At 72.3% G+C, this 52,812-nt stretch carries 48 protein-coding genes, 2 tRNA genes, 3 pseudogenes and 2 riboswitches; of the genes and pseudogenes, 39 read left to right on the top strand and 14 right to left on the bottom strand.

Annotated elements, in window-relative coordinates; all coding sequences use genetic code 11:
• Positions 1–161: 161 nt before the first annotated feature.
• Positions 162–1,289 carry an FAD-binding oxidoreductase gene (locus tag ABL57_RS02705; protein WP_047801897.1) on the top strand — a complete coding sequence of 376 codons (1,128 nt, stop codon included), beginning with the start codon at positions 162–164 and terminating at the stop codon, positions 1,287–1,289.
• Between the two features lie 99 nt (positions 1,290–1,388).
• On the opposite strand, the gene ABL57_RS02700 is transcribed toward ABL57_RS02705, so the two are convergent.
• On the bottom strand, positions 1,389–3,560 hold the full coding sequence (locus ABL57_RS02700; RefSeq protein WP_047801896.1) for a S9 family peptidase: 2,172 nt from the start codon (positions 3,558–3,560) through the stop codon (positions 1,389–1,391).
• 110 nt (positions 3,561–3,670) lie between these two features.
• Between ABL57_RS02700 and ABL57_RS02695 the strand changes: the two genes are divergently transcribed.
• Complete coding sequence (locus ABL57_RS02695) at positions 3,671–4,450, top strand: CPBP family intramembrane glutamic endopeptidase (RefSeq protein WP_047801895.1); 780 nt, start codon at positions 3,671–3,673, stop codon at positions 4,448–4,450.
• A 37-nt stretch (positions 4,451–4,487) separates the two neighbouring features.
• On the opposite strand, the gene ABL57_RS02690 is transcribed toward ABL57_RS02695, so the two are convergent.
• On the bottom strand, positions 4,488–5,183 hold the full coding sequence (locus ABL57_RS02690; RefSeq protein ID WP_047801894.1) for a VOC family protein: 696 nt from the start codon (positions 5,181–5,183) through the stop codon (positions 4,488–4,490).
• Between the two features lie 141 nt (positions 5,184–5,324).
• A riboswitch (SAM riboswitch) is annotated at positions 5,325–5,440 on the top strand.
• 78 nt (positions 5,441–5,518) lie between these two features.
• On the opposite strand from ABL57_RS02690, the gene ABL57_RS02685 reads away from it, so the two are divergent.
• From ABL57_RS02685 to ABL57_RS02675, 3 genes are read left to right on the top strand one after another with little or no spacing between them, the layout of a single operon-like run.
• Complete coding sequence (locus tag ABL57_RS02685) at positions 5,519–6,910, top strand: bifunctional o-acetylhomoserine/o-acetylserine sulfhydrylase (protein ID WP_238985956.1); 1,392 nt, start codon at positions 5,519–5,521, stop codon at positions 6,908–6,910.
• Positions 6,907–8,085, top strand: coding sequence for a homoserine O-acetyltransferase (locus ABL57_RS02680; RefSeq protein ID WP_047801893.1), 1,179 nt, complete (start codon positions 6,907–6,909; stop codon positions 8,083–8,085). Before ABL57_RS02685 ends, ABL57_RS02680 begins: the two co-directional genes overlap by 4 nt.
• 39 nt (positions 8,086–8,124) lie before the next feature.
• Positions 8,125–8,796 (top strand): alpha/beta hydrolase, encoded by a 672-nt coding sequence (locus ABL57_RS02675; protein ID WP_047801892.1) that lies wholly within the window; start codon positions 8,125–8,127, stop codon positions 8,794–8,796.
• Positions 8,797–8,806: 10 nt separating this feature from the next.
• Here the strand turns inward: ABL57_RS02675 and ABL57_RS02670 are convergent, their stop codons facing one another.
• The gene (locus ABL57_RS02670; protein ID WP_047801891.1) at positions 8,807–9,049 is read right to left on the bottom strand and encodes an RNA-binding S4 domain-containing protein; all 243 of its coding nucleotides are present in this window, start codon (positions 9,047–9,049) and stop codon (positions 8,807–8,809) included.
• A gap of 232 nt (positions 9,050–9,281) precedes the next feature.
• Between ABL57_RS02670 and ABL57_RS02665 the strand changes: the two genes are divergently transcribed.
• The 7 genes from ABL57_RS02665 (at position 9,282) to ABL57_RS02635 (ending at position 17,878) form a co-directional block, all read left to right on the top strand.
• Positions 9,282–10,664, top strand: a complete 1,383-nt coding sequence (locus tag ABL57_RS02665) for a glycine--tRNA ligase (RefSeq protein ID WP_047801890.1) — start codon at positions 9,282–9,284, stop codon at positions 10,662–10,664.
• Positions 10,664–11,650 (top strand): GNAT family N-acetyltransferase, encoded by a 987-nt coding sequence (locus ABL57_RS02660; protein WP_047801889.1) that lies wholly within the window; start codon positions 10,664–10,666, stop codon positions 11,648–11,650. Before ABL57_RS02665 ends, ABL57_RS02660 begins: the two co-directional genes overlap by 1 nt.
• 81 nt (positions 11,651–11,731) lie before the next feature.
• The gene (dusB, locus tag ABL57_RS02655; protein ID WP_047801888.1) at positions 11,732–12,919 is read left to right on the top strand and encodes a tRNA dihydrouridine synthase DusB; all 1,188 of its coding nucleotides are present in this window, start codon (positions 11,732–11,734) and stop codon (positions 12,917–12,919) included.
• A gap of 30 nt (positions 12,920–12,949) precedes the next feature.
• Entirely contained in the window at positions 12,950–14,281 is a 1,332-nt protein-coding gene (locus ABL57_RS02650) for a deoxyguanosinetriphosphate triphosphohydrolase (protein ID WP_047801887.1), read from the top strand.
• A 112-nt stretch (positions 14,282–14,393) separates the two neighbouring features.
• Positions 14,394–15,725, top strand: a complete 1,332-nt coding sequence (locus ABL57_RS02645; RefSeq protein ID WP_082157178.1) for an aromatic acid/H+ symport family MFS transporter — start codon at positions 14,394–14,396, stop codon at positions 15,723–15,725.
• 123 nt (positions 15,726–15,848) lie between these two features.
• Positions 15,849–17,726 (top strand): DNA primase, encoded by a 1,878-nt coding sequence (gene dnaG / locus ABL57_RS02640; RefSeq protein ID WP_047801886.1) that lies wholly within the window; start codon positions 15,849–15,851, stop codon positions 17,724–17,726.
• A 79-nt stretch (positions 17,727–17,805) separates the two neighbouring features.
• Positions 17,806–17,878 (top strand) — tRNA-Asn (locus ABL57_RS02635).
• 200 nt (positions 17,879–18,078) lie between these two features.
• On the opposite strand, the gene ABL57_RS23465 is transcribed toward ABL57_RS02635, so the two are convergent.
• The 5 genes from ABL57_RS23465 to ABL57_RS02620 all read right to left on the bottom strand — a co-directional run bounded on the left by ABL57_RS23465 (position 18,079) and on the right by ABL57_RS02620 (position 21,450).
• The gene (locus ABL57_RS23465) at positions 18,079–19,482 is read right to left on the bottom strand and encodes a spherulation-specific family 4 protein (RefSeq protein WP_053004696.1); all 1,404 of its coding nucleotides are present in this window, start codon (positions 19,480–19,482) and stop codon (positions 18,079–18,081) included.
• Positions 19,483–20,239: 757 nt separating this feature from the next.
• The gene (locus tag ABL57_RS22165) at positions 20,240–20,395 is read right to left on the bottom strand and encodes a hypothetical protein (RefSeq protein WP_160310767.1); all 156 of its coding nucleotides are present in this window, start codon (positions 20,393–20,395) and stop codon (positions 20,240–20,242) included.
• 51 nt (positions 20,396–20,446) lie between these two features.
• Positions 20,447–20,716: a hypothetical protein gene (locus tag ABL57_RS02625; protein WP_047801885.1), complete on the bottom strand. Its 270-nt coding sequence runs from the start codon at positions 20,714–20,716 to the stop codon at positions 20,447–20,449.
• The gene (locus tag ABL57_RS22160; RefSeq protein WP_160310766.1) at positions 20,713–20,883 is read right to left on the bottom strand and encodes a hypothetical protein; all 171 of its coding nucleotides are present in this window, start codon (positions 20,881–20,883) and stop codon (positions 20,713–20,715) included. The genes ABL57_RS02625 and ABL57_RS22160 overlap by 4 nt, the downstream gene beginning before the upstream one ends.
• Positions 20,884–21,237: 354 nt before the next feature.
• On the bottom strand, positions 21,238–21,450 hold the full coding sequence (locus ABL57_RS02620; protein WP_160310765.1) for a hypothetical protein: 213 nt from the start codon (positions 21,448–21,450) through the stop codon (positions 21,238–21,240).
• A gap of 820 nt (positions 21,451–22,270) precedes the next feature.
• Between ABL57_RS02620 and ABL57_RS23460 the strand changes: the two are divergent.
• Positions 22,271–22,336 (top strand): annotated as a pseudogene (locus tag ABL57_RS23460) (pentapeptide repeat-containing protein); the annotation flags it as partial.
• A gap of 770 nt (positions 22,337–23,106) precedes the next feature.
• On the opposite strand, the gene ABL57_RS02600 reads toward ABL57_RS23460, so the two are convergent.
• Positions 23,107–23,988 carry an endo alpha-1,4 polygalactosaminidase gene (locus ABL57_RS02600; RefSeq protein WP_152683254.1) on the bottom strand — a complete coding sequence of 294 codons (882 nt, stop codon included), beginning with the start codon at positions 23,986–23,988 and terminating at the stop codon, positions 23,107–23,109.
• A gap of 328 nt (positions 23,989–24,316) precedes the next feature.
• On the opposite strand from ABL57_RS02600, the gene ABL57_RS21065 reads away from it, so the two are divergent.
• Both ABL57_RS21065 and ABL57_RS21060 read left to right on the top strand, forming a co-directional pair.
• The gene (locus tag ABL57_RS21065) at positions 24,317–24,922 is read left to right on the top strand and encodes a hypothetical protein (protein ID WP_082157177.1); all 606 of its coding nucleotides are present in this window, start codon (positions 24,317–24,319) and stop codon (positions 24,920–24,922) included.
• Positions 24,923–25,286: 364 nt separating this feature from the next.
• A pseudogene (locus ABL57_RS21060) lies at positions 25,287–26,092 on the top strand (IS5 family transposase).
• 3 nt (positions 26,093–26,095) lie between these two features.
• Here the strand turns inward: ABL57_RS21060 and ABL57_RS02580 are convergent.
• Positions 26,096–26,293: a hypothetical protein gene (locus tag ABL57_RS02580; protein ID WP_152683253.1), complete on the bottom strand. Its 198-nt coding sequence runs from the start codon at positions 26,291–26,293 to the stop codon at positions 26,096–26,098.
• An 825-nt stretch (positions 26,294–27,118) separates the two neighbouring features.
• On the opposite strand from ABL57_RS02580, the gene ABL57_RS02575 reads away from it, so the two are divergent.
• Positions 27,119–27,565 carry a hypothetical protein gene (locus ABL57_RS02575; protein WP_047801879.1) on the top strand — a complete coding sequence of 149 codons (447 nt, stop codon included), beginning with the start codon at positions 27,119–27,121 and terminating at the stop codon, positions 27,563–27,565.
• A gap of 71 nt (positions 27,566–27,636) precedes the next feature.
• On the opposite strand, the gene ABL57_RS02570 is transcribed toward ABL57_RS02575, so the two are convergent.
• Together ABL57_RS02570 and ABL57_RS02565 are read right to left on the bottom strand one after the other, a co-directional pair.
• Complete coding sequence (locus ABL57_RS02570; protein ID WP_152683252.1) at positions 27,637–28,395, bottom strand: hypothetical protein; 759 nt, start codon at positions 28,393–28,395, stop codon at positions 27,637–27,639.
• A gap of 59 nt (positions 28,396–28,454) precedes the next feature.
• Positions 28,455–28,721: a hypothetical protein gene (locus ABL57_RS02565; protein ID WP_047801877.1), complete on the bottom strand. Its 267-nt coding sequence runs from the start codon at positions 28,719–28,721 to the stop codon at positions 28,455–28,457.
• Between the two features lie 306 nt (positions 28,722–29,027).
• Between ABL57_RS02565 and ABL57_RS02560 the strand changes: the two genes are divergently transcribed.
• The 5 genes from ABL57_RS02560 (at position 29,028) to ABL57_RS02540 (ending at position 32,727) form a co-directional block, all read left to right on the top strand.
• Positions 29,028–29,873 (top strand): phage holin family protein, encoded by an 846-nt coding sequence (locus tag ABL57_RS02560; protein ID WP_047801876.1) that lies wholly within the window; start codon positions 29,028–29,030, stop codon positions 29,871–29,873.
• A 166-nt stretch (positions 29,874–30,039) separates the two neighbouring features.
• Positions 30,040–30,960, top strand: a complete 921-nt coding sequence (locus ABL57_RS02555; protein ID WP_047801903.1) for a DMT family transporter — start codon at positions 30,040–30,042, stop codon at positions 30,958–30,960.
• Between the two features lie 47 nt (positions 30,961–31,007).
• A complete protein-coding gene (locus tag ABL57_RS02550) occupies positions 31,008–32,261 on the top strand; it encodes a glycosyltransferase (RefSeq protein WP_047801875.1) in 1,254 nt (417 codons plus the stop codon).
• A 30-nt stretch (positions 32,262–32,291) separates the two neighbouring features.
• A tRNA-Ile gene (locus ABL57_RS02545) sits at positions 32,292–32,365 on the top strand.
• A 131-nt stretch (positions 32,366–32,496) separates the two neighbouring features.
• Positions 32,497–32,727 carry a hypothetical protein gene (locus ABL57_RS02540; protein ID WP_047801874.1) on the top strand — a complete coding sequence of 77 codons (231 nt, stop codon included), beginning with the start codon at positions 32,497–32,499 and terminating at the stop codon, positions 32,725–32,727.
• Positions 32,728–32,855: 128 nt separating this feature from the next.
• On the opposite strand, the pseudogene ABL57_RS21055 reads toward ABL57_RS02540, so the two are convergent.
• A pseudogene (locus ABL57_RS21055) lies at positions 32,856–33,269 on the bottom strand (peptidoglycan DD-metalloendopeptidase family protein); the annotation flags it as partial.
• A gap of 441 nt (positions 33,270–33,710) precedes the next feature.
• Here ABL57_RS21055 and rpsB point away from each other — a divergent pair.
• The 18 genes from rpsB to ABL57_RS02445 all read left to right on the top strand — a co-directional run bounded on the left by rpsB (position 33,711) and on the right by ABL57_RS02445 (position 52,185).
• Positions 33,711–34,571, top strand: coding sequence for a 30S ribosomal protein S2 (gene rpsB, locus ABL57_RS02530; protein ID WP_047801872.1), 861 nt, complete (start codon positions 33,711–33,713; stop codon positions 34,569–34,571).
• Positions 34,572–34,677: 106 nt separating this feature from the next.
• The gene (gene tsf, locus ABL57_RS02525; RefSeq protein WP_047801871.1) at positions 34,678–35,508 is read left to right on the top strand and encodes a translation elongation factor Ts; all 831 of its coding nucleotides are present in this window, start codon (positions 34,678–34,680) and stop codon (positions 35,506–35,508) included.
• Positions 35,509–35,737: 229 nt separating this feature from the next.
• Positions 35,738–36,511: a UMP kinase gene (gene pyrH, locus ABL57_RS02520; RefSeq protein ID WP_238985955.1), complete on the top strand. Its 774-nt coding sequence runs from the start codon at positions 35,738–35,740 to the stop codon at positions 36,509–36,511.
• A 126-nt stretch (positions 36,512–36,637) separates the two neighbouring features.
• Entirely contained in the window at positions 36,638–37,195 is a 558-nt protein-coding gene (gene frr / locus ABL57_RS02515) for a ribosome recycling factor (protein WP_047801870.1), read from the top strand.
• Positions 37,195–38,142 (top strand): phosphatidate cytidylyltransferase, encoded by a 948-nt coding sequence (locus ABL57_RS02510; RefSeq protein WP_047801869.1) that lies wholly within the window; start codon positions 37,195–37,197, stop codon positions 38,140–38,142. Before frr ends, ABL57_RS02510 begins: the two co-directional genes overlap by 1 nt.
• A gap of 25 nt (positions 38,143–38,167) precedes the next feature.
• Positions 38,168–38,770 carry a DivIVA domain-containing protein gene (locus ABL57_RS02505; protein ID WP_047801868.1) on the top strand — a complete coding sequence of 201 codons (603 nt, stop codon included), beginning with the start codon at positions 38,168–38,170 and terminating at the stop codon, positions 38,768–38,770.
• A 163-nt stretch (positions 38,771–38,933) separates the two neighbouring features.
• Positions 38,934–39,314, top strand: a complete 381-nt coding sequence (locus tag ABL57_RS02500) for a DUF485 domain-containing protein (RefSeq protein WP_047801867.1) — start codon at positions 38,934–38,936, stop codon at positions 39,312–39,314.
• Between the two features lie 3 nt (positions 39,315–39,317).
• Positions 39,318–40,949, top strand: a complete 1,632-nt coding sequence (locus tag ABL57_RS02495) for a cation acetate symporter (protein WP_047801866.1) — start codon at positions 39,318–39,320, stop codon at positions 40,947–40,949.
• Positions 40,950–41,171: 222 nt separating this feature from the next.
• Positions 41,172–41,441: a GlsB/YeaQ/YmgE family stress response membrane protein gene (locus ABL57_RS02490; protein WP_047801865.1), complete on the top strand. Its 270-nt coding sequence runs from the start codon at positions 41,172–41,174 to the stop codon at positions 41,439–41,441.
• A gap of 113 nt (positions 41,442–41,554) precedes the next feature.
• Entirely contained in the window at positions 41,555–42,853 is a 1,299-nt protein-coding gene (gene dxr / locus ABL57_RS02485) for a 1-deoxy-D-xylulose-5-phosphate reductoisomerase (RefSeq protein WP_082157176.1), read from the top strand.
• A gap of 38 nt (positions 42,854–42,891) precedes the next feature.
• Positions 42,892–43,008: riboswitch (SAM riboswitch) on the top strand.
• Between the two features lie 100 nt (positions 43,009–43,108).
• Entirely contained in the window at positions 43,109–43,996 is an 888-nt protein-coding gene (locus tag ABL57_RS02480) for a MetQ/NlpA family ABC transporter substrate-binding protein (RefSeq protein WP_047801864.1), read from the top strand.
• Positions 43,993–45,063 (top strand): methionine ABC transporter ATP-binding protein, encoded by a 1,071-nt coding sequence (locus ABL57_RS02475; RefSeq protein WP_082157175.1) that lies wholly within the window; start codon positions 43,993–43,995, stop codon positions 45,061–45,063. Before ABL57_RS02480 ends, ABL57_RS02475 begins: the two co-directional genes overlap by 4 nt.
• Positions 45,064–45,119: 56 nt before the next feature.
• Positions 45,120–45,719: a methionine ABC transporter permease gene (locus ABL57_RS02470; RefSeq protein ID WP_082157179.1), complete on the top strand. Its 600-nt coding sequence runs from the start codon at positions 45,120–45,122 to the stop codon at positions 45,717–45,719.
• A gap of 189 nt (positions 45,720–45,908) precedes the next feature.
• The gene (locus ABL57_RS02465; RefSeq protein WP_047801862.1) at positions 45,909–47,243 is read left to right on the top strand and encodes an RIP metalloprotease; all 1,335 of its coding nucleotides are present in this window, start codon (positions 45,909–45,911) and stop codon (positions 47,241–47,243) included.
• Between the two features lie 143 nt (positions 47,244–47,386).
• A complete protein-coding gene (ispG, locus tag ABL57_RS02460) occupies positions 47,387–48,553 on the top strand; it encodes a flavodoxin-dependent (E)-4-hydroxy-3-methylbut-2-enyl-diphosphate synthase (protein WP_047801899.1) in 1,167 nt (388 codons plus the stop codon).
• A gap of 18 nt (positions 48,554–48,571) precedes the next feature.
• A complete protein-coding gene (locus ABL57_RS02455; RefSeq protein WP_238985954.1) occupies positions 48,572–49,426 on the top strand; it encodes a DUF4081 domain-containing GNAT family N-acetyltransferase in 855 nt (284 codons plus the stop codon).
• Between the two features lie 142 nt (positions 49,427–49,568).
• Positions 49,569–51,368, top strand: a complete 1,800-nt coding sequence (locus ABL57_RS02450; protein ID WP_047801860.1) for a proline--tRNA ligase — start codon at positions 49,569–49,571, stop codon at positions 51,366–51,368.
• Positions 51,369–51,372: 4 nt separating this feature from the next.
• The gene (locus ABL57_RS02445) at positions 51,373–52,185 is read left to right on the top strand and encodes a TSUP family transporter (protein ID WP_082157174.1); all 813 of its coding nucleotides are present in this window, start codon (positions 51,373–51,375) and stop codon (positions 52,183–52,185) included.
• 118 nt (positions 52,186–52,303) lie between these two features.
• On the opposite strand, the gene ABL57_RS22155 is transcribed toward ABL57_RS02445, so the two are convergent.
• A partial coding sequence (locus tag ABL57_RS22155; protein ID WP_047801859.1) for a hypothetical protein occupies positions 52,304–52,812 on the bottom strand: 509 nt, incomplete at its 5' end.

The following is a 52,812-nucleotide window of genomic DNA, read 5'->3' as shown; positions in this document are numbered from 1 at the left end:
CCGCGGCCCCTCGGCGCCTCCCCTCCTGTGGGCCCTCCCGGCGTTTGCTCCCCGCGTTTCCTCCCGGTGTTTCCTTCCGATGTTTCCTCCTGGCGAGGCCTCCCTCGGCCGGGTCCGCGGGGGACGAGCACGGGCCCCGGGCGGCGTGCGAGCATGGGCGGATGGACCCTGTGCAGGACGTGCTCATCATCGGCGGCGGCATCGCCGGACTGTCCCTGGCCTCCACCCTGGCCGAGCGGCGGGGCAGCGGCGCCGGGATCGTGCTCGCCGAGGCCGAGCCGGCCCTGGCCCACCACACCTCCGGGCGCTCCGCCGAGCAGCTCATCCCCAGCTACGGTCCCGCACCCGTGCGCGAGCTCACCGCCGCCACCGTCGCCGGGCTCCTGGACCCGCGCCCGGCACCGCCCCGCCCCCTGGCCTGGCCCAGCCGCATGGTGCTCGTGGGCACCGCGGCCGGGCTGCGCGCGGAGGCCGTCCCGGGGCTGCGGCAGCTCTCCCGCCCCGCCCTGGTGGAGCTGTGCCCCGAGCTGGCCAGCTCCCCGCCGGAGGAGGTGGCGGGCGGGCTGCTCGACGACACCTCGGTGCGCACCGACGCCGGCGCCCTCGTGGCCTGGCACCGGGCGCGCGCGGCGGCGGCCGGGGTGCGGATCCTCACCGGAGCGCCGGTCACCGCGGCCGCACCCGACGGCGAGGGCTGGCGCGCCGCGGTGGGCGGGCAGGAGGTCCGCGTCCGCCGCGTCGTCGTGGCCGCGGGCGCCTGGGCGGACGAGGTGGCGGGCCGGTTCGGCGCCGCACCGCTCGGGCTGCGCCCGCTGCGGCGCACCGCGGCCCTCGTCCGTCTCGCCAAGCCCCTGGCCCCGGACCACCCCATGGTCGTCGCCGCGGACTCCGGCTGGTACTACCGGCGGGCCGGGGACGGGGCGCTGGTCTCCCCGTCCGAGGCGGTGCCGAGCGAGCCGTGCGACGCGCAGCCGGTGCGCGAGGACGTCGAGGACCTCGTGGCCCGGCTCAACACCGTGACGTCGCTGGGCGCCACCGGGATCGAGCGGGCCTGGACCGGGCTGCGCACCGAGTCCCCGGACGGCGTGCCGGTGTGCGGGTTCGACCCGGAGGTCCCGGGCCTGCTCTGGCTGGCCGGCCAGTCCGGCTACGGCTTCCAGACGAGCACGGCCATGGCCCGCGCCGCCGCGGACCTGCTCGGGGACGGCGCGGTGGGCCCGTGGTGCTCCCGGGAGACCGCCGCCGCCCTGGACCCGGTGCGCTTCCGCACCGGGCAGCCGCTCTCCTGACCTCGGGGGCCTCGGGCCCAGGGGGCGGCACGCTCCGGCGCTCGAGGACCGCGGGAGACGCCGCTCGCCGCGCGGGGAGCCGGCCCCCGCGCCGGCCGCTCAGGCGCCGGCCAGTCCCATCCGGTCCAGCACCCAGGCGTACTCCCAGGCGGTGTCCTTCCACTGCGCGTACCGTCCGGACGCCCCGCCGTGGCCGCCGGCCATCTCGCAGCGCAGCAGCACGGCGTGGCCGGAGGTCGTGGCCTCCCGCAGGGCGGCGACCCACTTGGCCGGCTCCACGTAGAGCACCCGGGTGTCGTTGAGGCTGGTCACGGCCAGGACCGGGGGATACGGCAGCGGGCGGACGTTCTCGTAGGGGGAGTAGTCGCGCATGTACCGGTAGACGTGGCTGTCCTCGATCGGGTTGCCCCACTCCTCCCACTCCAGGGCCGTGAGGGGCAGCGAGGGGTCGAGGATGGAGGTCAGCGGGTCCACGAACGGCACGGCCGCCAGCGCGCCGCAGTACTTCTCGGGGGCCAGGTTGAGCACCGCGCCCACGAGCAGGCCGCCCGCGGACCCGCCCATCACCAGGATCCGCCGCTCGTCGAGGTCCGGGCGGGCGGCCAGGTGGTCGGTCACCGCCACGTAGTCGGTGAAGGTGTTGACCTTGTGCAGCTTCTTGCCCTCCTCGTACCAGGACCGGCCCAGCTCGCCGCCGCCGCGCACGTGGGCGACCGCCCAGACCACGCCGCGGTCCAGCAGGGACAGCCGGGAGACGGAGAAGCCCGGGTCGGTGCTGTGCTCGTAGGAGCCGTAGGCGTACTGCACCACCGGGGCCGGCACCGCGGGGTCCAGGTCCGCCCGGCGGACCAGGGAGACGGGGATGCGGGTGCCGTCCGCGGCGGTGGCCCAGTCCCGCTCCACCGTGTAGTCGCCGGGGTCGTAGCCGCCGAGCACGGTGGTCTCCCGGCGCAGCACGGGCTCGGCGGGCAGGGCGTCGTCGGCGCCGGTCGCGCCGGCGGGGAAGACGTCGTAGACGCGCGGGGGCGTGGTGAAGGAGGTGTAGGACAGCCGCAGCACGGGGGCGTCGTGCTCGGCGGCGGCCACTCCGGCGGTGTAGAGCTGCTCCGCGAAGGCCGGCTCCACGGCCGCCGCCTGGGCCTCCGTGCCGAGGCCCGCGAGGGGCAGCAGCCGCACCCGCAGCGTGGTCTCCGCCCGCACGGAGACCACCAGGTGCGTGGCCGTGACGGCGCAGCCGTTGACCCGCACGGTGTCCGAGGCCGGGACGACGTCGCGCAGGTCCACCTCCGCGACCGGGCGGCCGAGGTCGGCCGGGTCCATGAGCGAGACCCGGGAGTTCGGGGCCTCGTGGTCGTGGGTCAGCAGGATCTGCTCGCGGCCGTCCAGCAGGAAGGGCTCGGCCTCGTAGAGCACCCGGTCGGTGCGCGGCAGCACCACCTGCAGCGGGGCCTGCGGGTCCGCCACCGGCTGGATCAGCTGCTCGGAGAACTCCGAGCACATGGCCTCCACCACGATCCAGCGCCGGTCCGCGGACAGCCCCGCACCCAGCCACAGACCCGGGTCGGCCTCCTCGTGGACCACGACGTCCTCGGCCACCGGGGTGCCCAGGACGTGGCGGCGCAGCTGGTGGGGCCGCCAGGACTCGTCCACCACGGTGTAGTAGACCGCGCGGGCGTCGGGGGTGAGGAAGGACCCGTAGAAGGTGCCGGGGATCTCGTCGGCGAGCAGCGCCCCGGTGGTGAGGTCGCGCACGCGCAGGGTGAAGCGCTCGTCCCCGGTGACGTCCTCGGCCCAGGCCAGCAGCTCCCCGTCCTCGGAGACGTCGAAGCTGCCGAGGGAGTAGAACTCGTGCTTCGCGGACTCCGCGTTGGCGTCGAGCAGCACCTGCTCGCCCGCCATGGGGGTCCCGGGCCCGACGACGGGCGGGGTCCAGTCCGCGAGGACGTCCCCGGTGGTCGCGGCCGGCACCCGGCAGAACACCTGGTGCGCGCCGCCCTCCACCGTGCGGGAGAAGTACCACCAGTCCCCGCGCCGGTTCGGCACCGACAGGTCGGTCTCCTGGGTGCGGCCCTTGATCTCCCCGAAGATCGACTCCCGCAGCCCGGCCAGGTGGGCCGTGCGGGCCTCCGCGTACTCGTTCTCCGCGGTGAGGTGGGCGAGCACCTCCGGGGACTCCTTCGCCCGCATCCACTCGTAGGGATCGGAGAACAGGTGGCCGTGGAAGGTGCGCTCGGCGGGCTGCCGGCGGATCTGCGGGGGAAGAGCTGTCATGTGCCCATCCTAGGGAAGGCACCCCGCCCGCCGCTGGCCGGCCCGGGGGCGCGGCGCCGGCGAGGGGCCCGCGACCCGGCGGTCCGCCCGGGCGGTGCCAGAATGGCCGCATGAGCACCCCCGCGCACCTCGCCCCGCGCCCGCCGGCCTTCGGCTCCACCCGCGCCGACCTGTGGATGCAGGTGGTCCTCGTGCTGGGGGTCTCCCTGGGCGCCTCCGCGCTCTACGCGGTGCTCTCCCTGGCCGAGCAGCTGGCCCGCGGCCCGCTCTCGGAAGCGCAGGCCACGATGAACCCGCCGCTGAGCGTGCAGCCGCTGATCGACCTGCTGCGCCAGCTCACGGGCATCGGCCTGGACCTGGTCCCCGTGCTGCTGGCGCTGTACCTGCTCGCCGGCTCCGCCGGCGCGCTGGGCACGGTGCGGCGGCGGATCGGGCTCGACGCCCGGATGCCGGTCCCGGACCTCGGACTGGGCACCGTCCTGTTCCTCGTCATGGGGCTGGGCACCCTGGCCCTCTACGCGGCCGGCCGCGCCCTGGGCCTCACCGCGGAGGTGACGACCTCCGGGCTGGCCGAGCACTGGTGGACGGTGCCGGTGCTGCTGCTCTCCGCGCTGCGCCACGCCCTGGTCGAGGAGGTGGTGGTGGTCGCGTTCCTGACCGACCGGCTCACCCGCATCGGCTGGCGCTGGCCGGTGGTGCTGGTGGTCACGGCGCTGTTCCGCGGCAGCTACCACCTCTACCAGGGCATCGGGCCCTTCCTCGGCAACGTGGTGATGGGCCTGGTCTTCGCCGAGCTCTACCGGCGCACCGGGCGGGTCATGCCCCTCGTCGTCGCGCACTTCCTGCTGGACGCCGTGGGCTTCCTGGCCGTCGGCCGGCTGCTCGGCTGAGGCGGGCCCACCGTGCGGGCCCGCCCCGGCCGGCGCCTCAGATCGTGACCAGCCCGTCGGGGGTGCCGAAGGACACCGAGAGCAGCCCGGGCGTGCCCTCCGGATAGCGCCACTCCACCGCCAGGTCCTCGAGCGCGGTCTCCACGGGCGCGCCCTCCGGATAGCGCCACTCCACCGCCAGGTCCTCGAGCGCGGTCTCCACGGGCGCGCCCAGCCACTCGGCCACCCGCTCGGGCGCCCCGGCGATGCACATCCCGGCGAGGGCCACGTCGGTGATCCGCGCCTGGGACGGGTGCATCTCCGGGGCCGAGTCGAAGCGCACCATGAACGGCAGCTGGGGGTCGGCGATCAGGCCCTTGACGCCTATCTGGTGCCACTCCAGGCACCGGCCGTCGGGGAAGACCCGGTGGCCGGGCACCGCGTGCCGGCCGAGGCGCTGCTCGAAGGGCGCGAGGTCGTCGACCTCGACGACCCAGCCCAGCCAGCCGCCGCCGGCCTCGGAGCGGGCGCGCACGGCCCGGCCGAACGGGGCCTTCTCCGCCGCGGGGTGCTCGAGGACCTCGACGACCTCGACGTACTGGTGGTTGGTGAGCGGAAGGATCATGTTGCGGGTGCCGAAACGGGGGTGCACCCCACCCTTGACCGGCTCGATCCCGAGCTGGTCGGCAATGCGCTCGGTGGTGGCCGTCAGGCCCTCCGGGCGGCAGGCGTAGGACACGTGGTCGACTCTCATGGGCTCATCGTGGCACCGTGTGACTTTCGTCTCCAAATCGGTCCCCGGCGGGGTGCTCCCCGGCCCGTCCGGCGCGTGCGCGGGGCGCTCGCCGCACCCCGGCTTGACGCCGTGTCGCCCGAATCCGGAGAATGCTGTCCAGGTCATGAGCGCCAGCGTCCAAGCCCCAGCTAGCTGGCCGGCAACCCTCCACCGCGGTGGGGTGCCCTGGGTGAAGACCGGGCTCCTCGCGACCGGCGAGCGAGCAAGCGCGGGTCCTCGGTGCCCGGCCGTCGCACGGCAGCACCACCACGGTCGGACACCGGACCCCTGACACCCGCAAGGAGTCTCCCGGCATGTCCGAGTCCACTGCTTCCACGGCCGACCGCACCGCGACCGCGCTGCCCACCCCCGAGCACCCGGCCGGCTGGTCGTTCGAGACCCAGCAGATCCACGCCGGCCAGCGCCCCGATCCGGTGACCGGCTCCCGCGCCCTGCCCATCCACCAGAGCACGTCCTTCGTCTTCCCCGACGCCCAGGCCGCCGCGGACCGCTTCGCGCTCGCGGAGCTGGGACCCATCTACACCCGCATCGGCAACCCGACCACGGAGGTCGTGGAGAACCGCATCAGCGCCCTGGAGGGCGGGGTGGGCGCCCTGATGCTCAGCGCCGGGCAGTCGGCCACGACGTTCGCGGTGCTCAACCTCGCCGGGGCGGGGGACCACGTGGTGGCCAGCCCGAGCCTGTACGGCGGGACGTACAACCTCCTCAAGTTCACGCTGCCCAAGCTCGGCATCGAGACCACCTTCGTGACCGACCCGGACGACCCGGAGGCCTGGCGGCGGGCCGTGCGCCCGAACACCAAGGCGTTCTACGCCGAGACCATCCCGAACCCGCGCAACGACGTCCTCGACATCGAGACGGTCTCCGGGATCGCCCACGACCACGAGGTCCCGCTCATCGTGGACAACACGGTGGCGACCCCCTACCTCGTCCAGCCGTTCCGCTGGGGCGCGGACATCGTGGTGCACTCCGCCACGAAGTTCATGGGCGGGCACGGCACCGCGATCGGCGGCGTGATCGTGGACTCCGGCGCCTTCGACTTCGGCCGGTACCCGGAGCGCTTCCCCGGCTTCAACGAGCCCGACGAGTCCTACGGCGGGCTCGTCTACGCCCAGGCCCTCGGCGCGGAGGGCGCGTTCGGGGTCAACCTCTCCTACATCCTCAAGGCCCGGGTGCAGCTGCTGCGCGACCTCGGCTCGGCGATCTCCCCGTTCAACGCCTTCCTCATCGAGCAGGGCATCGAGACGCTGTCGCTGCGCATGGAGCGCCACGTGGCCAACGCCGGGGAGGTGGCCCGCTGGCTGGAGGCGCGGGAGGACGTCCGCTCGGTGAGCTGGGCGGGGCTGGAGTCCTCGCCCTGGCACGACCGGGCGCGCAAGTACGCGCCCCGCGGCGCCGGCTCCGTCCTCGGGTTCGTCCTCGAGGGCGGCCGGGCGGCCGGCGCGGCCTTCGTGGACGCCCTGACGCTGCACTCCAACGTGGCGAACATCGGCGACGTCCGCTCCCTGGTGATCCATCCCGCGTCCACCACGCACAGCCAGCTGCTACCCGAGGAGCAGCTCGCGGCGGGGGTGGAGCCCGGCTTCGTGCGCCTGTCCGTGGGGCTGGAGAACGTCACGGACATCCTGGCGGACCTGGAGCAGGGCTTCGCCGCGGCCGCGGCCGCGGCCGGAGGGCAGGAGTGAGCGTGACGGTGCTGCGCGGCGCCGGCGCGGACGTGCGCGAGGACGGCGTGCCGCGGCACGCCGAGATCGGCACCCTGGAGCTGGAGTCCGGCTTCCGGCTGCCGGAGGTCCGGATCGCCTACGAGACCTGGGGCGTGCTCGCCCCGGACGGCTCCAACGCGGTGCTCGTGGAGCACGCCCTGACCGGTGACACCCACGTCGCCGCCGGGAGGGCCCGGCCCAGGGCCCCGGAGGCGCAGCGCCGCGCCGCCGAGAGCGGCGGCTGGTGGGACGGCCTGGTCGGCCCCGGCGCCGCCATCGACACCGACCGCTACTTCGTGGTGTGCGCCAACATCGTGGGCGGCTGCTACGGCTCCACGGGACCGTCCACCCCGGCCCCGGCCGAGGTGGACCCCGAGCGCCGGCCCTGGGGCTCCCGCTTCCCCCTGGTCACGGTGCGGGACTCCGTGCGCGCGGAGGCCGCCCTGGCCGACGCCCTGGGCATCGACACGTGGCGCCTGGTCATCGGCGGGTCCATGGGCGGGGCGCGCGCCCTGGAGTGGGCGGTGACCTACCCGGAGCGGGTCCGGGCCTGCGCGGTGGTCGCCGCGTGCCCCCAGTCCAGCGCCGAGCAGCTCGCCTGGGGGCAGGCGCAGAACCTCGCGATCCGCCAGGACCCGGACTTCCGGGGCGGGGACTACTACGACGGGCCCTTCCCGGTGACCGGGCTGGGCCTGGCCCGGCGGATCGCCCACATCACCTACCGCTCCGCCGACGAGCTGCACCACCGGTTCGGGCGCACCCCGCAGGCCGAGGAGCAGGTGATCGGCACCCACCCCGGGGGCCGCGGGCGCTACCAGGTCGAGAGCTACCTCGACCACCAGGCCTCCAAGCTCGCGGGCCGGTTCGACGCCAACAGCTACCTCGCCGTCAACGAGACGCTCATGTCCCACGACGTCTGCCGCGGCCGCGGCACGCTGGAGGAGGCCCTGTCGGTGACCTCGTGCGAGTGGCTGGTGGCCGCGGTCGACTCCGACCGCCTGTACCTCCCGCGCGAGTCCGACGTCCTGGCCGCCGCCCTGCCCGGGGACGTCCGGCGGCACACCCTCACGTCCCCGTCCGGGCACGACGGGTTCCTCATCGAGGCGCCGCAGGTGGGGAAGCTGCTCGTGGAGACCGTGCTGGCCCGCCCCTGACGCCCGGGCGGGCGGCGCCGCGGGTGGCACACTGGTGCCATGACCGACGCCCCCGCCCCGACCGGAACCGCCCCGCACGCGACCACCCCGCACGCCGTGTGGAGCACCGACCCCGCCGCCCGCCCCGGCACCCCGCTGCTCGTGCTGCTGCACGGCTACGGCTCGCACGAGCACGACCTGATGGGCCTCATCCCGGAGCTGCCGGGCGAGTTCAGCGTGGCCTCCCTGCGCGCGCCCCAGCCCGCGCAGCTGGGCTTCCAGTGGTTCCCGCTCGCGGCCGACCTCAGCTTCTCCGCCGAGCGCGTCGCCGAGGCGGTGGCGCCCGTGGCCGCCTGGCTGCGCGAGCGCGCCGCGGAGCACTCCAGCATCACGCTGCTGGGCTTCTCGCAGGGCATGGCGATGGCCACCTCGCTGGCGCGCGCCCTGCCCGGGGAGATCGCCGCGGTGGTGGGCCTGTCCGGGTTCGTGGTGCCGGGCGAGCACACAGCCTTCGCGGACGAGCGGCTGCGCGAGCGTCCCCTGCCGATGTTCTGGGGCCGCGACCCGCAGGACCCGGTCATTCCGCAGCACCTCGTCGACAGCACGGCCGAGTGGATGCTCGAGCACGCCGACGTCATGAAGGTGCACTACACCGGGGTGGGCCACGGGATCAGCCCCCAGGAGCTGCGCCACGTGCGGGAGTACCTCACCCACGTGGTCCTGGGGGGCTGACCACGGACGCTCAGCCGCCCGCGGTGATCCGGACGGCGGCGTCCCCGGTCGAGACCACGTCGCCCGGGTGCAGCTGCCGGCCGCGCCGCGTCTCGACCTCGCCGTTGACGCTCACCCGCCCCTCCTCCACGAGGGAGCGGGCGTGGGCGCCGTCCTCGGCGAGGTTGGCCAGCTTCAGGGCCTGGCCGAGCCGGATCATGTCGTCGCGGATGGGCAGGTCGTCGGTGTGCCGGGGCGTCGGGGAGCTCGTCATGCCCCCAGTGTCCCAGGTCCTGGCGGCCGGCGGGCCGCACCGGCACCCGCCCCCGTTCCGCCGGTCGGCGACGGTCCCGGCGATTGGCTACCCTGGGTCGGGGACGCCGCCCGCGGCGTCCCGATCCGTGACGGCCGACGACGGCCGCATCCCCGGCGGCGACCCGCCGGGCTACGCAACCCACCACGCGCGTCCGCAGCCGGCGGTCGGGCGAGAACCTGGAGTGATCCCCATGGCCCCCAAGTCCACGTTGGACAACGTCATCTCGCTGGCCAAGCGCCGCGGTTTCGTGTTCCAGGCGGGTGAGATCTACGGCGGCTCCCGCTCCGCCTGGGACTACGGGCCCCTCGGCGCCGAGCTCAAGGAGAACATCAAGCGCGAGTGGTGGCAGACCTTCGTGCGCGGGCGCGAGGACATGGTGGGCCTCGACTCCTCGATCATCCTGCCGAAGGCCGTCTGGGAGGCCTCCGGGCACGTGGCCACCTTCACGGACCCGCTCGTGGAGTGCACCTCCTGCCACCGGCGCGCCCGCCAGGACCACCTGATCGAGGCGTTCGAGGAGAAGAAGGGCCGTGCCCCGGAGAACGGGATGGCCGAGATCCCCTGCCCCAACTGCGGCACCAAGGGCCAGTGGACCGAGCCCCAGCAGTTCTCCGGCCTGCTGAAGACCTTCCTCGGCCCGGTCGACAACGAGGAGGGCCTGCACTACCTCCGGCCCGAGACCGCGCAGGGCATCTTCGTGAACTTCAACAACGTGGTCACCGCCTCGCGCAAGAAGCCGCCGTTCGGCATCGGCCAGATCGGCAAGGCCTTCCGCAACGAGATCACCCCGGGCAACTTCATCTTCCGCACCCGCGAGTTCGAGCAGATGGAGATCGAGTACTTCACCCACCCCTCCGAGGCCGGGCACTGGTTCGACGAGTGGGTCGAGGCGTGCTGGAGCTGGTTCACCGACCTCGGCATCGATCCCGACCACATGCGCCGCTACGACGTCCCCGAGGACGACCGCGCGCACTACTCCGCCGGGACGATCGACATCGAGTACCGGTTCGGCTTCCAGGGCAACCCGTGGGGCGAGCTCATGGGCGTGGCCAACCGCACCGACTACGACCTCGGCGTGCACAACCAGCACTCCAACGCCGACCTCAGCTACTTCGACCAGCAGACCAACGAGCGCTACGTGCCCTACGTGATCGAGCCCTCCTTCGGGCTGACCCGCTCGATGATGGCCTTCCTGGTGGACGCCTACACCGAGGACGAGGCGCCCAACTCCAAGGGCGGGGTGGACAAGCGCACCGTGCTGAAGCTGGACCCGCGGCTGGCCCCGGTCAAGGCCGCCGTCCTGCCGCTGTCCCGCAACGAGGAGCTCTCGCCGAAGGCCCGGGACCTGGCCGCCGAGCTGCGCCGGAACTGGAACATCGACTTCGACGACTCCGGGGCGATCGGGCGCCGCTACCGCCGCCAGGACGAGATCGGCACCCCGTACTGCATCACCGTGGACTTCGACACCCTCGAGGACCAGGCCGTGACCATCCGCGAGCGGGACGCCATGACCCAGGAGCGCGTGGCCCTGGACCAGGTGAAGTCCTACCTCGCCGGGAAGCTCGTCCGCTGATGAGCGCCGCGCTCACCCTGCGCCCCTGGCGGGACGGCGACGACCTGCGGCTGCTGGAGGTGTGGCCGGACCCGGAGACCCCGCAGGCCGCCGCGTTCCGCGCCGTGCTGCGCCCCGACGCCGACACCCCGTGGTCGCGGACCGTGGTCGCGGAGGACGCCGGGGTGCCGGTCGCCGCCGGGACCGTCTACGAGTCGGCGCTGCACCCCCTGCGGCTGTGGGTCTACGTCGAGGTCGCCCCCGACCGCCGCGGCGAGGGCATCGGCCGGGCCCTGCTGGAGCGGCTGCGCGCCGAGGCGGCGGACTCGCCCTCGGGCGTGCGGGCGCTGCGCACCAAGGCCGGGCCCGGCTCGGCGGGGGAGCGGTTCGCCCGCGCGGCCGGCCTGGAGCCCGTCCAGGTCTCCACGGTGGTCCGCGTCGGAGCCGGGGCGCTGCCGCTGCAGCCGCTGCGCGAGCACCCCGACGGCACGCCGGCCCAGGCCGTGGAGGACCTGGCCACCGGCTCCGTGGAGCTCACCCGGGCGCTGTGGGACTTCTACCGCTCCGTGCACGCCTGGGACCGGCCGGCCGAGCTGCCGATCGGGCGGGTCAACCAGCTGTTCCTCTCCGACGCCGCGCACGCGTACGGGGCCCTGGTGCTGCGCAACGGCGTGGCGGCGGGGGAGCGGGGGCGGATCTCGGCCTTCGCCGTCAGCTACCGACCGGTCGAGCTGGACGCCGCCCCGGGCGGCGGCCCGGAGCCGGACGCGGGGCGGACGGCCGAGGACGCCCCGGCGCACGTGGTGCTCGGCTGGACCCCGGAGGACGCCGCGGCGGGACCGGCGCTGGAGCGGCTGCTGGCCCTGCTGGCCCACCAGCACCCGGTGCAGTTCCAGGTGGACGGGTCCATGGCGCCGCTGACCACCGTCGTCGAGAACCTGCTCGCCGCCGGCGCGGCCACGGTCGTGGAGACCACCGTGGTCCTCGCGGAGCCGCCCGCGGCCTGAGCTGCTGCGGCACGGGCCGGGCCCCGGGACCACGGTCCCGGGGCCCGGCCCGTCGGCCGTCCGTGAGAGAATTCCCCGGTGATGGATACGCGACCGACCGACACCCTGCCCGGGCCCGCCCGGCTCGACCTGCCGCCGCTGCAGCTGGGCGGCCTCACGATCGACGTGCCCGTGGTGCTGGCCCCCATGGCCGGGGTGACCAACAAGGCGTTCCGCCGGCTGTGCCGGGAGTACGGCGGCGGGCTCTACGTCACCGAGATGGTCACCGCCCGCGCCCTCGTGGAGCGCCGGCCCGAGTCCATGCGGATCATCGACCACGACCCGGACGAGACCCCCCGCTCCATCCAGATCTACGGGGTGGACGCCGTCCACGTCGGCCGGGCCGTGCGCATGGTCGTGGAGGAGGACCGCGCCGACCACATCGACCTCAACTTCGGCTGCCCCGTGCCCAAGGTCACCAAGCGCGGCGGCGGGTCGGCCCTGCCCTGGAAGACCGACCTGTTCACCGCCATCGTGCGCACCGCCGTGGAGGAGGCCTCCCGCGGCGACGTCCCCGTGACCGTCAAGATGCGCAAGGGCATCGACGACGCCCACCTCACCCACCTCGAGGCCGGCCGGATCGCCCGGGACCTCGGCGTCGCGGCCGTGTCGCTGCACGGGCGCACCCTCGAGCAGCACTACTCGGGGACCGCGGACTGGAGCGCCATCGCCGAGCTGCGCGAGGCCCTGCCCGACGTGCCCGTGCTCGGCAACGGCGACATCTGGAGCGCCGAGGACGCCGTGCGCATGGTCGAGCAGACCGGAGTGGACGGCGTGGTCATCGGCCGCGGCTGCCAGGGCCGGCCCTGGCTGTTCGGGGACCTGCAGGCCGCCTTCGAGGGCCGCCCCGACCGTTTCCGGCCCGGGGTCGCCGAGGTCGCCCGCACGATCTACCGGCACGCGGAGCTGCTCGTCGAGATGTTCGGCGACGAGGCAAAGGGGCTGCGCGACATCCGCAAGCACGTCGCCTGGTACTTCAAGGGCTACCCGGTGGGCGGGGAGCTGCGGGCGCGGATGGCCCAGGTGCCCGACCTCGCCACCCTGCGCGAGCTGCTGGCCGAGCTCGACCTCACCCTCGGCTACCCGGGCCCGGCGGTGGAGGGGCCGCGCGGACGGGCCGGCTCGCCCAAGCGGCCGCACCTGCCGCAGGGCTGGCTGGACTCCCGCGAACTGGGCGACGCCGAGCGGCTGGGCCTGGTCGCGGCGGAGCTCGACGTCTCCGGCGGCTGAGCCGCCCTCCCCGACCAGAGAGGACCGGGCATGCCCCACACGTCCATCGAGATCGACCGCACCGGTTCCCCGGCCCCGGGCTACGAGGCCCGCGACGTGGCGCGCTGGGTGGCGGAGGACCACCACAACAAGTACCGCTCCGACTTCGAGCGGGACCGCGCCCGGATCCTGCACTCCTCGGGGCTGCGGCGCCTGGCGTCCAAGACGCAGGTCGTCTCCCCGGACACCGACGACTTCGTGCGCAACCGCCTGACCCACTCCCTGGAGGTCGCCCAGATCGGCCGGGAGCTGGGCCGGATGCTCGGCTGCGACCCCGACGTCGTCGACGCCGCCTGCCTCTCCCACGACCTCGGCCACCCTCCCTTCGGGCACAACGGGGAGTCGGCCCTGCACCGGCTGACCCGGCACATCGGCGGCTTCGAGGGCAACGCGCAGACCCTGCGCCTGCTCACCCGGCTCGAGCCGAAGGTGCTCGACGACGCCGGGGCGCCCGCGGGCCTGAACCTGACCCGCGCGGTGCTGGACGCCGCCTGCAAGTACCCGTGGCAGGCGCACGAGGCGCCGCTGCGCCCGGACGGGACCCGCTCCCCGAAGTTCGGGGTGTACGCCGACGACCTGCCGGTGTTCGAGTGGCTGCGGGAGGGCGCGCCCGCGCGCACGAAGTGCCTGGAGGCCCAGGTCATGGATCTCTCCGACGACATCTCCTACTCGGTGCACGACGTCGAGGACGCGATCGCCTCCGGGTACGTGCAGCTGGGCTGGCTGGCCGACACCACCCAGCGGGACAAGGTGCTCGAGATGACCCGGCGGTGGTACCTGCCCGGGGCCGACCCCGCCGTCCTCGACGCGGCCCTCACCCGCCTGGAGGACTCCTCCCTGTGGGTGCGGGAGATGGACGGCTCCCGCAAGGACCTCGCCCGGCTCAAGAACATGACGAGCCAGCTCATCGGGCGCTTCGCGATGTCCGCGGTGGGCGCCACCCGGGACATCTACGGCGAGGACCCGCTGACCCGCTACGACGCCCAGCTCGTCGTCCCGCAGGACACGGCGGTGGAGATCGCGGTACTCAAGGGCATCGCCACCACCTACGTCATCACGGTGCGCGACGCCCAGCCGATCTACGACAACCAGCAGGAGGTGCTCTCCATCCTCGTGGGCGCGCTCATGGACTCGGACGGGCGCTACCTCTCGCACGCCTTCGCCGCCGACTGGCACGAGATCGGCGAGGGCCCGGGGACGGAGACGGCCCGGCTGCGGCTCGTGGTGGACCAGATCGCCTCCCTCACCGACCTCTCCGCCGTGGCCCTCCACGACCGGATCCGCGGCACGCACTGGCGGGTGGGGGACAAGCCGCTCTGGTGACACCGGCGGCGGCACCGAGCATCCCGTTCAACGGATGTGAGCTGGGTCTCCCCGGCGGGCGCTTCCTAGAATCGTCGGACCTGTGCTCCTCCTCACAGAAGGTCTTAACGCCATGAGCTCCTTTCCCGGGTCCGCCGCGCGCGCGGCGTCCACCCCCGCCGGGCGTCCCGCGCCCGTGCTCCGCTCCCGCGCCTGGGTGGCGCCGCTGTGCTGGACGGCGGTGCTGCTCGACGGCTTCGACGCCGTGGTCCTGGGCGCGGTGCTGCCGTCCATGCTCGAGAACGGCGCCCTGGGCATGACCACCGCCCAGGGCACCGCCGTGGCCACCGCCGGGCTCCTGGGCATGATGATCGGCGCCCTCGCGATGGGCTACCTCACCGACCTGCTCGGCCGCCGCAGGATGCTCATCGGCGCCGTGGTCCTGTTCTCCCTGCTGACCTTCGCCGCGGCCTTCTCCCCGAACGTGCTCGTCTTCGGCCTCCTGCGCTTCCTCGCGGGCCTGGGCCTGGGCGGATGCCTGCCCACCGCCATCGCGATGGTCACGGAGTTCGCCCGCCGCGGGCGGGGCGCCAACGCCACCACGCTGGTGATGACCGGCTACCACGTGGGCGCCGTGCTCACCGCGGCGGTCGCCATCGCCGTGGTCCGCCAGTTCGGCTGGCAGGAGATGTTCGTCCTGGGCGCCCTGCCGGCCCTCGTCCTCGTGCCGCTGATGGTCGTCCTCCTGCCCGAGTCCCCGTCCTGGCTCGCATCGCAGGGCCGCGCCGCCGAGGCCCGCGCGGTGGCCGAGCACTACGGCCTGGAGATCGCCCACCGCTCCGCGGCGGAGGAGCAGGCCGAGAAGGCCGGCGCCAGGATGCTGCTGGCCCCGGGCTGGCGCCGCAACTCCGTGGCGATCTGGGTGGCCTCCTTCATGGGCCTGCTGCTGGTCTACGGGCTCAACACCTGGCTCCCGCAGATCATGCGCGCCGCCGAGTACGACCTCGGCAACTCCCTCGGCTTCCTGCTCATCCTCAACGTGGGCGCCATCCTCGGCCTGGCCGTCGCCGGCCGGGTGGCCGACCGGATCACCCCGCGGGTGGCGGGCATCGTCTGGTTCCTCGGCTCGGCGGCGCTGCTGGCGGCGCTGGCGATCCGGCTGCCCCTGCTCGGGATCTACGCCCTGGTCCTCGTCACCGGCTTCTTCGTCTTCTCCTCCCAGGTGCTCGTCTACGCGTTCACCGCGGCCAACCACCCGCCGCGGGTGCGCGCCACGGCCCTGGGCATGTCCGCCGGCGTGGGCCGGCTCGGGGCGATCTCCGGGCCCATCATCGGCGGGACACTGCTGACCGCCGGGCTGGCCTATCCCTGGGGCTTCTTCGCCTTCGCCGCGGTGGGCGGCCTGGGCGGGCTGGCCCTGGCCGGCACGAAGACCCGCCAGGAGCTGCGCGAGACCGCCCGCTGAGCCCCGCCGCGCCCGGGGCCGCACCAACGGCCCCGGCGGCACTGCACCGGCCGGACCCCGGCGGCACTGCACCGCCGCCGGGGTCCGGCCGGGCGCGTCGGGCGGCGCGCCTAGACTGTTCCCGTGGCAGGACTGATCAGACGCGAGGACATCGACGAGGTGCGCGCGCGCACCGACATCAAGGAGATCGTCGACGGCTACGTCACCCTCAAGAGCGCCGGCATCGGCTCCTGGAAGGGCCTGTGCCCCTTCCACGACGAGCGCTCGCCGTCCTTCCACGTCCGGCCGCAGATGGGGACCTACCACTGCTTCGGCTGCGACGAGTCCGGGGACGTCATCGCGTTCCTGATGAACATCGACCACACCACGTTCGCGGAGACGGTGGAGAAGCTCGCCGCCCGCGTGGGCTACGAGCTGCACTACGAGCAGGGCTCGGGGCCGAAGAAGGAGGAGGTCGGGCGCCGCCAGCGGCTGCTGGACGCGCACAAGGTCGCCGCCGAGTTCTTCCAGCGCCACCTCTACACCCGCCAGGCCGCCCCCGCCCAGCAGTTCCTGGGGGAGCGGGGCTTCGACGGCGAGGCGGCCAAGCGCTACGGGGTGGGCTACGCCCCGCGCGGCTGGGACCACCTGCTCAAGCACCTGCGCGAGCGCGGCTTCACCGACCAGGAGCTCAAGCTCACCGGGATGTTCTCCGAGGGCAACCGCGGGCTCTACGACCGCTTCCGCGGGCGGCTGGTGTGGCCGATCCGCGCGGTCGCCGGCGAGGTCATCGGCTTCGGCGCCCGCAAGCTCGACGACGACGACCCCGGCCCCAAGTACCTCAACACGCCCGAGACGGCGCTCTACAAGAAGTCCCAGGTGCTCTACGGGATCGACCTCGCCAAGCGGGAGATCGCCAGGCAGCGCCGGCTCGTCGTCGTCGAGGGCTACACGGACGTCATGGCCTGCCACCTGGCCGGGGTGACCACGGCCGTGGCCACGTGCGGCACCGCCTTCGGCCCCGAGCACATCAAGATCGTCCGCCGCTTCCTCTCCGACGACGGCGGCGGGGGCGAGGTGGTCTTCACCTTCGACGGCGACGCCGCCGGGCAGAAGGCAGCCCTGCGCGCGTTCGAGGAGGACCAGAAGTTCGTGGCCCAGACCTACGTGGCGGTCGAGCCCCACGGGATGGACCCGTGCGACCTGCGGCTGGCCCGCGGCGACGCCGCCGTGGCCGAGCTGGTGGAGAACCGCCGGCCCCTGTTCGAGTTCGCCATCCGGGCCACGCTGAAGAACTACGACCTCGACACCATCGAGGGCCGGATCCGGGCCATGCGGGCGTGCGCGCCCATCGTGGCGCGGATCCGGGACCGCTCCCTGCGCCCCGCCTACGCCCGCCAGCTCGCGGGCTGGCTCGGCCTGGACCCCGCCGAGGTCCAGCGCGCCGTCGACGCCGCCGGCCGCGCCCCCCGGGAGGGGCGGGCGGAGCCCCCGCGGCAGGAGCCCGAGACCTCCGGCCCGCCCGCCGTGGAGCTGCCCGATCCGCGCGAACCGGTGGCCCGGATGGAGCGCGAGGCGCTCGAGACCGTGATCCAGTGCCCGGACCTGATGCTGGAGCGGCACTGGGAGGAGTTCGGCCTCAGCGTCTTCCGCTACCCCGTGCACGGCGCCGTGCACGACGCCGTGCTCGCCGCCCGCGCGGGACTCCTCGGCGACGGCGCCGGGGTGCCCGGCGGCCAGGTGTGGGTGGACGCCGTGCGCGGGCACCTGCCCGAACCGCTGCACGGCTTCCTCGCCGAGCTCGCCGTGACCCCGCTGCCGGCCACCACCCAGCAGCAGCTGGAGCGCTACACGGCGGACATCCTCAACCGGCTCTTCGAGCTGCAGATCAACCGGCGCAAGTCCGACCGGCTCGCCGAGCTGCAGCGCACGGACCCCGCCGGGCAGCGGGAGCGCTACCAGCAGCTCCAGCGCGAGCTGCTGGAGCTGGAGATGCAGCGGCGCAGCCTGCGCCAGGACTGAGCGGCGCGCCGGGCTCGCAATTTGTCGAACCCCGCCCGGGACGGTACAGTGGTGGCTCGTTGTACGCGTGCGTGCACGGTCCCCCGTAGCTCAATTGGCAGAGCATTCGACTGTTAATCGAAGGGTTACTGGTTCGAGTCCAGTCGGGGGAGCAGCACAGAAGGCCCCCACCAGCGGAAACGCCGGTGGGGCTTTTCGCGTGCCCATAGCGCAGGCAAACGCGCAGGCAGAGTGGGATGTCTGCGCCGGGACCGCACAAGAGCGGACGCACCGACCGCGGCACGGGGAAAGGGGCGGACCCGCCCTACGGGTGTGCGGGACGGGTCGGTCAGGGAGGCTGCCGGGGCAAGGGCTAAAGCATCGGAGCCAGGCGGTAGAGGAACGCCGCCATCGCGTCACGGGTAACTGGGGTGAACGCACGGAAGGTGCGGGTGTTGCCACCTTCGTCCCAGCCGGTGGAGATCCCCTCGGAAGCCAGCCACAACATCTCCTTGGCAAACTGCTGGGTGGTGGCCACGTCCTGGAACGGGGAGACCGCCGGGGTGGTGTACTCGGGTGAGCCGGCCTGGCGGTACAGGAACGCCGCCATCGCGCCACGGGTCACCGGAGCGTCGGGGCGGAAGGTCCTGACGCCCTTGCCCTCGCCCCAGCCGGTGGAGATCCCCTCGGAGGCCAGCCAGGCGATCTCCTTATAGAAGAGGTGGTCGGTGCGGACATCCTGGAAAGGGGAAACCGCCGGGGCGATGAACTCCGGGGAGCCGGCCTGCCGGTAGAGGAAGGCGGCCATCGCGTCGCGGTTCACGCGGGCGTCTGGACGGAAGGTCTTGACGCCCTGGCCGGCGTCCCAGCCGGTGGAGATCCCCTCGGAGGCCAGCCAGGCAATCTCCTCGTAGAAGAGGTGGTCGGTGCGCACGTCTCGGAACGGCGAGGTGATCGGGGCGGTGTAGGTGGGTTTCTCCGGGGCGGCAGGGGTCGATCCCGGGGCCCAGTAGGAGGACAGCGTGTCCCACGGGTTGGTCATCACATCGTCTGTGACGTAGACGTTTCCGGCGTTGCGCTGCACTGACAGCTCGTGCACGCGGGCCGCCTCGGCGCCGCTGGTGGTGTGGACGAGGTGGCCGATCTTCCCGGCCGGGGCCCGCAGCGTCCACTCGGGAGCGGTCCACCGATGGTAGGCGGCAGCGGTGTTCTCGAAGGCCACCACGATGTCAGCGACCTCGGCGTGCCAAGCGGTGGTCGCATCGGCCCAGCCCGGGTTGACGACCACCGTGCGATCGGCGCCCTTGTCCTTGATGTAGTCGCGCAGTTCGGCGTAGTACGCCTTGGTGGCCGGATCGCCTTCGCTGCTCATCTCGTCGAGAAAGATGCCCTCTACACCGTAGAAGTCGCTGTAGCGGTCGATCTCGGCCTTCACCTGCGCCAGGGGCCGCTCGGTGTAGTCGGTCCCGACGTAGCCGATGACATCGTGCCCGGACGCGCGGCAGTCGTCGATGACCTCGGCGTACTCGGGGAGGAAGCTATCGCCGGGCCCGCTGTTGGGGTTGGCGATCACCGTGGACCCGGCGGGGCTGGCGCACAGCTGCGCCCACGGATTGGGGCCGTCGACGGGGTAGAAGTAGGCGGGGACCAGTTGGTGCTGCCCGGCTGTGGTGACCGCTGCCGCTGGAGCAGCCCCGGCCAGGGGCATGAACAGGCCGGTGGTCAGAGCGCCGACGAGCAGGAGGTGGGCACGGGGGGAGGCGGGGGTGCGAGACATGCGAGGGCTCCAGGGATCGGGGGAGGAGCGGGCGCCCGGGTGGGGGACCGGAAAGCTCGTGCACTTTGCTACTGCACAGGGAGCAGTCTAGGTGGACTTACCGGGGGTAACCGCACGTCGACGGATTATTGCGGGGCATCGTCCATGGGCGCGGCCCTCGACAAGAGCATTCACGACGGCGATCAACGGCCCCAGACCATAACAATCTCGACGGCCAGACGTGGTGGCCCTTCCGCTCGTGCCTGGACGTGGGCCGGTCAGGACATGATCAACGGGCTCCATCGGTCCTTGCGCTTTCATGAACGGCTACTTTCTGCGAGCTTCGGTGATTCGCAAGCCTGGCACGGGCTCGGCAATCCGGCATGTGACGGTCCGCCACCACCGGGCGGTGGGAACCAGCGGGGCGTCAGGCAGGTCGAGGGCTGACATGTCGGTGCCGCGGTCGTAGACCTCGAGGACCTTGCCTTCCCCATCGTGCTCGAGCAGGTCCCCGGCGAGCTGCCCGACGCCCTCGGCGGTCTAGGCTTCCATTGGCTCAACTTCAGCACGCGCTCCGTCTGGGATCGGCCGGCGCCCGGACTCTCAATCGGCCACGCGGCGCGGCGAGGAGTTCAGGGAGGCGGCGCGGTCTTCGCGGGGGAAGTCCTGGACCTCGCGCACGGCTTTCATCTCGACCGGGTGCATCCCGCCTCGGCCGGCACCTTATCCTCGTGCACCGGGTGGTGGCGGGGTCGAACTCAGTCGGGCAGCGACTCGCTCACATGGCGGTCTCCGCATCATCCGGATGGGGAGGACCGATCACGGTGGGCCAGGCGCGGGTCAGCAGCCGGTAGTCGGCAGCAGTGAATCCGTCCGCCTCGATCAGGTCGCGGGCCGTCAGGGTTCCGACAACGCCGACGGTGGCGGCGGCCACGGTGGCGGTGAGCTGCTGGAGAGCAGTTGCTCGTCCTGTGCCGGCGGTCTCCTAGGGGCTGAACCACTCCGGCAGTAGCTCCTCGGCGAGGATCTCGTGGATGACCTGCATCGTGTCGGAGACGTCTCCCAGAATTTCCTCGTGCCCGGCCGCCTCCAGGGCGGCCACGGCGCGGCCGAAGGCGCCCACTGCGTCCTCTTCCTGCATCTGCATTCCCACCTGGATCAGCAGCTGCAGGTCACCGGGGGCGAGGTGCTGGCTGGTGGCGAATACCGCTTCGATCTGGGGTGTTTGTGGGCCGATGGTGTCGGTGGTGCTCACGAGCGGATCTTCTCGTCGTCGGAGTGTGCCGGGCCGATGGCCTGGCGCCAGGGGCTGGTCAGCAGGTCGTAACAGCGCTGGGTGAAGCCGTATGAGTCGATCTGGTCTCGTAGTGCCACCGCGTCCAAGGCGAGCACGGAGACGGTGGGCAGGGACTCGACAACCACCCGTCGCAGCCATGGCAGGTGGTCCCCCTGGGCGGGCTGTCCGTCGAGGGTCAGGTGAGGGTCAATGTCTTGGGCTGCGGTGTTGGACTACTCCGCCAGGATGCGTCGGACCAGCCGGACGGCATCCTCGCGCCCGGTCAGGGCGAGGGTGTCCACCGCGGCCCGCCTGTGCTCGCTCACCGCCCAGGCGTATTCTTCCGTCAGGTCGCCGAAGAAGGCGATAGCGGCGTTGTGGTTCCGCCGCCAGGGGGGAGGTCCGTAGCGGCCACCGCCCCACGATGACAGCGGCGTGATCGCGTTGCGGGTCGATCTCGGCCGGCACGTATTTCAAAGGCCCGTGGGTCGGGGGTGTCGTCACGCGCCTGCTCCTTCACCGTGCCGGTGGTGCTTCTCCACAAGTCCCCACAGGGTGTCCCACGGGATCTCGTCGTAGTCGGGATGCAACGCGTCGAGCTCGGCGTCGCTCGCCGCCGAGGTGGTGTCATGCTCGATGCCGTGGAAGTCGGTGTCCAGCCCTTTCGGGGCTCTTGTGACCATCGCCCCGGTGCCGCACCCGGGCTCGAGCACCCACCGGTGAACCCGGCAGTGATCAGCGGCTCCCACACCGCGTCCACGGCGAACTGAGGGTTGAAGAACGAGACGTCCAGGCCGGTGGCGGCCTCGTGGAACCGGGGCGCATCCAGCGGCTCCACCAGCTCATCGTGCGTCCGGGTCCACAAGCGGTACGGGGCGAACGCGGGGAAAGGATGCCCCACCCGGTCCAGGAACCGAGCATCAGCGCTTCGGCGACCGTCGGGGTGGCCCCGGTGGACTAGAGCTCGTGCGCCAGACACAGGGTCTACAGGGCGTGGCGGCCGGCGACGACGGTGACAGACACAGGTGGTCTCCTCAAGGAAATCGGCGACCTGGGTAGGACCCATCGGCCCTGCCCCTCCCATGTGTGCGGCGCGTCCCCGGACCCGGCGATGTCGCCGCGATCTGCCTCGGACGCTCCGGCGGGGAGCGACCGATACGCAGTACAGGGCCGGCAGCAAGTCCGTAACTCCCTCGGCCAACGCGGGGGAGGCTCCCCGCCGCCCCTCTACGCTCAGAACATGGGCAGCGGAAGTCTCCGTGGGCAAGACCGCCGCCAAGGGCTCATGGCGCAGAAGCCATCCAGGGCTTCCACGTCACACTTCAGGACGTCCTCATCGCGCTTCTCGCATTCACGCTGACCATCTTCTGCCAGGCGCTGACCGACGACCGTCAGGAAGACGAAGCCGACCGGCGTGAGAACCTCCGCTTCGTGCGTGAACAAGCCGCTGACAACCGTGCTCCGCTCTCACCGTTCCTCGGCATCGACCTGACGAAACGCAACCTCGGCGGTCTGCGATGACAACAAGCCAACTTCACCGCGGCGGAGATGTCGGGCGCCGATCTGTACTACACCGACTTCACCCAAGCCAATCTCTAAGGCGCCGACCTCTCCGGGGCACTTCTGGAACTGGCGCTGTTGAGCGGCGGCGTCCTCGGAGGAACCGACCTACGAGAGTCCCGGTTGTTCATCGCCACCATCACCGGTGCCTGCTTCAACGCAGCCAATCCGCGCAGGTCGAAGTGGGAGTCGGTCCGGTGGACGGAAGGGACAAACTCCTACGAAGCAGACCTCAGGCGCCACCTTGTCGGACGTCGACCTGAGCAAGGCCGTCTTGAAAAGCAGGAAGTTCTACGGGACCGACTTGTCCCCCGCTACCCTGCCGTCCGACAATGGCGCCTACCCCCATCACCGTGAATCCGTCTGTTACCACCCCTCCAGGAAGTGGCCACCGGATTTCCCCGTGGAGGACCTCCCCGAACTGCAGTGCGATGAGATGAAGCAGGACCCATAACATCCTGTCTCACGGTGCCGATTGATCGGACGGGCGCGCGCCCGGGGCTTCCAGATCTGGTTGATGATTCGGCTGAGCAGCCTCGGCCGGAGGGCGGTCACCGCGGCGAAGACGGTGCAGGCGGGCAGGCGGGCAGGCGGGCAGGAGGAGCGTACTACCCGGGCTGCGAGCCTTCGAGGCCAGGAAGCGCACGTGGGGATGCCGTTGGAGAGCGCCAGGTGAACCGGGGCGGTGGGTATGACCTGGTGCCCAGTTGGACGCGGTCCGTTTGCTGTGCACGTCGCTGTCGGACAGGAATGTGCGCTCCCCGTACTCTTCCTCGCCTGGGTGCTGGCCAGCTGCCCGTCCCAACCGCTCAACAGCTACGGTAGGCGTGCTCCTGCTCGCCGTCGGGCACCAGCTCGCGGTCCCGGATGATCGTGCTCTCCGGGGTGGACTCGCGGGCGCAGATCTCGGCGGGCTCACCGCGGAGGTCGTCGGTGTACTCGATGTTGAGCACGTGTGCCCCGTAGACCGCCGCGAAGTCCTCGCACTCCTCCCAGCGGTCGCACTCCTCGGTCACGGCGAAGTCGAAGCCGATCTCCTCCCGCCCGCGCGTGGCGAGCTCGGCGGTGTTCTTCTGCGCGGCGGCCAGGCCCTCCTCGTGGGCCTTCTCCACGAGCAGCTTCGCGTGGGCGACGGCGTCGTCGAGCTCCAGCCGTCCCTCGGAGCGGGTGTAGGAGTCGAGGTTGTCGAACTCGACCGCCTGGTAGCCGGCCTGCGCGCATCGGGCGATCGTGTCGGCCTGGCGGTGGGCGATGTCCTCGCGGTTGGCGGGGGTGGAGATGTCGAGGAGGTGCTCGTCGGGCCAGTTCGGGTCCACCAGCGGTTCCCCGGAGTCCTCGTGCACCAGCAGCTCCTCGGGCCAGTGGTCCCCGGGCTGGGTCTGGAAGCCGTTGACGTAGCAGATGGAGTAGGCCTCCGGGGCGGGGTCGGCCGTGCTGTCGCGCACGACCACCTCCACGCCCGGGGGCGGCTCGTAGGCGCCGCCGAGCTGGTAGTCGAAGGCCGCCCCGGCCGGGGGCAGGGATACGCCCTCGCCCGGGGAAGGGACAGGCGCGGGAGTCCCCGTAGCGCTGGAGGACGGGACCGGTGACGGTTCCTGCGGAGCCTCGTCCGAGCAGGCGGAGACCCCCAGCCCGATCAGCAGTGCGAGGGTCACCGCCAGGCCGGCCTGACCACCGTGTCGTTTGCTCATGCACCCACCCAACCAGAACGGCACCAGCGTGCCGGAAATGCGACGCACCGTGTCCTACCCCTCGAGCGGATACGGCACGACAAAGCCCGCCCCGCCATTGAGGATCAGGAGCCCATACATCCAATCACTCCGGGGTTCCAATGCAAGTGCATGATGCACGTCACATCCTGAATCTGGCCCTCATCTTGCAATCGCCCTTGAACCACTATGAGGAGCCTGCCTACGGTGAAATTGCCTTCGTAAAGGTGGGTCCGAAGTTGGACCGACAAGATGAATCTGTATTCAGATCATCATACTTCGCATCGAAAATCATCTTGGGGGAACAAGAATGAACCTGAAGAAGACGCTGATGACATCCGCCGTGGCCGGGGCGCTGACGCTGGGCTCACTGGCGAGCCCCGCCGCCGCTCACTCCAACGGCAGTGATCATCGCAATGGCTCGGGGTACCACCAGGTCGAGCACAAGGACCGGGACAAGGGCGCGCACAAGGAGGGCAAGAGCCGCTACGACAAGGCCGGCTACGACCGCCACGGGTACGACAAGGACGGGTACGACCGCGACGGGTACAACAAGAAGGGCTATGACCGCGACGGCTACGACCGTGAGGGCTACAGCAAGAAGGGCTACGACCGCGACGGCTACGACCGTGAGGGCTACAGCAAGAAGGGCTACGACCGCGACGGCTATAACCGCGACGGCTACGACAAGGACGGCAAGGACCGCAACGGTCACCACAAGCCATCCTCCGACCGGGACGGCAAGGACTGGGACAAGGACCACGACGGCAAGGACCACGACGGCAAGGACTGGGACAAGGACCACGACGGCAAGGACCACGACGGCAGGGACCACGACGGCAGGGACCACGACGGCAAGGACCACGACGGCAAGGACCACGACGGCAAGGACTGGGACAAGGAGCGTCACTCCTGATCCCGATATCGTGCACGCCGAGCGACGGTAGCTGCTCTCCGGGGTGACAGGAGGCAGCAAGTGCAGCCGGGGTGCCCCACCGGTCCAACCGGTGGGGCACCCTTCACGCACCCGGATCAACGGGCGCCACCCAGGACGGCGATGCCGCTGAACCGTCCCGGTGACCTCTCCAGCAGGAGAGGATCCCGGCACCCGGCTCCGCCTCGGTGATCCCGACGTGCGGGCTTACAAGGTGAGTGAGTTGGTGTTCATCTTTGAGGGCAGGACGTTCCATTAGGATCTGGCCTCGGAATCTGGCCGGTCGCTGTTCGGGTGGGCGTGCTTCGCTGAGAGTGCCGGCATGGCCACGAGGAAGCAGCAGTGGATGGTCGATGACCAGCTGTGGGAACTCATTGCTCGGTTGCTCCCACCGCCACCACGGCCTCGAGGTCCCGGTGGCAGGCCGCAGATCGATGACCGGGCCGCTGTGAAGTGCATCCTGTTCGTGCTGCACACCGGGTGCCGGTGGCGGGATCTGCCCCTGGCGTTGGGCTGCGGGTCTGGGCACACCGCCTGGCGTCGACCGCGGGCTTGGCGGGAGGCCGGGGTCTGGGCGATGCTGCATCGCACCCTGCTCGAGAAGCTCGCCGAAGCGCAGTTCTTGGACTGGTCGCGGGCCAGCATCGACGCGGTGTCGGTGCGGGCCAAAGGGGGAGCTGACTGGCCCGAACCCCACTGACCGCGGGAAGCCGGGGACGAAGTACCACCTGCTCACCGACGCCCAGGGCCTGCCGTTGCACGTGCTGGCTTCGGCGGCAAACGTCCACGACAGTCGACTCTTCGAACCACTGCTGGAGACCAACCCGGGGGTGTGCGGTCGCCGAGGACTCCTCGGCCGCCCCTCGGCGGCGTCCGGAGAAGCTGCACGCGGACAAGGGTTACGACTACCCGAGGTGCCGGCGCTACCTGCACCGTCGCGGCATCAAGGTGCGCATTGCCCGGCGGGAGATCGAGGACAAGACCCACCTGGGTCGGCACCGCTGGGCGGTGGAGCGCACGATCTCCTGGCTGCTGCGCTTCAAGCGCCTGGGGATCCGCTACGACCGCACCGAGGCCACGCTGGTCCCTCTGTTGCTGCTGGCGACCACGCTCACCAACCTGAGACGACTGCACCAGGACCCCCCTGTCTGAGGATCAGCTGCCCCGCTCTTTCACCGCCTCCCCGGATGCTGAGGTCGACGCGTCCTCCTCGTCCACGGGCGCCGCCCTGCTGACCCCGAGCGCCATCACCGCGGTCACACCCACGCCCAGGATGCCCGGCCCGAGGAAGGTCTCGGCGAACCAGGGGTGCACCCAGTGCCCCAGGCCTAGGCCCGCCAGGATGAGTGTCACGCTGCCAGCACCCACCAGCAGCCAGAGCCTGTGCGCCTTCCTCCGCCCGGCAGGAGTGAAACGCAGCGGTCCCTTCCGTCGCGGCGCCTCGGAATCGGCAGGCACGAACAACGCACACACCGCAAGGCCCACCAATGAGGCGGCACACCCGGGAAGGACCACTGGGCCCACGTCCTCCCCCCACCGGGGACGGGGCGGGCGAGCACCACGAACGCGGTGAGATAGAACAACGCCATCGCAACGAAGAGCCCCAAGCGCCAAGGATGCTCCGACAGCACCAGAGGCTTACCGCGCCACCGGCCCACCAGCAGCCACACGCCCATGAGCATGGTTGCTGCCACGAGGGCCAGGAAGATCCATCCCCAGACTCGGTCCCCAGGCGGCAGCGCGCTGAAGGCCGGCCGAGTGAAGGCCGTCGCGACCCCACCCAGGACCAGCACGAAACAGCCCAAGAGAATCCGTCACGGCTAGTCGTGTGCCGCGAGATGGCCGCCATGTGCGATACCGCCCGTCTGCCGAAGAGACCCTCCACGTTGCTCGCTCGCGAATCAGGCTTATGTGTCCCGCCTTTACCGGACGGACCGACTCCTGACCAGACGCCCTCGCTCCGTCGGCACTCAGGAGACGTCAGCTGCAGAATTCGTATTGAGACCAGGTCCAAGTCCCGCGGATAACGGTTCTGTAGCGGCCGTTGTCTGCACCCACAACGGGGATGCACGATCTTCGCTTCTGCTAATGCCAGAGGCTGCGGGTCGGTGACCGTGCGGTTCGCGCGGTGGAAGACGCACGGAGGCGGACCGGGGTGCACGAGGGTGGCGACTCGCCATGGTGGACCTGGGGGCGGCGGGTCTGGCGGTGGCCGGGTCCCTGCCGGCGCACGCGGCCGGGGCAGTGACCGATGGCGCGCAGACGTACAGCATCGAGAAATGCTACGACGACATGCTGGACAACAGGCTGTGCGCAACCATGGAGCGCCGGGCTCTGCGGGTGGTGCTGCCCACCGGTGGGCAGATCAATCAGGACAAGGGCACCCACACCTCGGAGGGGTACACCATGGACGGGGTCTACTACACGGAGACCGGCACCCACCACTCCGTCATGGTCCACGAGGAGTACGTCGATCCGTGGTTCTGGGACGACCAGATGGGCCGGCTCAGCTCCACGACGACCTGCTCCTCTACCGACGGCACCACCCGCGGGTACACCGAGTCGCTCGTCGCGGTGGGCAGCATCATCCGTCCCGGCCTGGTGGACATCTCCTGCACGGGCTGAGCCGGGCCGGACGTTCGGCCGGGTCCTCGGCCAGCGCCCGGGGCCGGTGTCGAGCCCGGCGCGACGGTAGCTCAGCCGCCGATGTACTCGCCGGTGACGGCGTTGACGGTGCCGGCCTCGATGCCCTCGCACTGGGAGACCCCGGCGTCGGTGACGGGGGTGTAGTTCAGGCAGAAGGCGTCGTAGTAGGGCATCCCGGACTGCCAAGCGGCGTAGGCCTCGTCGTAGGTGAAGTCCTGGTCCGGGATCGCCCCGGGGCCGGGGTTGGCGCCCGGTGCGGTGGCGCAGGTCGCCGGATCGGCGCTGTTGCTGGCGAGGTACTGGCCGAGGGAGTCCACGACGTCGACCTGCTGGCGGTCGATGCCCATCTCCGTGCGGTAGCTCTCGCAGAGGTCCACGGCGACCCCGGGGTCGTAGAGGTTCGTGCTCAGCCGGTGCACCGTAGGCCCCCCGCCGACCCCGCCCAGGATGTCGATGCCGGTGAGCGCCCCGGCGAACCGGGCGCCGGCGTCCGTGCCCGTGAACGCCGCCAGCGGATCCGTCGCCACCGGGTCCGCTGGGGGGTTGTCTGCGGGCCCGACCTGGGTCGGTTCCGGCTCGGGGGCCGGGGCGGTCGCTTCCTCCGAGGGCTCCGACGCCTCAGGGGCCTCGGAGGCCGTGGCGGATGCGGACGGCGACGCGGCCGGGGCGCTGGAGGAGGACGACCCGTCCCCCGGTTCCCCGGCGTCGTCGGAGCAGGCGGTCAGGGCAAGGCCGGTGGCGAGGACCAGGGCGGCGAGGGGGGTCTTCTTGCGCACGGAGTACTCCTGCAGGGGCGGGGGGCGAGGCACGTACTGCACACTGTAGGGCGCGCCGGCCCGGCAGCGGCGGAGGACGCCCCGCCTCCGTGTCAGCCGTCGAGGCGGATCCGGACCCCGTCGATCGGCTCGGGCAGCCCGTGGACGGCCGTGTGGTTGAGCACGGTGTTCCACACGGCGATCCGGACCTCCGTCTCCGTCAGGTCGGCCGGACGGCCGGAGACCACCACGGACCACTCCCGGCCCTCGGAGAGCATGTCCGCGCTGGAGACGGCGATGCCCCGGGCGGACAGGGAGCGCAGGACGTCGTCGCGCACCGGGGTCGCGGCGGTACGGGCGGTGCGGGTGACGACGGTCATGGCGGGGTTCCTTCCAAAAGAGCACGACACTGCGCACTTCCCATTCAGCCGCATGGAATGGCTTCTGTGATGCCCGCTCTTTGCGGGACAGCGCGGGTCTGCGGCTGTGGGCCCCTCGGCGGACGGGCGCGCTGCGGAGAGGTCTCCGCGCTGTTCGGCGCCGCCGGGCCGGGGGACCGGTCGGGCCCCTCGACCGTGCCCGGTGCCTGGAGGCCTGCCGACCCCGTGCGCGCCCTCCGGCGGGCGGCCCGATGGTAGCTTGGTGCTCAGTCCACGTACTTTTTCTCATCATCAACGGAGGCGGGCATGAGTCATTCGGTAGGCCCCAGCACGGGCGGCACCTCGGGAGCGGGGGCGGAGCGCACCGACCCCGGGACGGCGTCAATCCTGGATGTCGTCAAGGTCTTCGGCCGCCTGCTGCCCAAGCAGCTCAAGGACGAGGCGCAGCTCGCGAAGATCGAGCTCACGGAGAAGGCCAAGACGCTCGGGAAGGGCGCGGCCTTCGTCGTCGTCGGCCTGGTCTTCCTGCTGCTGGCCACCATCGCGCTCGTCGGCGCCGCCATCGCCGGCCTGGCGCAGGTGATGCCGGCGTGGCTGGCGGCCCTGCTGCTGGGCGTGCTGTTCCTGATCATCCTGGTGATCGCGGCGCTCATCGGAGTGGCCACGATCAAGAAGGCCCTGCCGCTCGTCCCGCGCAAGGCCGTCTTCGGGCTCAAGTACGACCTCGGGGTGGTCAAGGAGGGCTCCGCCTACACCGAGGGCCGCGTCCAGCGCGAGGAGCAGCTGGCCCGCGAGCGCAAGGAGCAGGAGCAGCGCGAGACGGCCCAGGACCCGGCCCGCCAGAAGCCCCCGGCGCCGACCGAGGAGCAGCTGCGGCACCGGCTCAAGCTGCGCCGCGAGCACCTCAAGACGCTGCGTGACGACGTCCAGGGCCGCGCCGAGACCATCCAGTCCACGACCAAGGGCTTCGTGGACCGCACCAGCCGCACGGTCCGGACCACGCCCAAGGACGTCAAGAGCCTCCTGGCCCAGGGCGGCGGGACCCGGTCCGGCTCGCGTCAGTCCGGCCTGGGGGAGCGCTGGCAGCCGCTCACCGTCCTGGCCGTGGCGAGCAGCGCGTTCCTCGTCTTCCTGCGCAGACTGTTCCGGTGACCACGGCGTCCACGGACACCCCGTGGGCGCGCACACCGGCCGAAGGCCCGGAAGCCACCGGCTTCCGGGCCTTCGCCGTGCGTTCACCCGGCGGCCACGCGTCACACGGACGGCCCCGGGAGGGTCTCGCTAGAATTCCGGGCGTGAGCACAGGTCGGTGGATGTGGTGAGCCAGTGGTTGGCCGTGGCCCTCGCGCTGCTCTCCGCCGTGTGCCTGGCCGTCGGCACGCAGAAGCAGGGCAGCGCCGTGGCGGACCGCACGCACGACCGGCTGACCCCGCGAGCGCTGATGGCGCTGCTGGGCAACCACCGCTGGCTCCTGGGGCTGGGTCTGCTCGTGCTCGGCACGGCGCTCAACGTGGCGGCCCTGGGCCTCGCCACCGTGACGGTGGTCCAGCCCATCGGTGTCGTCGCCCTGGTGATCACGACCCTGCTGCACGCCCGTCACCGGCGGCTGCGGATCAACCGGAGGACCTGGGCGGCCATCGGGCTGTGCACCGCCGGGGGCGCGGTCTTCGTGACCTGTGCGGTCGCGGCGACGGATCCGGCCCACGGGATCTCGGCATGGGCGGAGCACACCGCGGTCGTCATGCTCGTGGTCCTCATCTGCGTCCTGGGCGTCGCCGCGGCGCTGTTCCGCCACGGCCTCGGCGGGACGTTCTACGTGGTGGCCGCCGGGATCCTCTACGGGTTCGTGGCCGTGCTGGTCCGGCTGACCATCACCCGGATCCAGGGCAGCGCCGGGACCCCGCTGGACGACGTCAACTGGCTCGCGATCGGTGCCGCCGTGGTGGCCGCGGCCCTGGGCGGGTGGTTCGTGCAGACCGCCTTCGCCGCCGGGCCCCCGGACCTGGTGATCGCCGGTCTCACGGTCATCGACCCGATGGTGGGCGTCCTCCTGGGGCTGCTGGTGCTCGGCGAGGCCGGCCCCGGCTTCTCCGTGCTGACCGGCGTACTCATGGCACTGGCGGGAGGCGTTGCTATAGTCGGGGTCGCCGTGCTCTCCCAGTGCCACCCGGAGGTGCTCGCACGCCGTGCCGAGCTCGCGGACCGGGACCGGCGCGCACCGAGCCGGCCGGGGCCGTGACCCGCAGGACCTGACCGACCAGCCGACCATCGACCGGGAAGCCACGCTTGAGCGCCGAGACCAGGACCACCGACCGCCCCCTGACCGTGCTGCTGGGCGCCGAGACGTACCCGCCGGACGTCAACGGGGCCGCGCAGTTCGGGCACCGGCTCGCCCGGGGTCTGCACGATCAGGGGCACCGGGTGCACGTGGTCTGCGCCCGGACCGGCCGCGGGCCGTCCGCACGCGCCGAGGACGACGGCGTCGTGGAGCACCGGCTGCGCTCCCACCGGGCCTTCACCCACCCGTACTTCCGGCTCTGCTTCCCGTGGCAGGTGGCGGGGGAGATCCGCCGGGTGTTCGACGAGGTGGCCCCCGACGTCGTGCACGTCCAGTGCCACTACATCCTGGGCCGGCTGCTCGTGCGCGAGGCCCGGCGCCGGGGCATCCGGACGGTGGGCACCAACCACTTCGTGCCGGAGAACCTGGAACCCTTCCTGCCGTTCCCGCAGTGGGTCCTCGACCTCTACCGCAGGGTCTCCTGGCGGGACATGGTGCGCGTCCTCGGCCGGTGCGACGTGGTGACCGCCCCCACGCCGCTGGCCGTGCAGACCATGGTCCGCAACGGCTTCCCGGACACCGTGCTCGCCGTGTCCAACGGGATCCGGATCTCCGACTACGAGCCCCACGCCGGGGAGCGGGCGCACCGCGGTGCGCGCCCGACCGTCCTGTTCACCGGCCGTCTCGCGGTGGAGAAGAACGTGGACGTGCTCATCGAGGCCATGTCCCTGCTCCCGGCCGAGCTCGGCGCCCACCTGGAGCTCGCCGGGGACGGGGAGCAGCGCGCCGGGCTCGAGAAGCTCGCACTGGCCCTGGGTGTCGGCGACCGGGTGCACTTCCTCGGCTACGTCCCCGACGAGGAGCTGCGCGCCGCCTATCTGCGCGCCGACGTCTTCTGCCAGCCGGGCACGGCCGAACTGCAGTCGCTGGTGACCCTGGAGGCGATGTCGGCGTCCCGCCCGGTCGTCCTGGCCGACGCCCGGGCCCTGCCGCACCTGGCCGAGGACGGGGTCAACGGCTGGCTGTTCCGTCCCGGGGACGCCCGCGACCTGTCCTGCAAGCTGGGCCTCGTGCTCGGGGCGACCACCGAGGAGCGGGCCCGGATGGGGCGGGAGAGCCGGCGCAAGGTGGCCCAGCACAGCTTCCCGCGCACCCTGGAGACGTTCGTGCGGATCTACCGCGGGGGGCAGCCCGATCCCGGGCACGACCGCGGCGGGCGGCCGCGCCGGCTGCGGGCCAGGCTGGGTGCCCTGGTGCGGTAACGTGGTCTGCGCCGCCGGCCCGCCCGGCGCGGGGCCGTAGCTCAGCTGGTCAGAGCAGAGGACTCATAATCCTTCGGTCGTGGGTTCAAGCCCCACCGGCCCTACCCCTGCACCCCTGTCACCGTGTCCGTCCGGTGGGAGGGGTGCTCCACTGTCTCCGGGCGGGTGCGCGCCGCGGCCGGATGTGGTGCACTGGTGCTGCGAGGCACGCACCACCGACCGAGGAGATGTTCCGATGACCCGCCGCAGGCTGTGGAGACCCCTGTCCCTCGCGGCGCTCGCGCTCGCCGCGCTGACCGGCTGCGACCTCGGCGCCGAGGAGATCCAGCAGGACGTCGAGCAGGGCGCGGAGGAGGTCCAGCAGGACCTCGAGCAGGGCGCCGAGGAGGGGGTCGCGGAGGTCGAGCAGGGCCTCGAGGACGTCCAGGACGCGGGCGGCGAGGACGAGGGCAGCCAGGACGGCTGAGCCGCCGCGTGCGGCCGCTCGGGAACGGGCAGCAGGACCGAGGGCTCCAGGGCACCGACGAACTGCAGCGGATTGAGGTAGTCCCGGCCCCGGCGCACGCCCCAGTGCAGGCAGGCGGCCACCCCGCAGTGGTCGCGCCCGCGCAGCACGCCCAGCACCTGCCCGCGGCGGACCCGGTCCCCGCGCACGAGAGCTGACTCGACGGGCTCGAAGCTCGAGCGCAGGCCGCCGCCGTGGTCGACCGTGAGCACCGGGCGGTCCACCACGAAACCCACGAAGCTCACGGTGCCGTCGGCGGGGGAGCGCACGGCCGCGCCAGGGGCCGCGGCCAGGTCCACGCCGCGGTGCCCCCGGCCCCAGCGCTGCGCCGGGGCGGCCCAGTCGCCCACCACCGCCGGCCGGGGCACCAGCGGCCAGACCCAGCCGCTTTCCTCGGAGGCCGGCAGCGGTGTCCCCGCCAGGAGCGCGACGAGGGCCAGGACCACGGCGATCGGCAAGCGAGGCCGGCGGGTCGTGCGGAACCGGGGCGAAACGGGGCTCATGCCCCCACCCTGGCGGCGACGGAGCCGCGCGCGGGGCCCGCCCCGCCGCCTTGTGGACGGCCCCGGGTGAAAGCCCGTGCGCGGCCGGGGGTGTGCAGGGGCAACGGGGCCCGTGTAGTACAGTTGACCCCGCAGTGTGCTCTCTGCGCGCCTCGCGGCGCGCCCTCGTGACCACTCCGGACCCGGCTCCGCGCCGGTTCCGACGGCGCGGTGGTGAGCAGCTGACTTCGCGCGCAGCGCCGCCGGGATCTCCTGTCCCGGCCCGGCCGCCCCGGTCCGCGTTCCCCGTCCCGGCGGGGTGCGGTACGGCGGCCCGGCAGCGGAGCCTCTTCGGTTCCGCTCACCGCTGCGCCAGGGGCTCGTCCACCGGACGCAGCCGATAACCGTACCCGCGGGCCGGGCGTCGTCGCACGCCCTCCCGCACGAGAACAAGGAGACGACATGTCCGTCGTTACCATGCGCCAGCTCCTCGACAGCGGCGTGCACTTCGGCCACCAGACCCGCCGCTGGAACCCGAAGATGAAGCGCTTCATCTTCACCGAGCGCAACGGCATCTACATCATCGACCTCCAGCAGTCGCTGTCCTTCATCGACCGCGCCTACGAGGCCGTAAAGACCACCGTGGCCCACGGCGGCACCATCCTGTTCGTCGGCACGAAGAAGCAGGCGCAGGAGGCCATCGCCGAGCAGGCCACCCGCGTGGGGATGCCCTACGTGAACCACCGCTGGCTGGGCGGCATGCTCACCAACTTCACCACGGTCTCCAAGCGCATCGAGCGCATGAAGGAGCTCGAGGAGATCGACTTCGACGACGTCGCCGGCTCGCAGTACACCAAGAAGGAGCTGCTGCTCCTGCGTCGCGAGAAGGAGAAGCTGGAGCGCACCCTCGGCGGCATCCGTAACCTGACCAAGGCCCCGTCCCTGGTCTGGATCGTGGACACCAAGAAGGAGCACCTGGCCGTGGACGAGGCCCAGAAGCTGGGCATCCCGGTCGTCGCGATCCTCGACACCAACTGCGACCCCGACGAGGTCGCCTTCCCGATCCCGGGCAACGACGACGCGATCCGCTCCGTCAACCTGCTGACCCGCGTGATCGCCGACGCCGTGGCCGAGGGCCTCATGGAGCGCCACAACAAGAAGTCCGGCGGCGCGGACCAGGCCGCGGAGCCGATGGCCGAGTGGGAGCGCGAGCTGCTCGAGCAGCACGCCGCCGAGCAGGCCTCCGCCCCCGAGGCGCCGGCCGAGACCGCCGTCGAGACCGAGGCCGTCGCCCCCGCCGAGACCGAGACCGCCGCCGAGTAGTCTCCGTTCATCGTCCGTTTTCCCCGGTGGGGCACCATCTCCACCGGACGCCTGCCGGGGCGCCAGCGCGCCCCGGCCGGCACCACCGACTACGTGAGGAGTTCACATGGCGAACTACACCGCCGCTGAGATCAAGGCCCTGCGGGAGCGCACCGGCGCCGGCATGCTCGACGTCAAGAAGGCCCTCGACGAGGCCGACGGCGACCTGCAGAAGGCCCAGGAGATCATCCGCGTCAAGGGCCTGAAGGGCGTCACCAAGCGCGAGGGCCGCGCCACGGCCGAGGGCCTCGTGGCCGCGCGCGTCGAGGGCAACGTGGGCTACCTGGTCGAGGTCAACTCCGAGACCGACTTCGTGGCCAAGTCCGCCCCGTTCGTCGAGTTCGGCAACAAGGTCCTCGAGGCCGCCGTCGCCGCCGACGCGAACTCCCTCGAGGAGCTCATGGAGGCCCAGGCCGACGGCAAGGCCGTCTCCGAGCTGGTCACCGAGACCGGTGCGCTGCTCGGCGAGAAGGTCGTCGTCCGCCGCCTCGCCCGCGTCGAGGGCGAGAACGTGGCCGTGTACCTGCACAAGACCTCCAAGGACCTCCCGGCCCAGGTCGGCGTGCTGCTGGCCGCCTCCGGCGCCCAGGCGGACCAGGTCGCCCACGACGTGGCCGTGCACATCGCCGCGATGTCCCCGACCTTCCTCTCCGAGGAGGACGTGCCCGCCGCGACCGTCGAGTCGGAGAAGCGCGTGGCCGAGGAGACCGCCCGCGCCGAGGGCAAGCCGGAGAAGATCCTCCCGAACATCATCAACGGCCGCCTGAAGGGCTACTACAAGGACGTCGTCCTGCTCGACCAGGACTTCGCCAAGGACTCCAAGAAGACCGTCGGCAAGGTGCTCGAGGAGGCCGGTGCGACCGCCACGGCCTTCGCCCGCTTCCGCGTCGGCGCCTGACCGGGCCCGTCCGGGCGCCACGGCGTCCCGCCGGAGGGAGGCGACCCTGCACCGCAGGGTCGCCTCCCTTCGTCATACTCGCTCCCACCTGCGGCGATGCCCCGGTGACCGCCGGTGCCGGCGGAGGGCGAGCCGGGTGTTCTGTATGCTGAGGGAGGCCCGGGCCCGCTCCACCCCACCCTCGCGGGACCGTGCCCGTCCAGCAGCACCGTCGTCGCCGGGAGGAACCATGCCCACCACTTCAGCGTCCGAGATCCAGGACGAGGCCCTCCGCCTGAGCCGTGGCCCGCGGGTCACCCCCACGCGGCGCCGGGTCCTGCTGAAGCTCTCGGGCGAGGTCTTCGGCGGCGGATCCATCGGCGTGGACACCCGCGTGATCCGCGACATCGCCGAGCAGATCGCGGCGACGGTCGGCCGGGTTGAGACCGCTATCGTCGTCGGCGGCGGCAACTTCTTCCGCGGCGCGGAGCTCTCCCAGGCCGGCATGGACCGCTCCCGGGCCGACTACATGGGGATGCTCGGCACCGTCATGAACTGCCTGGCCCTGCAGGACTTCCTCGAGCAGTGCGGGGTCGACACGCGGGTGCAGTCCGCGATCAAGATGGAGCAGGTCGCCGAGGCGTACATCCCGCGGCGCGCCATCCGCCACATGGAGAAGGACCGCGTCGTGATCTTCGGCGCCGGGGCCGGGCTGCCCTACTTCTCCACCGACACCGTCGCCGCCCAGCGCGCCCTCGAGGTGCACGCGGACGAGGTGCTGATGGCCAAGAACGGGGTCGACGGCGTCTACACGGCCGACCCGCGCACGAACCCGGACGCCCAGCGGCTGTCCGCGCTGACCTACGACGAGGCCCTGGCCCGCGACATCCGCGTGATGGACCAGACGGCCTTCAGCCTGTGCCGCGACAACGACGTGACGATGCGCGTGTTCGGCATGCAGGGGGAGGGCAACGTCACCCGCGCGCTCCTCGGGGAGCAGATCGGCACCCTGGTCACCGCCTGATCCGGCCCCCGGCGGCCCGGCGCTAGACTGGGGCCAGCATGCCCGGGACGGGCGCCTGCGGCGCCGTCCCCGGCGGAACCGACCCCGCGCGGAGGACTCCGTGCGACCCGACGAAGGAGCTCCTACGTGATCTCAGACATCCTGTCCGAAGCGAAGACCAAGATGGGCAAGGCCGTGGACGGCGCCAAGGAGGACTTCGCCGGCATCCGCACGGGCCGGGCCAACCCCTCCCTCTTCTCCAGCGTCCTCGTCGAGTACTACGGCACGCCCACCCCCCTGCAGCAGCTCGCCTCCTTCCAGAACCCCGAGGCCCGCACCCTGCTCATCACCCCCTACGACCGCTCGGCCCTGACCGACATCGAGAAGGCGCTGCGCAACTCGGACATCGGGGCCAACCCGGCCAACGACGGCAACGTCATCCGGGTGGTCATGCCGGAGCTGACCCAGGAGCGCCGCAAGGAGTACGTGAAGATCGTCGGGCACAAGGCCGAGGAGGCCCGGGTGTCGGTGCGCAACATCCGCCGGCACGCCAAGGACCAGATCGAGAAGACCGTCAAGGACGGCGACATCGGCGAGGACGAGGGCAAGCGCGCCGAGAAGGACCTCGACGCCGTGACCAAGAAGCACATCGAGCAGATCGACGAGATGCTCAAGAACAAGGAAGCGGAGCTGTTGCAGGTCTGATGCCGGACCCGCGACGCCCGCACCAGGAGCTGAAGGCTTCCCCGGGACCCGCCGGGGAGGCCTTCCCCTCTCGTGCCCCCGGCACCCGGGACGCGGCGGCGGCGCCGGGCCGCCGGGAGCGGCGGCACACCGCTCCCTCCCGTGCCGGACGGAACCTGCCGGCCGCCGTGGGCGTCGCCGTGGTGCTCATCGGGACCCTGCTCGTGGGCCTGTTCTTCCAGCCCGTCGTGCTCGCCCTGCTCGCCGGCGCGGCCGCCGGGATCGGGGTCTGGGAGGTCGGGCGGTCGCTGCGCTACCGCGGCATCTCCATCCCGCGCGTCCCGGCGGTCACCGCCGGGGTGCTCATGCCCCTCGCCGCGTTCGCCGGCGGGGGAGAGGCCCTCATGATGGCCGTGGTCGTGGGCCTGACCCTGGTGATCGTGTGGCGGGCGCTGGGCGACCGGAACGGGATGATCCTGTCCATCATGGGCTCGGTCTTCGCCCTCGTCTGGGTCGGGTTCCTGCTCAGCATCGCCCTGCTGCTCTACCACACGGACGCCGGGGCCCTGAAGGTGCTCACCGTCATCCTGCTGGCCGTCGGCTCGGACACGTGCGGCTACGCCGTGGGGGTGGTCTGGGGCCGCCACCCCATGGCCCCGAGGATCAGCCCGAAGAAGTCCTGGGAGGGCTTCGCCGGCTCATTGGGCGGCTCCGTGCTGATCGGCATCCTGTGCGCCGTGCTGCTGCTCGACCACGCCTGGTGGCAGGGCGCCGTCCTGGCCGTGGCCCTCGTGCTGGCCGCCACCCTCGGCGACTTCTCCGAGTCCATGGTCAAGCGCGAGCTGGGGATCAAGGACATGGGCACGCTGCTGCCCGGTCACGGGGGCGTGATGGACCGGATCGACTCCATCCTCTTCGCCGTCCCCGCCGGATACCTGCTCTTCGCGCTGTTCGCCACGGGCGCCTGACCGGGCCGCCCAGGACCACCCGCCCATGGCCGCCGAGCACTCCGCAGCCCGCTTCCCGGTGCCCCGCATCCCGCGCTCCCCCGAGGGCGCCCAGGGCTACGACGTCGCCGAGGTGGACGCCTTCCTCGCCCGCGTGCGGGAGGCCCTGGAGGGGCCCGGTCCCTCCCCGCTGGAGGGGCGCGCCCCGCTGCTCAGCACGCACGTGCGCGCGACCGTGTTCTCCGGGGCGCGGGGCGGCTACCGGCCGGAGGCCGTCGACGAGGTCCTGGACACCGCCGAGGACGCCCTCGCCGCCGCCGAGCGCGAGCAGGTCCTGTGCCTGCGCGGGCCCGAGGCCTGGCAGCAGCACGTCGAGGCCCTGACCGTACTACTGCGCGGGCGGATCGAGCGGCCGCGCGCCCAGCGCTTCCGGCACCCCCGGCGGTCCCGGGCGCAAGGCTACTCCGCCGCCCACGTCGACGTCCTGTGCGAGCGCCTCGGCGCCCGGCTGACGGACTCCGGCCCGCTGGACCCGGCCGAGCTGCGCGGGGCCGTCTTCCCGCCCGCGCACGGCGAGCGCAGCTACGAGGAGCAGCAGGTGGACGCCTTCCTGGACCGCGCGGTCCAGCTCCTGCTGGCGCTGCGCTGACCCGACCGCCTCCGGCGGCTGTGTATACAGCCTTGGACTCTAATCGTCCAGAATGCACTCTCCGTGTCACATTCTTGCCCCAAACTGGGAATTCCCGGTGCTTCGTCTTGCCCCTCTGCATACAACGGCCTAGTGTGGTCCGCATCACATGAGGAGGTAGCCCATGTCCACCCAGCCACCCATCGACGCCGACGACCTCGTCGCCGACGTCGACTTCCCCGCGGCCCAGCGGTCGCCCGAGTTCCAGGAGTTGCGGAAGACCCACCGCGGCTTCGTCTTCCCGCTCGCCGTCGCCTTCCTGGTCTGGTACCTGCTGTACGTGGTGCTCGCCATGTACGTCCCGCAGCTCTTCGCCATCCGGGTGGTCGGCAACGTCAACCTGGGCGTGATCCTGGGGCTGCTCCAGTTCGTCACCACCTTCGCGATCACGGGCGCCTACGTGTCCTTCGCCAACCGCAAGCTGGACCCGAAGGCCACGGCCATCCGGGAGCGCCTCGAGCCCAGCCTCGGGAGCACCCGCGGCGTCCACGGACAGGAGAACTGACCGATGCACCACCTCCCCACCGCGCTCGCGCCCATGGCGACCGCCACCACGGAAACGGTCGGCACGCCCTGGATCAACATCTCCATCTTCGGGGCCTTCGTCGTCGTCACCATGGTGATCGTGCTGCGGGCCTCCAAGTCCACGGCCACGGCGGCCGACTACTACGCCGGCGGCCGCGGGTTCAGCGGGACGCAGAACGGTCTGGCGATCGCCGGCGACTACCTCTCGGCGGCGTCCTTCCTGGGCATCGTCGGCGCGATCGCCGTCCAGGGCTACGACGGGTTCCTCTACTCCATCGGCTTCCTCGTGGCCTGGCTGGTGGCTCTGCTGCTCATCGCCGAGCTCCTGCGCAACACCGGGAAGTTCACGATGGCCGACGTCCTGTCCTTCCGGCTGCGCCAGCGCCCGGTGCGCGTGGCGGCGTCGATCTCCACCCTCGCGGTGTCCGCGTTCTACCTGCTGGCCCAGATGGCCGGCGCCGGAGCGCTGGTGTCCCTGCTGCTGGGCATCAGCTCGCGGACGGGACAGTCCCTCGTCATCGTCGTCGTGGGCGTGCTCATGATCGTCTACGTGCTCGTGGGCGGGATGAAGGGCACCACCTACGTGCAGATCATCAAGGCCGTGCTCCTCGTCTCCGGCGTGGCGGTGATGACCGTCTGGATCCTGGCGCTCTACGGCTTCAACCTCTCCTCCCTGCTGGGCGACGCGGTCGCCGTCTCCGGCAACCCCGCGATCCTCGAGCCGGGTCTGCGCTACGGGGTCAGCGAGACCAGCAAGCTGGACTTCATCTCCCTGGGGCTGGCCCTGGTCTTCGGCGCCGCCGGCCTGCCCCACGTGCTGATGCGCTTCTACACCGTGCCCACCGCCAAGGAGGCCCGCACCTCGGTGGTCTGGGCGATCGGGCTGATCGGCCTGTTCTACCTCTTCACCCTCGTCCTGGGCTTCGGCGCGGCGGCCCTCATCGGCGCCGAGCGGATCCAGGCGGCCCCGGGCGGCGTGAACTCCGCGGCCCCGCTGCTGGCCTTCGAGCTCGGCGGCTCGCTGCTCATGGGCATCATCGCTGCCGTGGCGTTCGCCACGATCCTCGCGGTCGTCGCCGGCCTGGCCATCACGGCCTCGGCCTCGTTCGCCCACGACATCTACACCAGCGTGATCAAGAAGGGGAACTCCGACCCCCGCCAGGAGCTGCGCGTCGCCAAGACCACCGTGGTGGTCATCGGCATCGTCTCCATCGCGGGCGGGATCGGGGCGCAGGGCCAGAACGTCGCGTTCCTCGTGGCGCTCGCCTTCGCCGTGGCGGCCTCGGCGAACCTGCCGACCATCCTGTACTCGCTGTACTGGCGGCGGTTCACCACCCGCGGCGCGGTCTGGTCCATGTACGGCGGCCTGATCCTCTCGGTGGTCCTGATCGTCTTCTCCCCGGTGATGTCCGGGGCCGAGACCTCCATGATCCCCACGGCCGACTTCGCCTGGTTCCCGCTGCAGAACCCGGGCATCGTGTCCATCCCGGCGTCCTTCCTCCTCGGCTTCATCGGTTCCATGACGGAGCGGCGCCTGGAGGACCCGGTCAAGCAGTCCGAGATGGAAGTGCGTTCGCTCACAGGCATCGGTGCGGAGAAGCCCGTCGCGCACTGACGGCGTTCCCGCTCCGACCTGGGAGGACTCCCGGCCCGCCCGAAGCTCCGGCTCCGGGCGGGCCGGAGCCGATCCCGTCGACACACCTGGAATTCGCGAACGGGAAAAGACAGAGGGCTGACAGTCCGGTAGGGTGAGCGCAGAAGCCGGCCCAGGGTATTCCTGGGAAACTCGCCGGTTGCTTACAATGAAGGTCCCTCCCGGGACGGATAAGGAGCAATCATGGGAATCATCAGCTGGATCGTCCTCGGTCTCATCGCGGGCGCCCTCGCCAAGCTCATCATGCCGGGCAACCAGGGTGGCGGCATCATCGTCACGATCGTGCTCGGCATCATCGGCGCCCTCCTCGGAGGCTTCCTGGGCTCGCTGATCGGCATCGGCAGCCTCGAGTCCGTGTTCGACATCGGCACGATCATCACCGCCGTCGTGGGAGCGCTCATCGTGCTCTTCATCTACGGTGCGCTCACCGGCCGCAAGGGCCGCACGCACTGATCCGCACCCTCAGCGGAACCCGAGGCCCCGGCCACCGGAAACGGTGACCGGGGCCTCGGTCCGTCCGGACCCGCCGCGGCAGGGCGCCGGTCCGGCTGGGGGATACTGGGGCCATGAGCTCCCCCTCCGCCGCGCCCCGCCCCCAAACGACCCCCGAGCCGACCTCCGAGCCGACGCCCGAGCTGCGCGCGCTGGCCGCCGCCGGCCCCCGCCGGATCGTCGTGCTCGGGTCGACCGGGTCGATCGGCACCCAGGCGCTCGACGTCGTGCGCGCGGCGAACCGGCTCGACGGCGGGGCGCCGTTCCGCGTGGTGGCCCTCGCGGCCGGCCGGGGCCGTCTGCCGCTGCTGGCGGAGCAGGCCGTGGAGACCCGCGCCGCCGTGGTGGCGACGAGCGGCAGCGGTGAGGACGCCCAGGAGCTGGCCCGGCGGATCGGCGAGCGCGCCGCGGCCGCCGGCGCCGGGGACTACCGGCCCGAGATCCTGCACGGTCCCGAGGCCGCCACGGCGGCCGCGGCGCACCCCGAGGCCGACCTCGTGCTCAACGGGATCACCGGCTCGATCGGCCTCGCCCCCACCCTGGCGGCACTGCGGGCCGGGCACCGGCTGGCGCTGGCCAACAAGGAGTCGCTGATCGCCGGAGGAGCGCTGGTGAAGGAGGCGGCGGCGGCCTCGGGCCGCCCGGACGCGCTGATCCCGGTGGACTCCGAGCACTCCGCCCTGGCGCAGGCGCTGCGCGGCGGCAGCGCCGCCGAGGTGGACCGGCTCGTCCTGACGGCCTCGGGCGGGCCGTTCCGCGGCCGCACCCGGGCGGAGCTGGAGGCGGTCACCCCGCGCGAGGCGTTGCGCCACCCCACCTGGGACATGGGCGTGATGGTCACCACCAACTCGGCCTCCATGGTGAACAAGGCCCTGGAGGTGCTCGAGGCCCACCTGCTCTTCGACATTCCCCTCGAGCGCATCGACGTGGTCGTCCACCCCCAGTCGGTGGTGCACTCCATGGTCCAGTTCGTGGACGGGTCGACGCTGGCGCAGGCCTCGCCGCCGGACATGCGCCTGCCCATCGCCCTCGGTCTCGCCTGGCCGCACCGGGTGCCCGGCGCCGCCGCCGCGTGCGACTGGACCCGCGCCACCGAGTGGACCTTCGAGCCGCTGGACCGGGACGCGTTCCCCGCCGTCGAGCTCATCAAGGCCGCGGGGGAGCGCGGGGGCACCCACCCGGCGGTGTTCAACGCCGCCAACGAGGAGGCGGTGCACGCCTTCCATGACGGGCGGATCCGGTTCCCGGCGATCGTGGACACGGTGGAGACGGTGCTGGGCGAGCACCAGGACGGCGGCGTCCTGGACCTCGGCGCCGTCCTGGAGGCCGAGCGCTGGGCCCGGCGGCGGGCGCAGGAGGTCCTCGCCCGCTGACCGGGCCGGACCCGGCGCACGTGCTAGTCTGTCGGGCGGATGACGAGTCCCAGCGCGCAGCCCTGGCTTGCTGGGCGGCAACCCTCTCCCGTAGTGGGGTGCCCCAGGTGAACCATCCGGCACCGGCCATCGTGGGCCGGCGGCAAGTACGGTTCGACCGCGGACGCGCCCTCCGGCGTGCCCTCGACCGTGGCCGTCGGTCCTGGTGGGACTGGTGGAGACTCCCGACCTCCTGGACCCACGGAAAGGCACGACATGCGATCGCAGCGCCTCACCTTCCTCGCCCTGGCCACCACCCTCGGCCTCACCCTCACCGCCTGCGGCGGCTCCGACCAGGCCGGCGAGGGCGCCCTGGCCGACGGCAAGGTGAGCATCGGCGTCGTCGGCTCGCACCCGACGCACGACGCTCTCAAGCGGCTGGCCGAGGAACAGGGCATCACCGTCGAGTACGTCGACTTCTCGGACTACAACCAGCCCAACCCGGCCACCGAGTCCGGCGACGTGGACATGACCTGGTTCCAGCACGTTCCCTTCCTCGCCGACTACAACAACTCCGCCGGGGGCTCCATCACCCCGATCGGCTCGACGTCGATCTACCCGCTGGGCCTGTACTCCAACGAGTACGACTCCGTGGACCAGTTCCAGAAGGGCGACGAGATCGCCGTCCCGAACGACGCCGTGAACCTGTCCCGGGCCCTGCTCGTGCTCGAGTCGGCCGGTCTCGTGGAGCTGAAGGGCGACACCCTCATCCCGACCGAGCTCGACGTCGACACCGAGGCCTCCACGGTGCGGGTCACCCCCGTGTCGGCCGAGCAGACGGTGCTCTCCATGGACTCGGTGGCAGGTTCGGTGATCAACAACGACTTCCTCGCCCGCGCGGACATCGACCCGAAGTCCGCCCTGGCCCAGGACGACCCCGAGGCGGAGGGCTCCCGCGCCTATGTCAACCTCTTCACCACCACCGAGGAGCTGGCCGACGACGAGACCCTCCGGCAGGTGGCGGACCTCTACCACGAGCAGTCCGTCATCGACGCCGAGATGGAGGAGACCAAGGACACGGCCGTGCCGCTGCAGCTGGAGCCGGAGGAGCTGCAGGAGCTGACCGCGCGCTACCAGCAGGAGCTGAAGGACCAGGGGCAGTGAGCGCTGCGGTGCCGTCCGCACGCGGGCGCCCGGACGAGGTGCTCGTCTCCTTCCGCAACGTCTCGAAGTCCTTCCGCACCGGCTCCGGCCGGGCCGCGCGTGAGGTGCTGGCCGTCGACGACGTCAGCCTCGACGTCCACCGCGGCGAGATCTTCGGCGTGATCGGCTACTCCGGGGCGGGCAAATCCACCCTGGTACGGCTGATCAACGGGCTCGAGCCCGTCTCCTCGGGGTCCTTGACCGTGGAGGGCTTCGAGGTCGCCGGGCGCAAGGAGACCGAGCTCGCGCCCGTCCGGCAGGAGATCGGGATGATCTTTCAGCAGTTCAACCTGTTCACGTCCCGGACCGTGGCCGGCAACGTCGAGTACCCGCTCAAGCGGGCCGGCTGGCCGAAGGAGAAGCGGCGGGCCCGGGTCGCCGAGCTGCTGGAGTTCGTGGGCCTGTCCGCGCGCGCCGGGAACTACCCGGAGCAGCTCTCCGGCGGGCAGAAGCAGCGCGTGGGCATCGCCCGTGCCCTGGCGACCAGCCCCAAGCTGCTCCTGGCCGACGAGTCGACCAGCGCCCTCGACCCGGAGACCACCCAGGAGGTGCTGCAGGTGCTGCAGCGGGTCAACCGGGAGCTGGGCATCACGATCGTGATCATCACCCACGAGATGGACGTGGTCCGGGCGATCGCCGACCGCGTCGCCGTGATGCAGGACGGCAAGGTCGTGGAGCACGGCTCGACGGTGGACATCTTCGCCCGGCCCCGCACCGAGACCGCACGCCGCTTCGTCTCCTCCGTCCTGCACTCGGTGCCGGACGAGCGCGAGGTCGAGCGGCTGCGCCGGGCGCACCGCGGGCGCCTGGTGATCGTGGACGTCGGCGACGGCGTGGACATCGGCGGTGTGCTCTCCGACGGCGCCGCCCGCGGGGTCCGCTTCACCATCGCCTACGGCGGGATCAGCGTGCTCCAGGAGCAGTCCTTCGGGTCCCTGACCTTCGAGCTGACCGGCGAGGACGCGGCCGTGCAGGCCGTGGTCGACGAGCTGTCCCGCATCACGAGCCTGAGAGAGGTGGCCGCGTGAACGACTGGTCCGTCCTGGGTCCCGAGCTGCTCTCCGCGCTCGGGGAGACCCTCTACATGGTGTCCGTCACCCTCGTGCTCGCCGGGCTGCTCGGGATGCTCGTGGGCGTGGGGCTCTACGTGACCCGCCGGGGCAACATCCTGGAGAACCGCGTGGTGCACGAGGGGCTCAACCTCGTCGTGAACTTCGTCCGGCCGATCCCCTTCATCATCCTTCTGGCGGCACTCGGGCCGCTGACGCAGCAGGTCGTCGGGACCCGTCTGGGCCCCAACGCGGCGATCTTCGCGATGACCATCGGGGCGATGTTCGCGGTCGCGCGCATCGTCGAGCAGAACCTGATGAGCGTGGACCCCGGGGTGGTGGAGGCGGCCCGCTCGATGGGCGTCTCGCGCGGGAGGATCATCACCACCGTGATCCTGCCCGAGGCGCTCGGGCCCCTGGTGCTCGGCTACACCTTCCTGGTCATCGGCATCACGGACATGTCCGCGATGGCCGGGGCCATCGGCGCCGGGGGACTGGGCGACTTCGCCCTGCGCCTGGGCTACCAGCGGTTCAACGACGAGGTCACGTGGGCGGCGGTCGCCGTGATCGTCGTCCTCGTGCAGCTGGTCCAGCTGGTGGGCAACCGGCTGGCGCGGCGCATCCTGCGCCGCTGACGCCCCGGCGCCGCAGCGGTGCCCGCGACGGCCGGTCCCTCCCCGGAGGCGGCCGGCCGTCGTCGTGCGCGGGAGCGTGACACCCTGCGTCCAGGATCGTGGTGCACACTGGTCCTCGCCGCGCACGCGCGGCCCCTGCCGTCCCCGGCGACCGCCGGGGACGACCCGACGATCCCCGGAGGTCCCCGGATGGGCGTGGTCCTGTTCCTCGTGGGCGTGCTGCTCGCCGCCGTGGCCATCGCGGCCTCGATCGCCCTGCACGAGCTCGGCCACCTGGTCCCCGCCAAGCTCTTCGGCGTGCGGGTCACCCAGTACATGGTCGGCTTCGGCCGCACCGTGTTCTCGCGTCGCCGCGGGGAGACCGAGTACGGGCTCAAGGCCGTGCCGCTGGGCGGCTACATCTCCATGGTCGGGATGTATCCGCCCGCCCGGTCGGGGAGCACGGCGCGGACCGCCGGCACCGGGGTGCTCCAGCAGCTCGCCGCCGAGGCCCGCAGCGCCTCCGCCGTGCAGCTGGCCCCCGGGGACGAGGACCGCGTCTTCTACCGCCTGCCCGTGTGGAAGCGGATCGTGATCATGCTCGGCGGGCCCGTGATGAACCTGCTGCTGGGCAACGTGTGCCTCGCCGTGCTGCTCACCGGGTTCGGCACCGCGACGCCGACCACGACGGTCGCGTGGGTCTCGGAGTGCGTGGTGCCCGCCGAGCGGCAGGCCGCCGGGCAGGCCGAGTGCCGCGCCGGAGACCCCGAGGCGCCGGCCAACGCGGCCGGGCTGCGTCCCGGGGACGTCGTCACTGCCGTCGCCGGGGCCCCCGTGACCACGTGGGAGGAGCTCACCGCGCGGGTCCGCGACCGCGCCGGGGAGCGGATCCCCGTGGTGGTCGAGCGCGACGGCACGGAGGTGCGGACCGTGCTCACCCCGATCCTCACCTCCCGCCCGGTGGTCGACGACACCGGGGCCGCCGTGACGGGACCCGACGGCGCGCCCCGCTACGAGGACGTGGGGTTCATCGGGATCAGCCCCACCGCCGTTCCCGTCCGGCAGCCGCTCACCGCGGTGCCCGGGGCGGTGCTCGACGGGCTGGAGCAGATCGCCGGGATCGTGCTGCACCTGCCGCAGCGGGTCTACGAGGTGGGGCAGGCCGCGTTCTCGGACGCGCCGCGGGACCCGGACGGACCCATCTCCGTGGTCGGGATCGGCCGCATCTCCGGGGAGATCGCCGCCCACGAGGAGATCGAGCTGCGGGACAAGGCCGCCTCCCTGGTGGGGCTGGTCGGATCGGTGAACCTGGCGCTGTTCGTCTTCAACCTGCTGCCCCTCCTGCCGCTGGACGGCGGGCACGTGGCCGGCGCCCTGTGGGAGGGCCTGCGGCGGGGCGCCGCCCGGCTGCTGGGCCGCGCCGACCCGGGCCCGTTCGACCCGGCGCGGCTGCTCCCGCTGACCTACGCCGTGGCCGCGCTGATGATCGGGATGTCGGTCCTGCTGGTCTACGCGGACATCGTGAAGCCCGTCCAGCTGTTCTGAGCCGTTCGGCCACGGAGGAATCCGGGGACCGCCCCAGGAAGCGCCCGGGGGCATGGGGCACAATGGGAGGCGACGACGGACCCGGCGACCGGGTCCGCCCGCCACCGTTCCCGCATCTGTCCGCGAACTCCTCGGAGGAACCCTTGACCCCGGTCAGCCTCGGCATGCCCGCCGCACCCCAGCCCGTCCTGTCCCCGCGCCGGAAGACCCGGCAGATCCGGGTCGGGTCCGTGGGGGTCGGTTCCGACTCGCCGGTCAGCGTGCAGTCCATGACGACGACCCCCACCACGGACATCAACGCGACCCTGCAGCAGATCGCCGAGCTGACCGCCGCCGGGTGCGACATCGTCCGGGTGGCCTGCCCGTCGCAGGACGACGCCGACGCCCTGCCGATCATCGCGATGAAGTCCCCGATCCCGGTGATCGCCGACATCCACTTCCAGCCGAAGTACGTGTACAAGGCCATCGAGGCCGGGTGCGCCGCCGTGCGCGTGAACCCCGGCAACATCCGCAAGTTCGACGACCAGGTCGCCCAGATCGCCCAGGAGGCCAAGGCTGCCGGGGTGTCCATCCGGATCGGGGTGAACGCGGGCTCCCTGGACCAGCGGATCATGGACCGCTTCGGGAAGGCCACCCCGGAGGCGCTCGTGGAGTCCGCGGTGTGGGAGGCGTCCCTGTTCGAGGAGCACGACTTCCACGACTTCAAGATCTCGGTCAAGCACAACGACCCCGTCACCATGGTGCGGGCCTATCAGCTGCTGGCCGAGCGCGGGGACTGGCCCCTGCACCTGGGCGTGACCGAGGCCGGCCCGGCGTTCCAGGGCACCATCAAGTCCGCCACCGCCTTCGGCGCCCTGCTCTCCCAGGGCATCGGCGACACCATCCGGGTCTCGCTCTCCGCGCCCCCGGTCGAGGAGGTCAAGGTGGGCAACCAGATCCTGCAGTCCCTGGGCCTGCGCCCGCGCAAGCTCGAGATCGTCTCCTGCCCCTCGTGCGGACGCGCCCAGGTGGACGTCTACACCCTCGCGGACGAGGTCACCGCGGGCCTGGAGGGCCTCACGGTCCCGCTGCGCGTCGCCGTCATGGGCTGCGTCGTCAACGGCCCCGGCGAGGCCCGCGAGGCCGATCTCGGGGTGGCCTCCGGCAACGGCAAGGGCCAGATCTTCGTCAAGGGCGAAGTCGTGAAGACCGTCCCCGAGGACCTCATCGTGGAGACCCTGATCGAGGAGGCCAACCGCATCGCCGCCGAGATGGACGCGGACGGGGACGGGGAGAGCGCCACCGGCAGCCCCGTGGTGAGCGTCAGCTGACGGGACGGTGACGAACGGGTGAGGACGCAGCGGAGGACGGCGCCGCGGCTCGTGCCGTCGGGGGAGGTCGACCCGGACGAGCTGGACCGCCTGCTCGGGGCGGACCCCGTCGCCCACGCCTTCGTGGCCGCCCACGTGGAGTCCCACCGCCGCGGCCGCGGTTCCCGGGTGCCGCCGGTCGTCGGCACGGCGGATCCGGACGGGCGGCTCACCGGCGCGTGCTGGACGGGCACCAACGTCGTCCCGATCACCCTCGACGAGCCCGGCCTCGACCTCGTGGCCGGGCACCTGCGCCGGGGCGGGGCCCGGTACGCCTCCGTCTTCGGTCCGGCCGCACCGGTGCTCGGACTGTGGTCCCGGCTCGAGCGCTCGTGGCCGCGGCCCTTCGACGTCCGCCCGGTGCAGCCCCTGCTGGCGATCGACCACGACCCGGCGCCCGCGCCGCACCCCGGTGTCCGGTTCGCCACCAGCGCCGACCTGCCCGCCGTGCTGCCGGCCAGCGCCGCGATGTTCGAGGAGGAGGTCGGCTACTCACCGTACTCCGGCGGGGACCGCGGCTACCGGGACCGGGTGGCCGCCCTCGTCGGCTCGGGACGATGCCTCGTGCTCACCGACGAGCGGGACCGGGTGGTGTTCAAGGCCGACCTCGGCTCGGTCGCCCGCGGGGTCGCCCAGGTGCAGGGAGTGTGGGTCGACCCGGCGCACCGCGGCCGCGGGCTGGCGGCGCCGTGCATGGCCGCCGCGGTGCGCCTGGCCCGCCGCACCACCCCGGTGATCAGCCTCTACGTCAACGACTACAACACCCGCGCCCTGGCCACCTACGAACGGGTCGGCTTCCGCCAGGTCGGGACCTTCGCGACCGTCCTGCTCTGAGCGCCCACCGGGCGCGCCGTCCGGTGCGGCGCCGGGGGTGTAGATTTGACCGGAATCCGCGGCGCCGCCGGTGCCGCACCCTCTCTCGACGCCCCGGACCCGGCCGCACCTCGCCGCGCTCCCCGGGAGAAACGGAGCCCACGTGGCGCTGCGCCTCTCCTCCCTGTTCCTGCGGACCCTCCGCGAAGACCCCGTCGACGCCGAGGTGGACAGCCACCGGCTGCTCGTGCGCGCCGGCTACATCCGCCGCGCCGCTCCCGGCATCTACACCTGGCTGCCGATGGGCCTGCGGGTGCTCGCGAAGGTGGAACGGGTGGTGCGCGAGGAGATGGACGCGATCGGCGCCCAGGAGGTGCACTTCCCGGCGCTGCTGCCGCGCGAGCCCTACGAGGTCACCAACCGGTGGACGGAGTACGGCGAGAACCTCTTCCGCCTGAAGGACCGCAAGGAGGCCGACTACCTCCTGGCGCCCACGCACGAGGAGATGTTCACGCTGCTCGTGAAGGACCTGTACTCCTCCTACAAGGACCTCCCGGTCACCCTCTACCAGATCCAGGCCAAGTACCGGGACGAGGCCCGGCCGCGCGCCGGCCTGCTGCGCGGACGCGAGTTCGTGATGAAGGACTCCTACTCCTTCGACGTCGACGACGCCGGCCTCGACGAGTCCTACGCCCGCCACCGCGAGGCCTACGTCCGGATCTTCGAGCGTCTGGGCCTGCCCGTGATCGCCGTGTCGGCGCAGTCCGGGGCCATGGGCGGCTCCCGCTCCGAGGAGTTCCTGCACCCCACCCCGATCGGGGAGGACACCTTCGTGCGCTCGGCCGGGGGCTACGCGGCCAACGTCGAGGCGGTCACCACGGTGGTGCCGCCCGAGCGCGACGTCGACGCCGCCCCCGAGGCGCGCGTGCTCGACACCCCGGCCAGCCCCACCATCGACACGCTCGTGGAGCGCTCGAACGAGCTGCACCCGCGCGACGAGGGACCCTGGTCCGCCGCGGACACGCTCAAGAACGTGGTGCTGGCCGTCGTCCTGCCCGACGGCGAGCGCCGGCTCGTGGCGGTCGGCCTGCCCGGGGACCGCGCCGTGGACCTCAAGCGCATCGAGGCCGGCGTCGGCGCCGCCCTGGAGGTCTCCGGGGAGGTGCTGGTGGAGCAGGCCACCGACGAGGACCTGCGCACCTGCCCGCTGCTGGTGAAGGGCTACATCGGCCCGGGCATGAGCCTCGACCAGGCCGTGCTCGGCGAGCGGTCCTCGACCGGGATCCCCTTCTTCGTCGACCCGCGGGTGGTCCGAGGCACCCGCTGGATCACCGGGGCGAACGTGGCCGGCAAGCACGTCTACGACCTCACGGCCGGGCGGGACTTCACCTGGGACGGCGTCCTGGAGTGCGCCGAGGTCCGGGCCGGCGATCCCGCCCCGGACGGCTCCGGGCCGCTCGAGGCGGCCCGCGGCATCGAGATGGGCCACATCTTCCAGCTGGGCCGCAAGTACGCCGAGGCCCTCGGGCTGAAGGTCCTGGACCGCAACGGAAAGCTCGTCACCGTGACCATGGGCTCCTACGGGGTCGGCGTGACCCGCGCGGTGGCCGCCCTGGCCGAGGCCTACCACGACGACAAGGGACTGCTCTGGCCCCGTCAGGTCGCCCCGGCCGACGTGCACGTGGTCGCCACCGGCAAGGGCCCCGAGGTGCTCGAGGAGGCCGAGCGGATCGTGGCCGAGCTCGAGGCCGAGGGCATCGAGGTGCTCTTCGACGACCGCCCCAAGGTCTCCCCGGGCGTGAAGTTCGGCGACGCCGAGTTGCTCGGCGTGCCCACCGTCCTGGTGGTCGGCCGCGGGCTCAAGGACGGCCTGCTGGAGCTCAAGGACCGCGCGAGCGGCACCAGCGAGGACGTGGCCCGGGACGGCGTCGCCGCCGTGGTCTCCGCAGCCGTGCGCGGCTGAGCCCGTGGACCAGCTCGAGGGCTGGCTGGGGGCCTCCGGCCTGGAGCAGGTGGACCCCGGCGTCGTGGTCCTGCTGGTCGCCGCCGGGCTGGCCGCCGGGTTCATCGACGCCGTCGTCGGCGGCGGCGGGCTGCTGCAGCTGCCGGTGGTGCTCATGGTCCCCGGCATCAGCCCGGTGCAGGCGCTGGCCACCAACAAGATGGGCTCCGTGTTCGGCACGGCCACGAGCGCGCTGACGTTCTACCGCCGCACCTCCCCGGACCTGCGCACGGCCCTGCCCATGGCCGGGGTCGCGCTGGCCGGAAGCTTCGGCGGCGCGGCCCTGGCCGCGTCCCTGCCCGAGGAGGTGTTCCGGCCCATCATCCTCGCGGCGCTGGTAGCCGTGCTGCTGTTCACCGTCGCCCAGCCCACCGTCGGCCAGCTCACCGAGCTGCGCCACAGCGGGGCCCGGCACTACGGGACCGCGATGGTGATCGGCACGGTGATCGGCTTCTACGACGGCGTGATGGGCCCGGGCACCGGGTCCTTCCTCGTGATCGCCATGATCACCCTGCTGGGCTACAGCTTCCTGGCCGCGAGCGCGAAGGCGAAGGTCGTCAACCTGGCCACCAACGTGGGCGCCCTGCTGTTCTTCTTCGGGCACGGCTCGGTGCTGTGGGGCCTGGGGCTCCTGCTGGGCCTGTCCAACATGGTGGGCGGCTACCTCGGGGCGCGCACCGCGGTGGCCCGCGGCAACCGGTTCATCCGCGTCGTGTTCCTCAGCGTGGTCTCGCTGCTGATCCTCAAGCTGGGCGTCGACGTGCTGCGCGGGGCCTGATCCGGGGACCTTGCTCCGCGGGCCCCGTTCCTGCGGGGCCGAGCCCGGCGGGGCCGTGGCCCGGCCCGACCTCCGGCGACGGGTCACCGGGTCGTCCCGGGGCGACGCCGGCCGTGCGTCACGGTGCGCCGGGCACGGCGGAGGGGTCGTCGGGGAGCACCCCGGGCAGGGCGTCCACCTCGCCGCTGACCTCCGCGCGGAGCGTGCCGGCCCGCTCCAGCGCTCGGAGCGCCCAGCAGCGTGTCGCCGGCCCGCCCTGGGCGAGGGCGTGCGCGGCGGCCTCCTGCACGTCGCCCGCCGCCGCTCCGGCGCCCCGGCGGGGGTCCTCCCAGAGCCGGCCGGGCAGGACGTAGGCGCCGGCGCGCAGCCCGGGCTCCGCCGCGAGCACCCCGCGCGCAACGGGTGCCTCCAGCAGGTCCGCCACGTCCGCGCGAGCCTGCCGCAGGGCAGCGTCCGCCGGTGCGCCGGTCGGCCCGGTGCGGGCGGCCAGCGCCTCGAGGGCGTAGCCGGCCCGGTCCAGCGCCGACCACAGCGGCGCCGCGGCGGACGTCGTCGCCCCGGAACCGGGGTCTGCGCCGGGTGCGCACAGCCGCGGCACCGCGGCAGCCCCGCCCAGCTGCCCGGCCG

It is taken from the genome of Kocuria sp. SM24M-10, from assembly GCF_001027955.1.
GTDB lineage: Bacteria > Actinomycetota > Actinomycetes > Actinomycetales > Micrococcaceae > Kocuria > Kocuria oceani.
Note: the sequence above shows the minus strand (reverse complement) of the source record. Positions and strands in the feature narration are given on the sequence as shown.

Excerpts from the sequence above, each read along its gene's own strand:
- ABL57_RS02560 (WP_047801876.1), top strand. The coding sequence starts at position 29,028 with ATGAGTCATTCGGTAGGCCCCAGCACGGGCGGCACCTCGGGAGCGGGG.
- ABL57_RS02645 (WP_082157178.1), top strand. The coding sequence starts at position 14,394 with ATGAGCTCCTTTCCCGGGTCCGCCGCGCGCGCGGCGTCCACCCCCGCC.
- pyrH (WP_238985955.1), top strand. The coding sequence starts at position 35,738 with ATGCCCACCACTTCAGCGTCCGAGATCCAGGACGAGGCCCTCCGCCTG.
- ABL57_RS02470 (WP_082157179.1), top strand. The coding sequence starts at position 45,120 with ATGGTGTCCGTCACCCTCGTGCTCGCCGGGCTGCTCGGGATGCTCGTG.
- ABL57_RS02650 (WP_047801887.1), top strand. The coding sequence starts at position 12,950 with ATGCCCCACACGTCCATCGAGATCGACCGCACCGGTTCCCCGGCCCCG.
- ABL57_RS02685 (WP_238985956.1), top strand. The coding sequence starts at position 5,519 with ATGTCCGAGTCCACTGCTTCCACGGCCGACCGCACCGCGACCGCGCTG.
- ABL57_RS21065 (WP_082157177.1), top strand. The coding sequence starts at position 24,317 with ATGAACCTGAAGAAGACGCTGATGACATCCGCCGTGGCCGGGGCGCTG.
- ABL57_RS02670 (WP_047801891.1), bottom strand. The coding sequence starts at position 9,049 with ATGACGAGCTCCCCGACGCCCCGGCACACCGACGACCTGCCCATCCGC.
- ABL57_RS02540 (WP_047801874.1), top strand. The coding sequence starts at position 32,497 with ATGACCCGCCGCAGGCTGTGGAGACCCCTGTCCCTCGCGGCGCTCGCG.
- ABL57_RS02660 (WP_047801889.1), top strand. The coding sequence starts at position 10,664 with ATGAGCGCCGCGCTCACCCTGCGCCCCTGGCGGGACGGCGACGACCTG.
- ABL57_RS02505 (WP_047801868.1), top strand. The coding sequence starts at position 38,168 with ATGGCCGCCGAGCACTCCGCAGCCCGCTTCCCGGTGCCCCGCATCCCG.
- ABL57_RS02575 (WP_047801879.1), top strand. The coding sequence starts at position 27,119 with ATGGTGGACCTGGGGGCGGCGGGTCTGGCGGTGGCCGGGTCCCTGCCG.
- ABL57_RS23465 (WP_053004696.1), bottom strand. The coding sequence starts at position 19,482 with ATGTCTCGCACCCCCGCCTCCCCCCGTGCCCACCTCCTGCTCGTCGGC.
- ABL57_RS02510 (WP_047801869.1), top strand. The coding sequence starts at position 37,195 with ATGCCGGACCCGCGACGCCCGCACCAGGAGCTGAAGGCTTCCCCGGGA.
- ABL57_RS02675 (WP_047801892.1), top strand. The coding sequence starts at position 8,125 with ATGACCGACGCCCCCGCCCCGACCGGAACCGCCCCGCACGCGACCACC.
- ABL57_RS02490 (WP_047801865.1), top strand. The coding sequence starts at position 41,172 with ATGGGAATCATCAGCTGGATCGTCCTCGGTCTCATCGCGGGCGCCCTC.
- ABL57_RS02600 (WP_152683254.1), bottom strand. The coding sequence starts at position 23,988 with ATGAGCAAACGACACGGTGGTCAGGCCGGCCTGGCGGTGACCCTCGCA.
- tsf (WP_047801871.1), top strand. The coding sequence starts at position 34,678 with ATGGCGAACTACACCGCCGCTGAGATCAAGGCCCTGCGGGAGCGCACC.
- ABL57_RS02690 (WP_047801894.1), bottom strand. The coding sequence starts at position 5,183 with ATGAGAGTCGACCACGTGTCCTACGCCTGCCGCCCGGAGGGCCTGACG.
- ABL57_RS02480 (WP_047801864.1), top strand. The coding sequence starts at position 43,109 with ATGCGATCGCAGCGCCTCACCTTCCTCGCCCTGGCCACCACCCTCGGC.
- ABL57_RS02500 (WP_047801867.1), top strand. The coding sequence starts at position 38,934 with ATGTCCACCCAGCCACCCATCGACGCCGACGACCTCGTCGCCGACGTC.
- ABL57_RS02665 (WP_047801890.1), top strand. The coding sequence starts at position 9,282 with ATGGCCCCCAAGTCCACGTTGGACAACGTCATCTCGCTGGCCAAGCGC.
- rpsB (WP_047801872.1), top strand. The coding sequence starts at position 33,711 with ATGTCCGTCGTTACCATGCGCCAGCTCCTCGACAGCGGCGTGCACTTC.
- ABL57_RS02700 (WP_047801896.1), bottom strand. The coding sequence starts at position 3,560 with ATGACAGCTCTTCCCCCGCAGATCCGCCGGCAGCCCGCCGAGCGCACC.
- ABL57_RS02705 (WP_047801897.1), top strand. The coding sequence starts at position 162 with ATGGACCCTGTGCAGGACGTGCTCATCATCGGCGGCGGCATCGCCGGA.
- ABL57_RS02565 (WP_047801877.1), bottom strand. The coding sequence starts at position 28,721 with ATGACCGTCGTCACCCGCACCGCCCGTACCGCCGCGACCCCGGTGCGC.
- ABL57_RS02695 (WP_047801895.1), top strand. The coding sequence starts at position 3,671 with ATGAGCACCCCCGCGCACCTCGCCCCGCGCCCGCCGGCCTTCGGCTCC.
- ABL57_RS02465 (WP_047801862.1), top strand. The coding sequence starts at position 45,909 with ATGGGCGTGGTCCTGTTCCTCGTGGGCGTGCTGCTCGCCGCCGTGGCC.
- ABL57_RS02495 (WP_047801866.1), top strand. The coding sequence starts at position 39,318 with ATGCACCACCTCCCCACCGCGCTCGCGCCCATGGCGACCGCCACCACG.
- dxr (WP_082157176.1), top strand. The coding sequence starts at position 41,555 with ATGAGCTCCCCCTCCGCCGCGCCCCGCCCCCAAACGACCCCCGAGCCG.
- dusB (WP_047801888.1), top strand. The coding sequence starts at position 11,732 with ATGGATACGCGACCGACCGACACCCTGCCCGGGCCCGCCCGGCTCGAC.